The 56,526-nt window shown below is 63.4% G+C and carries 57 protein-coding genes (2 of these 57 only partly in view); 36 read left to right on the forward strand and 21 right to left on the reverse strand.

Annotation, left to right across the window (positions count from 1 at the left end; translation table 11 throughout):
- From NKJ75_RS01150 to NKJ75_RS01160, 3 genes are all read left to right on the forward strand, one after another.
- On the forward strand, positions 1–476 hold the 3' portion of the coding sequence (locus NKJ75_RS01150; protein WP_352499053.1) for a hypothetical protein. Its footprint begins 271 nt before the window's first position; only the last 476 of its 747 coding nucleotides appear in the window; the start codon falls outside the window, past its left edge; the stop codon is at positions 474–476.
- 116 nt (positions 477–592) lie between these two features.
- Positions 593–916 (forward strand): hypothetical protein, encoded by a 324-nt coding sequence (locus tag NKJ75_RS01155; RefSeq protein WP_352499054.1) that lies wholly within the window; start codon positions 593–595, stop codon positions 914–916.
- 252 nt (positions 917–1,168) lie between these two features.
- On the forward strand, positions 1,169–2,158 hold the full coding sequence (locus NKJ75_RS01160) for a BMP family lipoprotein (protein WP_023683177.1): 990 nt from the start codon (positions 1,169–1,171) through the stop codon (positions 2,156–2,158).
- Positions 2,159–2,477: 319 nt separating this feature from the next.
- Here NKJ75_RS01160 and NKJ75_RS01165 read toward each other — a convergent pair whose 3' ends face one another.
- Both NKJ75_RS01165 and NKJ75_RS01170 read right to left on the reverse strand, forming a co-directional pair.
- Complete coding sequence (locus NKJ75_RS01165; protein ID WP_352499055.1) at positions 2,478–2,891, reverse strand: hypothetical protein; 414 nt, start codon at positions 2,889–2,891, stop codon at positions 2,478–2,480.
- Between the two features lie 13 nt (positions 2,892–2,904).
- The gene (locus tag NKJ75_RS01170) at positions 2,905–3,111 is read right to left on the reverse strand and encodes a SlyX family protein (protein WP_196813821.1); all 207 of its coding nucleotides are present in this window, start codon (positions 3,109–3,111) and stop codon (positions 2,905–2,907) included.
- Positions 3,112–3,327: 216 nt separating this feature from the next.
- Between NKJ75_RS01170 and NKJ75_RS01175 the strand changes: the two genes are divergently transcribed.
- From NKJ75_RS01175 to deoA, 6 genes are all read left to right on the forward strand, one after another.
- The gene (locus NKJ75_RS01175) at positions 3,328–4,860 is read left to right on the forward strand and encodes an ABC transporter ATP-binding protein (RefSeq protein ID WP_023747100.1); all 1,533 of its coding nucleotides are present in this window, start codon (positions 3,328–3,330) and stop codon (positions 4,858–4,860) included.
- Positions 4,857–5,996: an ABC transporter permease gene (locus tag NKJ75_RS01180; RefSeq protein ID WP_023747101.1), complete on the forward strand. Its 1,140-nt coding sequence runs from the start codon at positions 4,857–4,859 to the stop codon at positions 5,994–5,996. The genes NKJ75_RS01175 and NKJ75_RS01180 overlap by 4 nt, the downstream gene beginning before the upstream one ends.
- A gap of 1 nt (position 5,997) precedes the next feature.
- On the forward strand, positions 5,998–6,969 hold the full coding sequence (locus tag NKJ75_RS01185; RefSeq protein ID WP_352499056.1) for an ABC transporter permease: 972 nt from the start codon (positions 5,998–6,000) through the stop codon (positions 6,967–6,969).
- Between the two features lie 107 nt (positions 6,970–7,076).
- Positions 7,077–7,469, forward strand: coding sequence for a cytidine deaminase (cdd, locus tag NKJ75_RS01190; protein ID WP_023683183.1), 393 nt, complete (start codon positions 7,077–7,079; stop codon positions 7,467–7,469).
- Positions 7,470–7,481: 12 nt separating this feature from the next.
- On the forward strand, positions 7,482–8,300 hold the full coding sequence (locus NKJ75_RS01195) for a purine-nucleoside phosphorylase (RefSeq protein WP_023700989.1): 819 nt from the start codon (positions 7,482–7,484) through the stop codon (positions 8,298–8,300).
- Positions 8,300–9,619 (forward strand): thymidine phosphorylase, encoded by a 1,320-nt coding sequence (gene deoA / locus NKJ75_RS01200; protein ID WP_023710907.1) that lies wholly within the window; start codon positions 8,300–8,302, stop codon positions 9,617–9,619. Before NKJ75_RS01195 ends, deoA begins: the two co-directional genes overlap by 1 nt.
- 9 nt (positions 9,620–9,628) lie before the next feature.
- Here deoA and NKJ75_RS01205 read toward each other — a convergent pair whose 3' ends face one another.
- From NKJ75_RS01205 to NKJ75_RS01215, 3 genes are all read right to left on the reverse strand, one after another.
- Complete coding sequence (locus NKJ75_RS01205; protein WP_023747102.1) at positions 9,629–10,192, reverse strand: TIGR02281 family clan AA aspartic protease; 564 nt, start codon at positions 10,190–10,192, stop codon at positions 9,629–9,631.
- Positions 10,193–10,321: 129 nt separating this feature from the next.
- Positions 10,322–10,951, reverse strand: coding sequence for a uracil phosphoribosyltransferase (gene upp / locus NKJ75_RS01210; RefSeq protein ID WP_023671129.1), 630 nt, complete (start codon positions 10,949–10,951; stop codon positions 10,322–10,324).
- 128 nt (positions 10,952–11,079) lie between these two features.
- Positions 11,080–12,051 carry an adenosine deaminase gene (locus NKJ75_RS01215; RefSeq protein WP_023695615.1) on the reverse strand — a complete coding sequence of 324 codons (972 nt, stop codon included), beginning with the start codon at positions 12,049–12,051 and terminating at the stop codon, positions 11,080–11,082.
- Positions 12,052–12,185: 134 nt separating this feature from the next.
- Between NKJ75_RS01215 and ubiE the strand changes: the two genes are divergently transcribed.
- The 3 genes from ubiE (at position 12,186) to coaBC (ending at position 16,102) form a co-directional block, all read left to right on the forward strand.
- Entirely contained in the window at positions 12,186–12,962 is a 777-nt protein-coding gene (gene ubiE / locus NKJ75_RS01220) for a bifunctional demethylmenaquinone methyltransferase/2-methoxy-6-polyprenyl-1,4-benzoquinol methylase UbiE (RefSeq protein ID WP_023695616.1), read from the forward strand.
- Between the two features lie 31 nt (positions 12,963–12,993).
- Complete coding sequence (gene ubiB, locus NKJ75_RS01225; RefSeq protein WP_023671132.1) at positions 12,994–14,568, forward strand: 2-polyprenylphenol 6-hydroxylase; 1,575 nt, start codon at positions 12,994–12,996, stop codon at positions 14,566–14,568.
- A 67-nt stretch (positions 14,569–14,635) separates the two neighbouring features.
- Positions 14,636–16,102 (forward strand): bifunctional phosphopantothenoylcysteine decarboxylase/phosphopantothenate--cysteine ligase CoaBC, encoded by a 1,467-nt coding sequence (gene coaBC, locus NKJ75_RS01230; RefSeq protein ID WP_023744160.1) that lies wholly within the window; start codon positions 14,636–14,638, stop codon positions 16,100–16,102.
- Positions 16,103–16,222: 120 nt separating this feature from the next.
- Here coaBC and NKJ75_RS01235 read toward each other — a convergent pair whose 3' ends face one another.
- The 8 genes from NKJ75_RS01235 to NKJ75_RS01270 all read right to left on the reverse strand — a co-directional run bounded on the left by NKJ75_RS01235 (position 16,223) and on the right by NKJ75_RS01270 (position 22,441).
- The gene (locus NKJ75_RS01235) at positions 16,223–17,659 is read right to left on the reverse strand and encodes an MFS transporter (RefSeq protein WP_023740927.1); all 1,437 of its coding nucleotides are present in this window, start codon (positions 17,657–17,659) and stop codon (positions 16,223–16,225) included.
- Positions 17,660–17,852: 193 nt separating this feature from the next.
- Positions 17,853–18,332, reverse strand: coding sequence for a DUF992 domain-containing protein (locus tag NKJ75_RS01240; RefSeq protein WP_352499057.1), 480 nt, complete (start codon positions 18,330–18,332; stop codon positions 17,853–17,855).
- Between the two features lie 103 nt (positions 18,333–18,435).
- Positions 18,436–18,909: a DUF992 domain-containing protein gene (locus tag NKJ75_RS01245; protein WP_352499058.1), complete on the reverse strand. Its 474-nt coding sequence runs from the start codon at positions 18,907–18,909 to the stop codon at positions 18,436–18,438.
- 259 nt (positions 18,910–19,168) lie between these two features.
- Entirely contained in the window at positions 19,169–20,023 is an 855-nt protein-coding gene (locus NKJ75_RS01250; RefSeq protein WP_023700994.1) for a tetratricopeptide repeat protein, read from the reverse strand.
- A 203-nt stretch (positions 20,024–20,226) separates the two neighbouring features.
- Positions 20,227–20,505: a 30S ribosomal protein S21 gene (gene rpsU / locus NKJ75_RS01255; protein WP_023671138.1), complete on the reverse strand. Its 279-nt coding sequence runs from the start codon at positions 20,503–20,505 to the stop codon at positions 20,227–20,229.
- Positions 20,506–20,681: 176 nt separating this feature from the next.
- Positions 20,682–21,068: an SET domain-containing protein gene (locus tag NKJ75_RS01260; protein ID WP_023671139.1), complete on the reverse strand. Its 387-nt coding sequence runs from the start codon at positions 21,066–21,068 to the stop codon at positions 20,682–20,684.
- Positions 21,069–21,174: 106 nt separating this feature from the next.
- Complete coding sequence (locus tag NKJ75_RS01265; RefSeq protein WP_023817238.1) at positions 21,175–21,939, reverse strand: SDR family oxidoreductase; 765 nt, start codon at positions 21,937–21,939, stop codon at positions 21,175–21,177.
- A 133-nt stretch (positions 21,940–22,072) separates the two neighbouring features.
- Positions 22,073–22,441, reverse strand: a complete 369-nt coding sequence (locus NKJ75_RS01270) for a YrdB family protein (RefSeq protein WP_023683195.1) — start codon at positions 22,439–22,441, stop codon at positions 22,073–22,075.
- Positions 22,442–22,643: 202 nt separating this feature from the next.
- Between NKJ75_RS01270 and NKJ75_RS01275 the strand changes: the two genes are divergently transcribed.
- Genes NKJ75_RS01275 through NKJ75_RS01300 form a run of 6 tightly spaced genes read left to right on the forward strand, consistent with a single transcriptional unit; the run spans position 22,644 to position 28,490 of the window.
- On the forward strand, positions 22,644–23,897 hold the full coding sequence (locus tag NKJ75_RS01275; RefSeq protein WP_023817239.1) for a sarcosine oxidase subunit beta: 1,254 nt from the start codon (positions 22,644–22,646) through the stop codon (positions 23,895–23,897).
- The gene (locus tag NKJ75_RS01280) at positions 23,897–24,319 is read left to right on the forward strand and encodes a hypothetical protein (protein WP_023817240.1); all 423 of its coding nucleotides are present in this window, start codon (positions 23,897–23,899) and stop codon (positions 24,317–24,319) included. The genes NKJ75_RS01275 and NKJ75_RS01280 overlap by 1 nt, the downstream gene beginning before the upstream one ends.
- 12 nt (positions 24,320–24,331) lie before the next feature.
- Positions 24,332–24,643 (forward strand): sarcosine oxidase subunit delta, encoded by a 312-nt coding sequence (locus NKJ75_RS01285; RefSeq protein WP_352499059.1) that lies wholly within the window; start codon positions 24,332–24,334, stop codon positions 24,641–24,643.
- The gene (locus NKJ75_RS01290; RefSeq protein ID WP_352499060.1) at positions 24,640–27,633 is read left to right on the forward strand and encodes a sarcosine oxidase subunit alpha; all 2,994 of its coding nucleotides are present in this window, start codon (positions 24,640–24,642) and stop codon (positions 27,631–27,633) included. Before NKJ75_RS01285 ends, NKJ75_RS01290 begins: the two co-directional genes overlap by 4 nt.
- Positions 27,626–28,210, forward strand: a complete 585-nt coding sequence (locus tag NKJ75_RS01295; RefSeq protein WP_023686457.1) for a sarcosine oxidase subunit gamma — start codon at positions 27,626–27,628, stop codon at positions 28,208–28,210. Before NKJ75_RS01290 ends, NKJ75_RS01295 begins: the two co-directional genes overlap by 8 nt.
- Before the next feature lie 52 nt (positions 28,211–28,262).
- Entirely contained in the window at positions 28,263–28,490 is a 228-nt protein-coding gene (locus NKJ75_RS01300; RefSeq protein ID WP_023671147.1) for a hypothetical protein, read from the forward strand.
- 144 nt (positions 28,491–28,634) lie between these two features.
- Here NKJ75_RS01300 and NKJ75_RS01305 read toward each other — a convergent pair whose 3' ends face one another.
- Positions 28,635–28,862 carry a DUF680 domain-containing protein gene (locus NKJ75_RS01305; RefSeq protein ID WP_352499061.1) on the reverse strand — a complete coding sequence of 76 codons (228 nt, stop codon included), beginning with the start codon at positions 28,860–28,862 and terminating at the stop codon, positions 28,635–28,637.
- Between the two features lie 186 nt (positions 28,863–29,048).
- Positions 29,049–29,693, reverse strand: a complete 645-nt coding sequence (locus NKJ75_RS01310; protein WP_023671149.1) for a TetR/AcrR family transcriptional regulator — start codon at positions 29,691–29,693, stop codon at positions 29,049–29,051.
- Between NKJ75_RS01310 and NKJ75_RS01315 the strand changes: the two genes are divergently transcribed.
- Entirely contained in the window at positions 29,687–30,643 is a 957-nt protein-coding gene (locus NKJ75_RS01315; RefSeq protein WP_352499062.1) for a hypothetical protein, read from the forward strand. The two genes, NKJ75_RS01310 and NKJ75_RS01315, sit on opposite strands and share 7 nt — an antisense overlap.
- 240 nt (positions 30,644–30,883) lie before the next feature.
- On the opposite strand, the gene NKJ75_RS01320 is transcribed toward NKJ75_RS01315, so the two are convergent.
- From NKJ75_RS01320 to NKJ75_RS01330, 3 genes are read right to left on the reverse strand one after another with little or no spacing between them, the layout of a single operon-like run.
- A complete protein-coding gene (locus tag NKJ75_RS01320) occupies positions 30,884–31,915 on the reverse strand; it encodes a phosphotransferase (RefSeq protein WP_352499063.1) in 1,032 nt (343 codons plus the stop codon).
- Positions 31,912–32,427, reverse strand: coding sequence for a MaoC family dehydratase (locus NKJ75_RS01325; RefSeq protein WP_280790513.1), 516 nt, complete (start codon positions 32,425–32,427; stop codon positions 31,912–31,914). Before NKJ75_RS01325 ends, NKJ75_RS01320 begins: the two co-directional genes overlap by 4 nt.
- Entirely contained in the window at positions 32,424–33,239 is an 816-nt protein-coding gene (locus NKJ75_RS01330; RefSeq protein ID WP_023695624.1) for an SDR family oxidoreductase, read from the reverse strand. The genes NKJ75_RS01325 and NKJ75_RS01330 overlap by 4 nt, the downstream gene beginning before the upstream one ends.
- A gap of 126 nt (positions 33,240–33,365) precedes the next feature.
- Here NKJ75_RS01330 and NKJ75_RS01335 point away from each other — a divergent pair, with 126 nt between their 5' ends.
- The 3 genes from NKJ75_RS01335 to NKJ75_RS01345 are packed head-to-tail and all read left to right on the forward strand — an operon-like array spanning position 33,366 to position 35,858.
- Entirely contained in the window at positions 33,366–34,604 is a 1,239-nt protein-coding gene (locus NKJ75_RS01335; protein WP_023686451.1) for an acyl-CoA dehydrogenase family protein, read from the forward strand.
- Entirely contained in the window at positions 34,507–34,809 is a 303-nt protein-coding gene (locus NKJ75_RS01340) for a zinc-binding dehydrogenase (protein ID WP_084558271.1), read from the forward strand. The genes NKJ75_RS01335 and NKJ75_RS01340 overlap by 98 nt, the downstream gene beginning before the upstream one ends.
- An 11-nt stretch (positions 34,810–34,820) precedes the next feature.
- Positions 34,821–35,858 carry a zinc-binding dehydrogenase gene (locus NKJ75_RS01345; protein ID WP_023744172.1) on the forward strand — a complete coding sequence of 346 codons (1,038 nt, stop codon included), beginning with the start codon at positions 34,821–34,823 and terminating at the stop codon, positions 35,856–35,858.
- 181 nt (positions 35,859–36,039) lie between these two features.
- Here NKJ75_RS01345 and NKJ75_RS01350 read toward each other — a convergent pair whose 3' ends face one another.
- The 3 genes from NKJ75_RS01350 to NKJ75_RS01360 all read right to left on the reverse strand — a co-directional run bounded on the left by NKJ75_RS01350 (position 36,040) and on the right by NKJ75_RS01360 (position 41,330).
- The gene (locus NKJ75_RS01350) at positions 36,040–39,171 is read right to left on the reverse strand and encodes an efflux RND transporter permease subunit (protein ID WP_023671158.1); all 3,132 of its coding nucleotides are present in this window, start codon (positions 39,169–39,171) and stop codon (positions 36,040–36,042) included.
- Positions 39,168–40,331: an efflux RND transporter periplasmic adaptor subunit gene (locus NKJ75_RS01355; protein ID WP_023744173.1), complete on the reverse strand. Its 1,164-nt coding sequence runs from the start codon at positions 40,329–40,331 to the stop codon at positions 39,168–39,170. Before NKJ75_RS01355 ends, NKJ75_RS01350 begins: the two co-directional genes overlap by 4 nt.
- A 171-nt stretch (positions 40,332–40,502) precedes the next feature.
- Positions 40,503–41,330, reverse strand: coding sequence for a MurR/RpiR family transcriptional regulator (locus NKJ75_RS01360; protein WP_023686446.1), 828 nt, complete (start codon positions 41,328–41,330; stop codon positions 40,503–40,505).
- 147 nt (positions 41,331–41,477) lie between these two features.
- Between NKJ75_RS01360 and NKJ75_RS01365 the strand changes: the two genes are divergently transcribed.
- The 14 genes from NKJ75_RS01365 to NKJ75_RS01430 form a co-directional block, all read left to right on the forward strand.
- Positions 41,478–42,296, forward strand: a complete 819-nt coding sequence (locus tag NKJ75_RS01365; RefSeq protein ID WP_023686445.1) for an N-formylglutamate amidohydrolase — start codon at positions 41,478–41,480, stop codon at positions 42,294–42,296.
- A 17-nt stretch (positions 42,297–42,313) separates the two neighbouring features.
- A complete protein-coding gene (locus NKJ75_RS01370; protein ID WP_023691842.1) occupies positions 42,314–43,858 on the forward strand; it encodes an amino acid permease in 1,545 nt (514 codons plus the stop codon).
- Between the two features lie 78 nt (positions 43,859–43,936).
- The gene (locus NKJ75_RS01375; protein WP_023744174.1) at positions 43,937–45,493 is read left to right on the forward strand and encodes an amino acid permease; all 1,557 of its coding nucleotides are present in this window, start codon (positions 43,937–43,939) and stop codon (positions 45,491–45,493) included.
- Positions 45,494–45,572: 79 nt separating this feature from the next.
- On the forward strand, positions 45,573–46,943 hold the full coding sequence (locus NKJ75_RS01380; RefSeq protein WP_023744175.1) for a glutamine synthetase family protein: 1,371 nt from the start codon (positions 45,573–45,575) through the stop codon (positions 46,941–46,943).
- An 88-nt stretch (positions 46,944–47,031) separates the two neighbouring features.
- Complete coding sequence (locus tag NKJ75_RS01385) at positions 47,032–47,487, forward strand: DUF7662 domain-containing protein (RefSeq protein WP_023744176.1); 456 nt, start codon at positions 47,032–47,034, stop codon at positions 47,485–47,487.
- Positions 47,484–47,903: a type II toxin-antitoxin system VapC family toxin gene (locus NKJ75_RS01390; protein ID WP_031197611.1), complete on the forward strand. Its 420-nt coding sequence runs from the start codon at positions 47,484–47,486 to the stop codon at positions 47,901–47,903. The genes NKJ75_RS01385 and NKJ75_RS01390 overlap by 4 nt, the downstream gene beginning before the upstream one ends.
- Positions 47,904–47,916: 13 nt before the next feature.
- Positions 47,917–49,302 (forward strand): aldehyde dehydrogenase family protein, encoded by a 1,386-nt coding sequence (locus tag NKJ75_RS01395; protein ID WP_352499064.1) that lies wholly within the window; start codon positions 47,917–47,919, stop codon positions 49,300–49,302.
- Between the two features lie 18 nt (positions 49,303–49,320).
- Complete coding sequence (locus tag NKJ75_RS01400) at positions 49,321–50,493, forward strand: iron-containing alcohol dehydrogenase (RefSeq protein ID WP_023744178.1); 1,173 nt, start codon at positions 49,321–49,323, stop codon at positions 50,491–50,493.
- A 239-nt stretch (positions 50,494–50,732) separates the two neighbouring features.
- Positions 50,733–51,839 (forward strand): ABC transporter substrate-binding protein, encoded by a 1,107-nt coding sequence (locus NKJ75_RS01405; protein ID WP_023671169.1) that lies wholly within the window; start codon positions 50,733–50,735, stop codon positions 51,837–51,839.
- A 63-nt stretch (positions 51,840–51,902) separates the two neighbouring features.
- Entirely contained in the window at positions 51,903–52,817 is a 915-nt protein-coding gene (locus NKJ75_RS01410; protein WP_023671170.1) for an ABC transporter permease, read from the forward strand.
- The gene (locus NKJ75_RS01415) at positions 52,814–53,605 is read left to right on the forward strand and encodes an ABC transporter permease (RefSeq protein WP_023671171.1); all 792 of its coding nucleotides are present in this window, start codon (positions 52,814–52,816) and stop codon (positions 53,603–53,605) included. The genes NKJ75_RS01410 and NKJ75_RS01415 overlap by 4 nt, the downstream gene beginning before the upstream one ends.
- Before the next feature lie 30 nt (positions 53,606–53,635).
- Entirely contained in the window at positions 53,636–54,700 is a 1,065-nt protein-coding gene (locus NKJ75_RS01420) for an ABC transporter ATP-binding protein (RefSeq protein WP_023725205.1), read from the forward strand.
- Positions 54,701–54,848: 148 nt separating this feature from the next.
- Positions 54,849–56,402, forward strand: coding sequence for a cation:proton antiporter (locus tag NKJ75_RS01425; protein WP_023704038.1), 1,554 nt, complete (start codon positions 54,849–54,851; stop codon positions 56,400–56,402).
- 88 nt (positions 56,403–56,490) lie between these two features.
- A protein-coding gene (locus tag NKJ75_RS01430) for an endonuclease/exonuclease/phosphatase family protein (RefSeq protein WP_023833586.1) crosses the window boundary here: on the forward strand, positions 56,491–56,526 show its start. The gene runs 873 nt beyond the window's last position; 36 of the gene's 909 nt are visible here — the first part of the coding sequence; it begins with the start codon at positions 56,491–56,493; its stop codon lies off the right edge, out of view.

Raw genomic sequence — 56,526 nt, forward strand, 5'->3', positions numbered from 1 at the left:
CCTTAAGCCGTTCCGCGCGCTTTCCGCGTCATTTCACCATCTGGCAGATCACCACCATCGCCTGGCGGCTGGCCGAGCAGGTCTATGCGCTGACCGTGCCCGATTTCACCGTCTCCGCCAGGGAGCTTGCGATCGCCGCCACCGAAATCGTCATCGGCCTGTTTTGCATTTACCTGCTGCGCCGCCGCGACGAGGCCAAGGCCTTTTATGCAAGGCCGGAAGCGCAGGCATCGTCAGCCTTTAGTTCGATCGTCGCCGCGCTGGCCGGCATCATCCTCGGCGCCGTCGTCGGCACTGTCGCCGGCTTCGCGCTTGGCGCGGGGATCGCCGAAGCCACCGACATCAGCTGTTTCGAAGGCGGCTGCGGCTACTTCGCGGTGTTCATCGGCCTTGCCGGGCTGGTGGTCGGGGCCATTGGCGGCGGCATCCTCGGCATCTGGCTCGTCCATCGGCGGAGCCGAAAGGTGGCCATATAGGCGGGCGATAGGCTTCAAATTCGCGTATGGCGATTGCGCGCCGGGCGTGCGCATTCTATTCCTTGCCTTTGACCGGAAGGTCCTCGGGAGGAACTTGAGGACCGGGGAAGATTTCGATGTTGCGTTTTTTGTTTCGCCTCGCGGCCATGATCGCACTCTCGGTCGCCGTCATCATGGCCGTGCTCGACGCGACGCGCTCGGTGGCGGCTTCCGCATTGGTCATGACGCCGCTGAATTCGAGCTGGCTGGCGGTTTCGCCCGACACCCGCGCGGGCTTCGAGACCTTCGTGCGCGCCAAGGTCAATCCGATGATATGGGATGGCGGCATCGCCTGGGTGCTTGCCCAGCCGGGGTTTGCCGTCTTCGCGGTGCTTGCCTTCATCCTCTATGCGATCGGCTACCGGCGCCGGCGGCGCGGCGGAGAATTCGCGCCGGGCTGATGGGTTGTCCCAGCGGACTTGCGACGACAACGCGGCAATCGTCCACAGCTGTCACCGCATTGGGCATGTTTTTCCAACGGGGGGCATGCTTTTCCAAAAGGTCAAAATTCCGCGTGAATTTTGTTTCGGGCCGTGCCAGATTGCCTTGAGCGGGAGGGGAGTACACTCCTGGCTGATGCCGCATGCCTGCCGGAGAACCGGGCAGGCGGGCGGCGCGTAACGGAAAAAAATAACCGACAGGGTGTGGATCACATGAAACGTATCGTTCTCGGCCTCCTGGCCGCAACCGCAATGGTTCTTCCGGCTTTCGCCGCGGATGTCCAGCCGGCCATCCTCTACGATCTCGGCGGCAAGTTCGACAAATCCTTCAACGAGGCTGCCTATCACGGCGCCGAAAAGTTCAAGACCGAGACCGGCACCGCCTATGTCGAGTTCGAAGTGTCGAACGCCTCGCAACGCGAGCAGGCGCTGCGCCGCTTCGCCGAGGACGGCCGCAACCCGATCGTCATGGCCGGCTTTGCCTGGGAGGATGCGCTGAAGGTGGTCGCGAAGGAATATCCCGATCTCAACTTCGCCATCATCGACGATGCCGTCGATATGCCCAATGTCCGTTCGCTTGTGTTCAAGGAAAACGAAGGCTCCTATCTCGTCGGCATCCTGGCGGCGATGGCCTCGAAGTCCAAGAAGGTCTCCTTCATCGGCGGCATGGACATTCCGCTGATCCGCAAGTTCGAATGCGGCTATGTCGGCGGCGCCAAGGCGGCCGGTGCGACCGACGTCATCCAGAACATGACCGGTGACACGCCCGCGGCGTGGAACGATCCGGCCAAGGGCGGCGAGATCGCCAAGACGCAGATCGACCAGGGCTCCGACGTGGTCTATGCCGCGGCCGGCGGCACCGGCGTCGGCGTGCTGCAAGCAGCGGCGGATGCCGGCAAGCTCGGCATCGGCGTCGATTCCAACCAGAACGGCCTGCAGCCCGGCAAGGTGCTGACCTCGATGCTGAAGCGCGTCGACGTGGCCGTCTACACCGCCTTCATGGACGGCAAGAACGGCACCTTCAAAGGCGGCCTGCAAAATCTCGGCCTCAAGGAAGGCGGCGTCGACTACGCCATGGACGACAACAACAAGGCGCTGGTCACCGACGAGATGAAGGCTGCCGTCGAAAAGGCCAAGGCCGACATCATCGCCGGCACGATCCAGGTGCACGACTACACCGCCGACAACGCCTGCCCGTATTGATTGGTAAGCGCTGAGGTTTGGAACCGCCGGGTGAAAGCCCGGCGGTTTTGTTTGAGGGCTTTAAAGGACGTTGAGGATTGGCGGAGGTCCCGGCGACGTCCGATCTCCCCCCTTGCGGGGGAGATGCCTGGCAAGGCAGAGGGGGGTGCTGTCCCTCGGCCTAACAGCCAATTACGGTTCATTCTGGAGCCATTCAAGGTTGGCGATCCTTCACACCCCCCTCTGGCCTGCCGGCCATCTCCCCCGCAAGGGGGGAGATCGGCAGTTCCGGCGTTGCGGGTCCTTCTTCGCAAGAATCCATATGCGATTGCCTTGGACGTCAGGGCAGAAGCGCACCGCCGGTCGACAACAAGCCCAAGAGATAACCCAGCGCAAACACCACCATCAGCGCAATGGCGATAGCGAAGCCGCGTCGGCCACCGAGCGAATGCACGCCGACGCCATAGGGCTTCCGCTCCAGTCTGCCGATCACCGGCTTCGCTTCGTCCTGGCCGACCACACGCATCTGCGGCAGTTCGGCGATGCGTTGCGAGATCAGCCGCCAGCGATCGCCGTCGCCCGAGGGCCGCCCCGTGCGGTCGAAGACATGCATGCGCTCGGCCAGCCGCATCACCGTGTCGCGGAAGGCGGGATCGATCTCCAGGTCGCGCTCGGCACGTTCGCGGTCGCGATCGTTCATCAGGCCAAGCACATAATCGCCCGCCCGCGCAACGCGATCGCTTTCACTGGCCAAAGGCTTCTCCTTGCTACCAGTGCGGCGGTTTGGTTATCGGCACGTCGGGTGCCGATTGTTCCTCCAGCGCCATGAAGCGCCCGGTCAGGGCATCGAGCTTGCGCTGCATGCGTTCGATCGCCGTCCACTGCTCGGCGATCTGGCCCGACAGTTCCTCGATGGTCTTTTCCTGCTCGGCGGCGCGGATTTCCAGCGTCGTCAGCCGGTCGACAGGCATGATCATTCGAAACTCCCCAGGTCCTGGTGCACGCAGTTGCAGCATGATGCGACTGTTGAGCCTTGCATATTAGTGAATGTGAAGGTCTGGGCCACGTTCGAAATTGACAAGCGCACCGGGATTTGTCGAGAGTGGCCACTGCGCCGCCAATTGGCACGGGTGGGGCATCATGCTAGGCGTTTTGACCAAGCGATAAAAAATAAGAGTGGGACAGGCTGCATGGCGCAAGCCGCAATCGAACTGATCGGCATCAACAAGAGTTTTGGCGCCGTTCGCGCCAATCGCGACATCAATCTGGAGATCGCACGCGGCACCATCCACGGCATCGTCGGCGAGAACGGCGCCGGCAAGTCGACGCTGATGTCGATCCTCTACGGCTTCTACCAGGCCGACAGCGGCGAGATCCGCGTCGGCGGCAAGCCGGCGTCGATCAAGACTTCCAACGACGCCATCGCGCTCGGCATCGGCATGGTGCACCAGCACTTCATGCTGGTCGACAATTTCACCGTGCTGGAAAACATCATCCTCGGCGCCGAAAGCGATGCGCTGTTGAAAAAGAGCATCGCCAAGGCGCGCTCCGAACTGGAGCGGCTCGAGCGCGAATACGGGCTGGAAGTCGATCCCGACGCCATCATCGAGGAATTGCCGGTCGGCCTGCAGCAGCGTGTCGAAATCCTGAAGGCGCTTTATCGCGGCGCCGAGATCCTGATTCTCGACGAGCCGACGGGCGTGTTGACGCCGGCCGAGGCCGACCATCTGTTCCGCATCCTCAGGCAATTGAAGGACCAGGGGAAAACGGTGGTGCTGATCACCCACAAGCTGCGCGAGATCATGGCCATCACCGACAATGTCTCGGTCATGCGCCAGGGCACGATGGTGGCGACGCGCGAGACCAGCAAGACGACAGTCGGCGAACTGGCCGAACTGATGGTCGGGCGGCGCGTGCTGCTGCGGGTCGAAAAGGGCGAGACGGAGGCCGGCGCGGTCAAGCTCGCAGTCAAGAACCTGACGGTGAAAGACCAGCGCGGCGTCACCATGGTCGACGACATCTCCTTCGATATCCGCGCCGGCGAGATCGTCGGCATTGCCGGTGTCGCCGGCAACGGCCAGTCCGAACTGCTCGAGGCGATTTCCGGCATCAGGCGCGCGGTTTCCGGCTCGGTGATGCTCGACGACAAGCCGATCGACCTGACCGGGGCCGCCGATCCCGGCGAGTTGCGCGACCGTGGGCTCGCCCATGTGCCGGAGGACCGCCATCATGTGGGCCTGGTGCTGGCCTTCGAGGAGAACGAGAATTCGATCCTCGGCTACCATGACGACCCGCGCTACCTCAAAGGGCCGTTCCTCAACATCGACGCCATCATGGCTGATGCCAAGGACAAGATCGAGAAATACGACATCCGTCCCGGCAATCCGCGTCTCAAGACGGCGAATTTCTCCGGCGGCAACCAGCAGAAGATCGTGCTGGCGCGAGAAATGGAGCAGGATCCCGGTGTTCTGATCGTCGGCCAGCCGACTCGCGGCGTCGATGTCGGCGCCATAGAATTCATCCACAAGCGGCTGATTGCCATGCGCGACCAGGGCAAGGCGGTGCTGGTGGTGTCGGTCGAACTCGACGAGATCCGTTCGCTGTCCGACCGCATCCTGGTGATGTTTGCCGGGCGCATCGTCGGCGAACGTGGCCCCGAGGCGACCGAAGGCGAGCTTGGCCTGCTGATGGCAGGCGTCGATCGCCAGGAGGCGGCAGAGTGAGCACGCCTTACGCCAAGCTGCCGGCCTGGGCCGATTATGGGCTGGTCCCGCTGATCAATCTGTCGGTGGCCTTCATCGTTGCCGGTTTCGTCGTCATGCTGGTCGGCGAAAACCCGTTTCGTGCCGCCGTCATCCTGGTCGAGGGCGCTTTCGGCAAGGGAACCGGCATTGCCTTCACGCTGTTCTATGCCACCACCTTCATCTTCACCGGCCTGTCAGTGGCGGTGGCCGCACATTGCGGCCTGTTCAACATCGGGACCGAGGGCCAGGCCTATATTGCCGGCCTTGGCGTGGGCGTGGTCTGCCTCGCCTTCGACACTGTGCTGCCGTGGTGGCTGACCTTTCCGCTGGCGATCGTCGCCGGAGCCGCCGTCGGTGCGCTGTGGGCGCTGATTCCGGCCTATCTGCAGGCCAAGCGCGGGTCGCACATCGTCATCACCACCATCATGTTCAACTTCATCGCGGCCTCGATCATGGTCTACCTCCTGGTTGGGCCGTTGAAGCCGGCGGCGTCGCAGGCGCCGCAGACGCGCAACTTCCTCGCCGGCGCCGAACTGCCCAAACTCAACTGGATCATCGAACTGTTCGGCGCCAAGATCCGCTCGGCGCCGTTCAACATCTGCTTCCTGCTGGCGCTGCTCATGGCATTCCTGGTCTGGCTGCTGATCTGGCGCACCAAGCTCGGCTACGAGATGCGCACCTATGGCCACAGCCCGAAAGCGGCGCGCTATGCCGGCATTTCGGAGACCCGCATCATCATCATCGCGATGATGATTTCGGGCGCGCTGGCCGGCATGATGACGCTGAACCCGGTGATGGGCGACCAGCACAATGTGGCGATCGATTTCGTCTCCGGCGCCGGCTTCGTCGGCATTGCCGTGGCGCTGATGGGCCGTCTGCATCCGGTCGGCATCGTGCTGGCGGCGATCCTGTTTGGCATGCTCTACCAGGGCGGCGCCGAACTTGCCTTCGAAATGCCGGCGATTTCCCGCGACATGATCGTCATCATCCAGGGCCTGGTCATCCTGTTTGCCGGTGCGCTGGAGCACATGTTCCGGCCCTACGTCCAGGCGCTGTTCGCCTCGTTCAGTCCAAGGTCGGTCGGCATCGAAGCGGTCAAAGGGAAGGGCGCCTGAGATGGACGTCTTCATCGCCATCGTGCAGATCCTGGACTCGACCATACGCCTGTCGGTGCCGCTGCTGCTCGCTTGCCTCGCCGGCCTCTATTCGGAACGCGCAGGCGTTTTCGACATCGGGCTGGAAGGCAAGATGCTGGTCGGCGCCTTTGCAGGTGCGGCCGCCGCTTCGGTCTTCCATTCGGCCTTCCTCGGTCTCGGCATGGCGATCGTGATGTCGGTCGCCTTTGCCCTGGTGCACGGCTTCGCCTCGATCACCCATCGCGGCAACCAGATCGTCTCCGGTGTGGCCATCAACTTCGTCGCCGCCGGCTCGACCATCATTCTGGGCCAGGCCTGGTTCCAGCAGGGCGGGCGAACGCCGGCGCTGCAGCCGGGCGAGCGTTTCGAGGCCATCACTCTGCCTGGTGCTGCCGCGATCCACGACCTGCCGATCATAGGGCCGATCTATTCCGAGCTGCTCTCTGGCCATTCGATCCTGGTCTATCTCGCTTTCGCCATGGTGCCGTTCACCTGGTGGGTGTTGTTTCGCACCCGCTTCGGCCTGCGCCTGCGCGCCGTCGGCGAGAACCCGGCCGCCGTCGACACCGCCGGCATCTCGGTCGCCTGGCTGCGCTACCGGGCCCTGATCTGCACCGGTGTGCTGACCGGCATTGCCGGCGCCTACCTCTCGATGGTGCAGAATGGCGGCTTCGTGAAGGACATGACCGCGGGCAAGGGGTACATCGCACTGGCGGCGCTGATCTTTGCCAAATGGCGACCGGTCAACGCTATGTTCGCCTGTCTTCTGTTCGGCTTCCTCGACGCGGCGGCGATCCGCCTACAGGGTTCGCCGCTGCCGTTGATCGGCAAGGTGCCGGTGCAGTTCATGCAGGCGCTGCCCTATGTGCTGACCGTGATCCTGCTTGCCGGCTTCATCGGCAAGGCGATCCCGCCGCGCGCCGGCGGCGTGCCTTATGTCAAGGAACGTTGATCCGGGCGCCCAGGAGCACTGTGTCGAACATGCGGCTGGTGCTCGAAAGGCGCCAGGAAAACGCAAATGGCCGGGTTTTGACCACGATCGTCGGAGAGAACACCTGAATGTCGCATGATCTGTTCGAAGCCGCGCAGGAGGCCATGGCCAAGGCCTACGCGCCCTATTCGAAGTTTCCGGTGGGTGCGGCGTTGCGCACCGAAGACGGCCGTGTCTTCACCGGCGCCAACATCGAGGTCGCGTCCTATCCGGAAGGCTGGTGCGCCGAGACCACGGCGCTCGGCCATTACATCATGGGCGGTGGCGGCAAGATTGTGGAAATCGCCGTCATTGCCTCACGCATGGCGAAATGCTCGCCCTGCGGCGGCTGCCGGCAAAGGCTGGCGGAATTCTGCCGGCCGGACACAAAGCTCTATCTTTGCGACAACACCGGCGTGGTCGAGACCGTGACCATGGGCGACATGCTGCCCTACGGGTTTCGTGGCGACATTTTGAAGTGAGAGTTGGCTGATATGAAGGAAGCTCTGGACCACCTCGTTGAAAGACTGGACGGGTTGGCGCCAACAACGGCGATGGTGCTGGGGTCGGGCCTTGGCGGGCTTGTCGACCAGGTCGAGAATGCCGTGCGCATCTCTTATGCCGACCTGCCGGGTTTCCCCCGCAGCGGGGTGACTGGCCATGCCGGCGAGGTGGTCGCGGGGCTTTTCGCCGGCACGCCGGTGCTGATGCTGTCCGGCCGCGCCCATTACTACGAGCACGGCGTTGCTGCTGCAATGCGGCCGGCGCTGGAGGTGCTTGCCGGCATCGGCATCACCAAGCTGATCCTTACCAATGCCGCCGGCTCGGTCGATCCCGACATGCTGCCAGGATCGGTGATGCTGATCACCGATCACATCAATTTCTCCGGCTCCAACCCGCTGATCGGCGAGCCGAGCGACCGCCGCTTCGTCGGCCTGACCGAAGCCTATGATGCCGGCTTGCGCGCGGCGATCGAACGGGCGGCGAAGGCGACAGGGACGGCGCTGCACAAGGGCGTCTATATGTGGTTTTCCGGTCCGTGTTTCGAAACCCCTGCTGAAATCCGCATGGCGCGCATCATGGGCGCCAATGCGGTAGGGATGTCGACCGTGCCGGAGGTCATTCTCGCCCGCTTCCTTGGGCTTCGCGTAGCCGCCTGTTCGGTGATCACCAATCTCGCCGCCGGGATGACCGGGGCGGAACTGTCGCACCAGGAGACCAAGGACATGGCGCCGATCGGCGGCGCACGGTTGGCGACGATCCTTGCGCATGTGTTCCAGGATGGGTTGCCGGAGCCGAAGGGCGACGCCTGATGCTTCCCCAGGAAATCATCCGCCGCAAGCGCGATGGCCAGAAACTGTCGGCGCAGGAGATTTCGGCCTTTGTCGCCGGCGTAACTTCGGGCAGCGTCTCGGACGGTCAGGTCGGCGCCTTTGCCATGGCGGTGTTCTTCAACGGCATGAACCGCGACGAGGCGGTGGCGCTGACGCTCGCCATGCGCGATTCCGGCGATGTGCTCGACTGGTCGGATCTGCCGGGTCCGGTCACCGACAAACATTCGACCGGCGGCGTCGGCGACAATGTCTCGCTGATGCTGGCGCCGATCGTCGCCGCTTGCGGCGCCTATGTGCCGATGATCTCCGGCAGGGGCCTTGGGCATACCGGCGGCACGCTGGACAAGATGGATGCCATCCCAGGCTATATCAGCCAGCCGGATATCGCGCGCTTCCGCAAGACGGTGCTCGAGACCGGCTGTGCCATCATCGGCCAGACCGCCGATCTCGCGCCCGCCGACCGTCGCCTCTATGCGATCCGCGATGTGACCGGAACGGTGGAATCGGTGCCGCTGATCACTGCCTCTATCCTGTCGAAGAAACTCGCGGCCGGCCTGCAGTCGCTGGTGCTCGACGTCAAGGTCGGCAATGGCGCCTTCATGGAGAAGTCGCGCGACGCGACAGCACTGGCCAACAGCCTGGTCGAGATCGCCAACGGCGCCGGCCTGAAGGCCTCGGCGCTGGTCACCGGCATGAACGAGCCGCTGGCGTCGGCTGCCGGCAACGCGGTCGAGGTGCGCAACGCCGTCGATTTCCTCACCGGGAGGCTCCGCGACAAGCGACTGGAGGATGTGACGCTGGCGCTGGCCGCCGAGATGCTGCAATCGGCAGGGCTGGCGTCGTCCAATCAGGACGGTCTCAGGCGCGCGGCCGAGACGCTAGCCGGCGGCCGCGCGGCGGCCGCCTTCGCACGTATGGTCGCAGCCCTTGGCGGTCCCGCCGATTTCGTCGAGAAGCCGGAAAAATATTTGCCGAAAGCGGCGGTGGAGTTTGCGGTCAAGGCGGCAGGCAACGGCTTTGCCACCGGCATTGCCACCCGCGATATCGGCCTTGCCGTGGTCGGGCTCGGTGGCGGGCGTACGCGGCCGGACGACAGGATCGACCATGCGGTCGGCATCACCAGGCTGCTGCCGCTCGGCGCCGAGGTGCGGACCGGCGAGCCGCTGGCGCTCGTCCACGCCCGCACGCAAGCGGAGGCCGAAGCGGCCGCAGCCGCCGTGCTTTCGGCCTATACGATCGGGGCGTCGAAACCAGCCGCCGACAAGACTGTCATCCGGCGCGTGCTGCCGCGCGGGTAGCGGAAGGCGCTACTGCACCAGCAACAGTGTGCCGTTTTCGACCTGGTATTTTGCCAGCCGCTGCAAAAAGCTCATGCCGATCAGGTTGGTGCGCAGCGCCTTGTCGTCGAGGACCACGGCCTGGATGTTGTCGACGCTGATCTTGCCGATCTGCAGGCGATCGATGTTGACCACGGCGGCCCTGATCGCGCCATTGGCGGTGTTGACCTGCTGGTTGAAGTCCGACGGGTTGAGCGAGATGCCGATGCGGCGCGCCGTCGAGGTGTTGATGGCGACCAAAGTGGCGCCGGTGTCGATCATGCCGTCGACCTGGCGGCCGTTGAGCTTGAAGGCGGAGGTGAAATGGCCGCGCTCGTCAGCCGCCACCAATACTTTGCGCCCAGTGGGCAGCGGTGCGGCCGGCTTGCCGGGAACCGAGGCCATGTTCAGTTCGGGCTGAGGCTGCGCGGACGGCTTGCCGGCGACGGTCGACTTCAACAGGTTGTCGAGAATCTGCGGATTCGACTGATAGACGATCGGGATCGATGCCGACGTTCCGGCGAACACGCCCAGAATGACAAGCTTGCGCAGCATGAATGGACCTTTGTGAAGGCCCATTCTTGCCCACGTATGGTGTGTGCCGCTTTAACGCCAACCCGAAACCGCGGCTTTGCGTAAACGGGCGGTAAACGACTGGATGTCAGCTGGCCTTGCCAGCCGCCGTCATTTGGTTCCGTACATGCGGTCGCCGGCATCGCCGAGGCCGGGCATGATGTAGCCCTTCTCGTTGAGCTGGCGGTCGATGGAAGCGGTAAAGACCGGGACATCCGGATGCGCCTTGGTGAAGCGCTCGATGCCTTCTGGCGCCGCCAGCAGGCAAAGGAAACGGATGTTGGTGGCTCCGCGCTCCTTCAGCTTGTCGATGGCCGCGATGGCCGAGTTCGCGGTCGCCAGCATCGGATCGACGACGATCACCAGCCGGTCGGCGAGATCGCTCGGCGCCTTGAAGAAATATTCCACCGCCTCCAGCGTTTCGTGATCGCGGTAGAGGCCGACATGCGCGACGCGGGCCGCCGGGACCAGGTCGAGCAGGCCTTCGAGCAGGCCATTGCCGGCGCGCAGCACCGAGGCGAAGACCAGCTTCTTGCCCTCCAGCGTCGGCGCTTCCATGGTTTCCATCGGCGTTTCGATGGTCGTCGTCGTCAGTTCGAGGTTGCGGGTGACCTCGTAGCCGAGCAGGAGCGAGATCTCGCGCAGCAGCCGCCGGAAACCAGCGGTCGACGTCTCCTTCTTGCGCATGATGGTGAGCTTGTGCTGGACAAGCGGGTGGTCGACGACGGTGACGCCCTGCATGGGTTGCTCCAGTGAATGGTGAATAGTGAATAGTGAATAGTGAGCAGGTTTGCGAGTCCCGATGGATCGATCATTGCCGTTGACAGGCCGAAGCGCCGGCAAACCAATCACCAATCACCAATCACCAGTCACCTCTTCGCATCGAGCCGGGCAAGCAGCGCGCTTTTCGTCTTCCTGTCGACGAAAGCCGCCTCGATCGCGGTTCGGGTGATGGCGGCCAGCGCCTTTTCGTTCATGGCGAAATGCTCGGCGGCGATGTCGTATTCGCGCTTCAGCGAAGTCCAGAAATAGGGCGGGTCGTCAGAATTCAGCGTCACCTTGCAGCCGGCTGCCTGCAGCGCAGGGAAAGGGTGATCGGCGAAACTGTCGTAGACCTTGAGCGCGATGTTGGAGCCGGGGCAGCATTCCAGCACGATGCCCTCATCGGCGATGCGCCGCACCAGATCGGGGTTTTCGATGGCGCGCACGCCATGGCCGATGCGCGACGGGCGGATATGGTCGAGTGCGGCCTGCACCGTCTCCCATCCGGTCAGCTCGCCGGCATGGATGGTGATGCCGAGGCCGGCTTCGCGGGCGATCTCGAAGGCCCTGACATAATCCTCCATCTCGCCCATGCGCTCGTCGCCGGCGACGCCGAAGCCGGTGACCAGCGGATTTCCGCAGCGCGCCGCAAAGCGCGCCGCCTGCTCGATCGACTCGACGCCGACATGGCGTACGCCGGTGACGATCATGCGGCCCTCGATGCCGGTCTTGGCTTTGGCGCGCAGCATGCCTTCGCCGAGCGCATCGGTATAGGCCTTGGGCGACAGGCCGGCCCTGACGGCATGGTCGGGCGAGGTGAAGACCTCGGAATAGATGGCGCCATCGCGGGCAAGGCTGGTCAGATAATGGTCGGCGAGGCGGGCATAATCCTCCTCGGTGCGGAACAGGTCGGCGGAAAAATCATAAGCCGCCAGGAACGAGGTGAAATCATGCCAGACGAAGGAGCCGTTCTGGATATAAAGCGAGGTGTCCTTGCCGTATTTCTGCGCCTGACGGATGACGAGTTCGGGCGCCGCTGCCCCCTCGATGTGGCAGTGCAGTTCTGCTTTCAAAGGCATGCAGTTATCCCGTCTCATCAGTCCAGGCCGTAAAGCCCACCACCTGGAAGCGCGGCCGAACACCGCGCCTTAAACAATAGCGCCCGCACCATCGATCGGCTATGGTCCCGCCGGTTTTATGACGGATCAAAATAATGTCAGTTGAGAGAACCACGGCCGCGGGCGGCATGGAAACCTCCTATGGTTTCAAGAAGGTAGGGCCAGGCGACAAGCAGCCTCTGGTCAATGAGGTTTTCCACAAGGTGGCGAACCGCTACGACCTGATGAACGACCTGATGTCGGCCGGGCTGCACCGGCTGTGGAAGGATGCCATGGTGACATGGCTCAATCCGGCGAAACGTCCGGGCTGGAAAGTGCTCGACGTGGCCGGCGGCACCGGCGACATCGCCTTCCGCATTGTAGACGCCAGCCATGGCAACACGCATGCCACGGTGCTCGACATCAACGGCTCGATGCTTAGCGTCGGCCGTGACCGTGCGGAGAAAAAGGGCCTGTCCGGCAACACCGATTTCGTCGAGGCCAATGCCGAGGAACTGCCTTTCACCGATAGCACCTTTGACGCCTACACCATCGCATTCGGCATCCGAAACGTGCCGCGCATCGATGTCGCGCTGACGGAAGCCTTTCGCGTGCTGAAGCCCGGCGGACGGTTCCTGTGCCTGGAGTTTTCCGAGGTCGAGATGCCGCTGCTGGACAAGGTCTACGAAGCCTGGTCGTTCAACGCCATTCCGCAGATCGGCAAGATGGTGACGGGCGAGGGCGAACCCTATTCCTACCTGGTCGAATCGATCCGCAAATTTCCCAATCAGCAGAACTTTGCTGCCATGATCACCCGCGCGGGCTTCGAGCGCGTGTCGTTCCGCAACTATTCCGGCGGCATTGCCGCCCTGCATTCGGGCTGGAAGCTTTGAGGCACCACAGTTTGCAGCAGCAGGGTAGGCGATGAGCAGCGTCGGCGCCGCCTTTCGGCTCGCACGGGCCGGCTGGGTGCTGGTTCGCGAAGGCGTGATCGCAGCATTGCCGGGCGACGAACTCGGCGGCCTGCCGAAATTCGGCTGGCGCATGGCCCGGCTCTTCACCCGCCGCCGCGCACTCGCTTATGAGCGCAGCGACCGGCTGGCCAAGGCGGTGGTCCGGCTCGGACCCTCCTACGTCAAGCTCGGCCAGTTCCTGGCGACGCGGCCCGATGTCGTCGGCAACGACATGGCGCTCGACCTCGCCATGCTGCAGGACAAGATGCACACTTTTTCGCAGGCGGAAGCGGTGGCGGCGATCGAGGGCTCGCTCGGGCGCAAGATCGGCGAACTCTATACGCAGTTCGGCGGGCCGGTCGCGGCGGCCTCCATCGCCCAGGTCCATCCCGCGCAGGCCATGCATGACGGTGTCGATACCAAGGTGGCGGTGAAGGTGATCCGGCCTGGCGTGCGCCGCCGCTTCTTTCAGGATCTCGAAAGCTATTTCCTCGCCGCCCGGCTGCAGGAGAAATACATCCCGTCGTCGCGCCGGCTGCGGCCCGTCGAGGTGACCGAGACGCTGGCGCAGACCACCAAGATCGAGATGGATCTGAGGCTCGAGGCGGCAGCGCTTTCGGAACTTGGTGAAAACACCAAGGATGACCCGGGCTTTCGCGTGCCGTCGGTCGACTGGGAGCGCACCGGGCGCGATGTGCTGACCATGGAATGGGTCGACGGCGTCAAGATGAACGACATCGCCGGCCTCGCTGCGGCGGGCCACGATCTGAAGGCGATCGCCACCAACCTGATCCAGTCGTTCCTGCGTCACACGCTGCGCGACGGCTTCTTCCATGCCGACATGCATCCAGGCAATCTGTTCGTCGAGGCCAATGGCAATATTGTCGCCGTCGATCTCGGCATTGCCGGACGGCTCGGCAAGAAGGAGCGCCGGTTCCTCGCCGAAATCCTCTACGGCTTCATCACGCGCGACTATCTGCGCGTCGCCGAGGTGCATTTCGAGGCCGGCTACGTGCCGCGCCAGCACAATGTCGCGGCTTTCGCGCAGGCCATTCGCGCCATCGGCGAGCCGATCCATGGCCAGCCGGCTGAAACCATCTCGATGGCGAAGCTTCTCACGCTGCTGTTCGAGGTCACCGAACTGTTCGATATGGCCACGCGGTCGGAACTGATCCTGTTGCAGAAGACCATGGTGGTGGTCGAAGGCGTCGCACGCACGCTCGACCCGGCCTTCAACATGTGGAAGACGGCCGAGCCGGTGGTCGGCCAGTGGATCGCCGGCAATCTCGGGCCGAGCGGCCTGCTGATGGACGCGCGCGACGGCGCCAAGGCGCTGCTGGCGCTGGCCCGCCAGGCGCCCGATCTTGCCGCCCGCACCGAGCGGCTGTCGCGCGAGATCGATTTTATGGCGGAGCACGGCCTCCGCTTCGACGAGGCGACATCGCGCGCCATCGGCAAGGCCGAAGCCCGTTACACCCGCTCGGGCCGGCTGGCGCTGTGGGTGATCGCGCTGACGCTGGTTTACATCGCGTGGAAGCTGCTTTGATCGCTTGCAACGCTAGCAACGGTGGTGCTAGCGTTGCAGTCGCGCTATTGATGTCGCGGAGCAAGTCATGGGCACCATTACTGTCCGCAATCTAGCTGACGACGTGAAGCAGAAATTGCGTGAGCGCGCTGCGGCGCGCGGGGTGTCGATGGAGGAAGAGGCGCGTGATGCGCTTGCCAAAAGCGTGCTGTCGGCGGAAGCCGGCATGCCCGAGAGCGAAACCCTCTATGCAACAATCCGCCGCTTGGTTGAGCCTCATGGAGGTTTTGACATCGATCTGCCCGAGCGAGGTCAATCCACAAAAACGCACAAAACCCTCGACGGCAAGCGCATCCTGCTGATCATCGGCGGCGGCATCGCCGCCTACAAGGCGCTGGACCTGATCCGCCGGCTGCGCGAGCGCGGTGCGGCGGTGCGCGTCGTGATGACATCGGCGGCGCAGGAGTTCGTCACCACGCTTTCGGTCGGCGCGCTTTCGGCCGACCATGTCTTCAGCGAATTGTTCGACCGCAATGACGAGCACGATGTCGGCCATATCCGCCTGTCGCGCGAGGCCGACCTTCTGGTAGTGGCGCCGGCCACTGCCGATCTGATGGCCAAGCTCGCCAACGGCCATGCCAACGATCTGGCCTCGACGGTGCTGCTCGCCACCGACAAGAAGGTGCTGATGGCGCCGGCGATGAACCCGAAAATGTGGTCGCATGCCGCGACGAGCCGCAACCGGGCGACGCTCGCCAAGGATGGCATCGCCTTCGTCGGCCCGGCCAAGGGCGAGATGGCGGAAAGCAACGAGGCGGGCGAGGGCCGCATGGCCGAGCCGCTGGAGATCGTGGCAGTGATCGAGGCACTGCTCGACAGCAGGCCGAAGCCGCTGGCCGGCCGCAGGATCATCGTCACCTCGGGGCCGACGCATGAGCCGATCGACCCGGTGCGCTACATCGCCAACCGCTCTTCGGGCAAGCAGGGCCATGCGATTGCGGCAGCGCTGGCAAGACTGGGCGCGGATGTACGCCTGGTCTCCGGTCCGGTTGGCATTGCCGATCCGGCCGGCGTTGTGACGACGCATGTGGAGACCGCGGCCGAGATGAAAGCGGCCGTCGAACAGTTGTTGCCGGCGGACGCCGCGGTCTTCGTAGCTGCCGTCGCCGACTGGCGCACCGCTGGCACGGCCGGCGAGAAGATCAAGAAGGTGGCGGGCCAAGGCCCACCGGCGCTGCAAATGGTCGAAAACCCCGACATTCTCGCCAGCGTCGGTCATCACGGGCAACGCCCGGGGCTGGTTGTCGGCTTCGCCGCCGAGACGCAGGACCTGATTGCCAATGCCGAGGCCAAGCTGAAGAAGAAGGGCGCCGATTTCATTGTCGCCAACGATGTCTCGCATGAAAGCGGCGTCGGCCCCACCGGCGTCATGGGCGGCGACCGCAACAAGGTGCGCATCGTCTCGAAGGACGGCGTCGAGGAATGGCCTGAGATGGGCAAGGACGAGGTGGCGGCGCGGCTCGCCGCGCTCATCGCCGAGCGTTTGCAAGCCTGAGCGGCCGCCGGTTCCGCAATCGGGCAGGCCATGGTCTTGCAGGCAGCCTTGTGGCCGAGGGCATTTGACGCCGACAGCGCCGGCGGAATGCTGTCGCCAAATTCTCGATCCGCCGTGCCCTCAGCCTGTCGCCAATTGCGGCCGGCGTGCCGCCAAAGCCATCTTCAACGCCGCCAGGCAACCGACAATGCCAAGTGGCACGAAGGCCAGGTACAGCCAGCCGGCGACGTGCGCTGCTGCCTCGCGGTTCAGCCCGTCCGAAAAGCCGCTGGCATTGGCGATGATGCCGGCCATGGCGGCGCCCACGGCGTAGCCGATGCGCTGCATGGTCGGCACGGCGGCCGAGGCGATCGTCTGCTCGCCGTCGCGGGCCGAGGCAACGATGATGCGGGTCAGGAAGGGCCATGACACGCCGAAGCCACCGCCTTGCAACAAAGCGCAGAGCAGGATCACCGGGATCGAGCCGGCGGGGATGGCATAGGCGAAACCGGCGAGGCCGGCTGCAATCATCAGCGCGCCGATGACGAGGATCTGCCGTTCGCGCTGCAGCGGCGCATTGGCGACGGCGATCGACAGGATTGACCAGGCGATCGATTCGGCGGCGATGATGTAGCCTGTGGTCAGGATCGGGATGCCGTGCAGCGTGGTAAGCAGAAGCGGCCCGTAGATGGAAAAAGAGACTGTCGCCACCGAGAAGGCGGCAACCATGCTCATGCCGCTGCCGACCGGCGAGCGCCATGAGAACAGGCCCGACGGGAACAGTCGCGATTGCGGCTTCATGGCGTCGACGAAAACGAACAGCGCCAGGCCGGCGAGGCCGAGGACCAGCAGCAGCGACGATCGAAGCAAGGCGACGTCGACGCCTGCGGTGGCGATCAGCACGACGGCGATGGCGAGGCAGCCAAGTGCTGCAAAGGGGAAGGGCGGCGAGGTGCCGGCGGCGGCTTGCGGCTTCGTCGCTTCCGGCGTGTTCAGGACGATGAAGCTTGCCGATGCCATGGCGATGCCACCCAGCACGAAGACGCCGAAGGCCCAGCGCCAGGACAGGAGCTCGACCATGATCGCGCCGAGCATCGGGCCGCTGAAGGCGGCGACGCCCCAGATCGCCGACATGATGCCGAACAGCTGTGGCCAGATGCTGCGGTTAAACAGCCGCTCGACCGAGACGAAGGCCAGCGACACCAGCGCACCGCCGCCGAGACCCTCGACCAGACGGCCGCCAAGAAACACCGGCATGGACGGCGCGGTGGCGCAGATCAGTGCGCCCACGGCATAGAGCAGGGCGGCGACCGTGACGTTGGAGCGTAGAGCGACATAGCTGACCAGCCGCCCGGCCGCTGCGCCGGCGACAATGGCGCCGAGCTCGTAGACGGCCAGCGACCAGCCGACGAACTGCACACCGGCGAGGTCCCCGACCATGGCCGGCATGACCGTCGCCACCATCGTCTCGTTGGTGGCGTGCAGCAGGATGCCGAGGCTGATGAAGCAGAAGCGCGCGAGGTCGCCGCTTGCCCACAATGCCCGCCAGTCGACCTTGTTGCTGGTGATTTCAGTCATTCTTTTACCCTGCCTTTGCATATCTCGATGCCGGCGCATGGCGCCAGAAGCCAGTCGGGCTTTCCGGCGGGGCCATGTGCGCTGTTTCAGTCAGGCGAGTTGTAAAACCTCAAGCGCAGTTGAGCTCAAGTGGCTTTTTATCGAAGTGCAAACGGTCGAGATTGGCCGGAAGCCTCTCCGCTTGATGCGCCGGTCAGTTCTCAATGCTGCGCAGCTGAAACTGGCTGACGCCGATGGCAATGTTGATACCGGTCTGCGTCTGCAGGCTGAGCGGCTGCAGGGTGAAGGCCTGCGAGGAGCCGCCGACCAGGAGATTGGCGCCGGCGCCGACCGCCGCCGTCATTTCGGCGCTGGCCCCGATATAGTCGCCGGCCAGCGCGCCGGGCGCATAGATGTTCCTCAGCGGCGTCAGCACCAGCCATTGCATGACGGTCTGCTTGGTGGTGCCGATGTCGAGCCCGTATTTGTTGACGGCGCCGAAATAGGCTTCCGGCGAAAAGCTCTTGTCGGCCGGCGTGAAGGTGCAGCTCAGATCCTTGCTGGAGCCGAAGATGAAGCCGGTGCCGCCGCCGATGGCGCAATCGAGCACACCGAGTTCGATGCCCTGGTCTTGCGCTTGGGCCTGGGCGGTACAGATGATGGTGATAGCGGCGGCGATGGCTGGTTTCAGCACGGCGGATCCCCCAAAAAGCATGCGGCGCGAAACAGTAACCTGTTCCGCGCCGCGCGTAGAGGGATCAGTCGATACTTATTTGCCGATGCTTATTCGCCAATCCTTATTTGAACGAGTGGACCAGCTCCAGGGAGGTCACGGCGACCGCTACATTGACGCCGGTCTGCGCCTGGACGCTGAGCGGCTCCAGAACAAAGGCGCCGTCCAGCCCGCCGACCAGCAGATTGGCGCCGCCGCCGGTCACCACGCTCGCCTCGGCGTTGACGCCGTAATAATGGCCGGCAAGGTCGCCCTCGTCATGGCCGCGGGTGGCGGCCAGAACCGCCCACACCAACTGGCCCTGATGCGTCTGGCCGAGATCGACGCCGAGCTTGGAGATCATCCCCGTGTATTTCTCGGACGGCCCATGGTGATAAGGGCGGAACGTGCAGTCGACGCCCTTGTTCGACGTGATGACGTAACCGACGCCGCCGTCGATGGTGCAATCGAGCGTGCCGAGCTGAAGCTTGCCGGCGCTGGCGGGAACGGCAAGCAGCGTCGTGGCAAGTGCCGCGGCACAGATGATTTTCTTGATCATGGGTCAGTCCTTTCGAAAATGCCTTCAACAACGGTTGAATGGCCCGGAGCGTTCCGCTGAAAACTTGGCGCGATCAAGGCAGGGGTTAACGCTTTGCCCCCGGTGGTTAAGATTGGGTGATAGTGGGGTTTTCTGGATACGCAATCTCAAGGGGAAGCGCTCTGCGCTTTCCCTTGGGAGAAACCGCTCACGCGGCGCACTGCATCAGGAATGGAACGTTGTTATAAAAGGCCGCCGATGGCGGCGCGCCGGCGGCATCTCAGCCGGCGGTGGCGCCCGATGTGCGCGACAGGCCGTCCTTGGCCGGCTGGTAGGTCGGGTCGAGATGGACGGCTTCGCGGTAGGCCTTCGAGGCCTTGACCTTGTCGCCGCGGCGCTCGTAGATCAGCGCCTGGTTGGACCAGGCTTCGGCGTTCTTGCCGTCGAGCTTGATGGCCATGTTGAAGTCGGAGAAGGCGTTGTCCTCGTCATTCATGGCGAGATAGGAGAGGCCGCGGCCGTTATAGGGTTCGGCGGCGTCCGGCGCCAGCGAGATGGCGGTCGAGAAATCCTCGATGGCAAACTTGTGCTGGCCCTGGCTTTGATAGATCAGGCCGCGATTGTGGTACGCGCGCGCATCCGTCGTATCAAGCTGGATCGCCTTCTGGAAATCGTTGAAGGCCTGCTGGGTCTGGCCAGCCTTGCGATAAAGGTTGCCGCGGCCGATATAGGCGGCGTCATAATTTGCATTGATCTGGATCGAGCGGTTGTAGTCGGCAAGGGCGGCCGCCTGGTTGCCGAGGAAGCGCTGGATCAGCGCCCGGTTCGAATAGGCCTGGTAGAAATTCGGGTTGAGCTGGATGGCGGTGTCGAAATCCTTCAGCGCCGCCTGATACTGGCCGCCACGGCCATAGGCCGAGCCGCGCACATTGTAGCCTTCCGGATCCTGCGGATTGCGCTGGATCACCGCCGACAGCGAGGAGATGTTCTCGCTCGAGCCTTGCGCCTTGTCGATGTTGTTGAATTCGCCGGTCGGAACGCTCTGGCAACTGGCAAGCACCAGGCCGGACATCAGGGCTGCCGCCAGGGCCAAACCGCGCATTGTGGTTCTGCGCTCTACGCCGATTGCGTTCATGTCTGCCCTGTCCTCACTTCAGCCTCGCCGTCCAGGTCCCCCTCCGGGCCGGGTCACAGATTCTCGTAACAAAATCTAGAACGCCGTTTGCGCGTTCAAGGGAACGGCCTCCAACAGAATGGCGGCGCTCCAAACAAAAAGGTGGCGGCGATTCCGCATCGCGCCACCTCTGAGTATCCTTCGAAAAGGACGAAAAATTGGCGTCAGAACCGCGGCGGACGCGGAGCACCACCAGGACCACCGGCGGCGCCGGCAGCAACCGGGCGCGGCGTCATCGGCAGCAGGCCTTCGCGCTGGGCGCGCTTGCGGGCCAGCTTGCGGGCGCGGCGAACGGCTTCGGCCTTTTCACGGGCGCGCTTCTCGGAAGGCTTCTCGTAATGGCCGCGCATCTTCATTTCGCGGAAAATGCCTTCGCGCTGCATCTTCTTTTTGAGAGCGCGAAGCGCCTGATCAACGTTATTGTCGCGGACGAGTACCTGCACGGGCAATCCTGTCTTTCGGGTTTGATATCAACAGGCAAGTGACCATAGCCACATGCCTCCGCGGCGCTTTACACCACGAATTGTGGCGGCTGATAGCAGAATCAGGCCGCGCTGTCCACACTGGAAATGAAGGACAACCGCCAATTTGCCACGGCAGCCCCGAGATAGGGCGCCAACTAGGCGCTGGCCAGATGGAGCCGTGCGAAATCCTCGAAGAATTCGCCGTAATCGCAGGTAATTTCCTCGCCGGCTGATATATCTCGAGTGGCGGTGGCGCCGCCATATTGCGAAAAATCCGTGTTCGGCCGCTCGGCGTGGTTCATGAAGCGGCCATTATCGACTTCATAGACCATGAAGCCGGGACGGTCGGGGCTCGGATAGGCATAGCGGTCGAGCAATTCCTTGAGGTGCGGCGGCGCCGCCTCGTATTTGTCCATCGGGATCAGCCGGTCGAAATCCGGATCGAGCCGCCAGATCGAGGCGCCCTTCCTGATCGGCTCGGCGGCGAACACGCCGACGCCTTCGATTGCGCTCTGGGCGACATAGGTCCTGATCAGCAGCATGTCCGTCCTCCTCACCCGAAACCGAATCGCCAAATCGCGTGGAAAAAGCAAGTCCGGTTTCGGGTTCTATGGCTGGATCGGCGCGGGCGATGACCCGCGAAATGCTTCACGTCCGGGTGATCGAGACGCCGCCATCGGCAAACAGCGCCGATCCTGTGGTGAAGCTCGACGCATCCGATGCCAGGAAGAGCGCAGCGCGGGCGATCTCTTCAGGCACAGCGACACGTTTCAAGGCATGCAGGTTTTCCACGAAAGCGCGTGATTCCGGCGTCTTGAATGTTGCCGACGGCGTGTCGGTGCCACCCGGCATCAGCGCGTTGACCCGCACGCCCCTGGGGCCGTATTCGGCGGCCAGCACCTGCGTCAGGCCGATCAGTCCGGCCTTGCTCGCGGCATAGCTGGTCATGCCCGGCATGCCGACTGTGTGACCGACGAAGGTCGAGGTGAAGATCAGCGATCCGCCGCCGCGTTCGACCATCGCCGGCACCTGGTATTTCGCGCCGAGAAAGGCGCTGGTCAGATTGGCGTCGAGCGTCTCGCGCCATCCGTCCAGCGACAGTTCCGAAATCGGACCCATCGTTCCGACGGAGCCGACATTGTTGAAGGCGATATCGAGCCCGCCGAATTTTTCGACGGCGAGATCGACGAGGGCTTTTGCATAGGCTTCGTCGCGGACATCGCCGGCAAGCGCGACTGCCGTGCCGTCGGCGTCCTCGATTTCGACGACCAGCGCATCGAGTTCGGCCTGGCGGCGGGCGGCGATGACGACCCTGGCGCCTTCTTCGGCAAAGAGTTTTGCGGTGGCGCGGCCGATGCCGGAACTGGCGCCGGTGACGATCGCTATTTTATTTTTATTGGTGAGTGCGAACATTTTTTACATCCTTTCATCGCGCCGGCTGTGCCGGCAACCGGGATGTTGATCGCAGTTCGGGACGGTGCTAGCCACCCGATACGTGCTCGACTTGCTGAATGGCTTCGCAGCGGCACAAGCGCCGCGCGCCGGACTATTGCTTCAGCAGCCAGCCGAGGCGATCGAGCGAAAATGCGTAGCTGATGGCGATGAGCAGCGTGATGACAACGCCCGTGGTTGTGTGACCGGCGGCATAGAATCCGGCTGCACCGCCAAACAGGATGGCCAGTTCAAGCACCAGCCTGACTGCGCCTGGTACAGGAACCGGCGCGCGTCCGGACCGGCTCGGGTCGCCGCGCACCGCGAAGGTTCCCCACAGCGCAGCTGCAATGAACGGCAAGGCCAAGGCGAGGACCCAGCGCCACCATCCGCCGGAGAGGCTCCAGCCGGCAAAGCCGAGGCCAAGCAAGGCGGCAAGTTCCAGCAGGAAACGCAACGTCAGATTCCACCAGGCGTTGCCCATATCCGTCCTCCAGAGTCTCGCGATCGCCAGTGTGTCCGAACGCAGCCATGCCTGCCAGCGCGGGCAGGTCTTTTCCACCGCGGCGCAAAACGGCAAGCGCCGTCGCAAACAGCGCAAGGGTGGAAGCGCCGTTTCGCTAGTGATACACCTCGCGCGCCGGGGCTGCGTAAAATACCCCACCGCCATTTGCGAGGCTGGAACGTTGAAAAAATATTCGGTATTCGCCATCGCCCGCGAGGCCATGCGCGGCCACAAGGGCTGGGAGGAACAATGGTCCTCGCCGGAACCGAAGAAGGAATATGACGTCATCATCGTCGGCGCCGGCGGTCATGGCCTGGCCACCGCCTACTATCTCGCCACCGTTCATGGCATCACCAATGTCGCGGTGCTGGAAAAGGGCTGGCTAGGCGGCGGCAACACCGGGCGCAACACCACCATCATCCGCTCCAACTACCTTTACGACGAGAGCGCCGGCATTTACGACCATGCGCTGAAGCTGTGGGATGGGCTCTCCCAGGAACTCAACTACAACGTCATGTATTCGGCGCGCGGCGTCATGATGCTGGCGCACAATGTGCACGACATCCAGGTGCTGAAGCGCCATGTCCATGCCAACCGTCTCAACGGCATCGACAATGAATGGCTGACGCCCGAGCAGGCGAAGGAATTCTGCCCGCCGCTCAACATTTCCAGGCAGGCGCGCTATCCCGTCGTCGGCGCCGCCTTGCAGCGGCGAGGCGGCACGGCGCGTCACGATGCGGTGGCCTGGGGCTATGCGCGCGGCGCTTCGGCGCGCGGCGTGCACATCATCCAGAATTGCGAGGTCACCGGCGTCAAGCGGGCGGCCAATGGCGCGGTCATGGGTGTCGACACGACGCGCGGCTTCATCGGCGCCAAGAAGGTCGGCGTGGTGGCTGCAGGCCACTCCTCGGTGATCATGAACATGGCGGGCGTGCGCATGCCGCTGGAAAGCTATCCGCTGCAGGCGCTGGTGTCGGAGCCGGTCAAGCCGGTGGTGCCTTGCGTGGTGATGTCGAACACGGTGCACGCCTACATCTCGCAGTCCGACAAGGGCGAGCTGGTGATCGGCGCCGGCACCGACCAGTATGTCTCCTATTCGCAGACCGGCGGCCTGCACATTTTGCAGCATACGCTGGACGCCATCTGCGAGATGTTCCCGATCTTCACCCGCATGAAGATGCTGCGCTCGTGGGGCGGCATCGTCGACGTGACGCCCGACCGTTCGCCGATCCTGGCCAAGACGCCGGTGCCCGGCCTCTACGTCAATTGCGGCTGGGGCACGGGCGGCTTCAAGGCAACGCCCGGCTCAGGCCATGTCTTTGCCCACACGGTTGCCAAGGACGATCCGCATCCTATCAACGCGCCCTTCACCATCGAGCGCTTCCGTACCGGCCGCCTCATCGACGAGGCAGCGGCGGCGGCGGTGGCGCACTGATGATGGTGGAGTTGGCTGTAGCGGTGCCGCTGGTGCTGGCGGGGGAGCAGGACCTGTTCCACTTTCCGTCACCGGACGAAGTGCGCACGCAGCCGATCAGCCGCGCCGACAACGAAGCCAATTGGCCGTTTTCGATCGACGCCGGCATTTTGGCATGCGTGTGGAGTGGTGGCCAGAAGGTGGTCATCTTCATGGAGAACAGGCCCTCCGATCTCGTCGAGGACGACACATTCGAGCCGCGCAGCGTCATCGTGACGACCGATCCGTTTCAGCTCACGATCGGCAACATGGCGTATCGCGAGCTGTTTCGCCCCGCCGCAAGCGTGGAGGAGCGCATTCGGCTCGTCGCGCCTTTTGCGGCGATGGGCCAGAGGCTTTGCAACCAACCGGCCGGCGCGCATGTCGGCCACGGCGAATTGTAGGAACGAACGATAATGCTTCTCATCCGCTGCCCCTATTGCGAGGAAGAGCGCCCGGAGCTCGAGTTCCGTAACGCCGGCGAGGCGCATATTGCGCGCTCGGCCAACATGGCGGGCGAGAGCGACGACGATTTTGAAAAGTTCTTCTTCATCCGCTCGAACCCCAAGGGCATCATCCATGAGCGCTGGCGCCACATCCATGGCTGCGCACGCTTCTTCAATGCGGTGCGCGACACCGTCACCGACAAGTTCGTCATGACTTACAAAGCCGGCGAGCCGAAGCCGTCCAAGCTGCCCAAAAACTCCAACGAAGTGGCATCCAAATGAGCGGCGCGTTCCGCATTCAAAGCGCCGGCCGTCTCAGCCAGGCCAAGACCGCGCGGTTCTCTTTCGACGGCCAGTCTTACACCGGCATCGAAGGCGACACGCTGGCCTCGGCGCTGCTTGCCAATGGCGTGCATCTGGTGGGACGTTCGTTCAAGTATCACCGTCCGCGCGGCTTCCTGTCGGCCGGAGCGGAAGAGCCCAACGCGCTAGTCGAGGTCAAGCGCGACGCGGCACGCAAGGCGCCCAACATCCGCGCCACGGTGCAGGAGCTCTATGACGGGCTCGTCGCCAACTCGCAAAACCGCTGGCCGTCGCTCGCCTTTGACGTCGGCGCGGTCAACGACATTGCATCGCCGCTATTTTCGGCCGGCTTCTACTACAAGACCTTCATGTGGCCGAAGGCAGCCTGGAAGAGCCTCTACGAGCCGAAGATCCGCGCCGCGGCCGGCCTCGGCGTTTCGCCTGACAAGCCAGATCCCGACCATTATTCGTCGCGCTATGCGCATTGCGACGTACTGGTGCTAGGCGGCGGTGCGGCCGGCATTGCGGCAGCGCTCGCCGCTGCCGAAACCGGCGCGCGTGTCATCCTCGCCGATGAACAGGCCAGCTTCGGCGGCAGCCTGCGCTTCGAGAGCGGGGCGAAGATCGACGGCCAGGACGGTTATGCCTGGGCGCAAGGCGCGGTGGCCAAGCTCACCGCCCTGGACAATGTCCGCGTTTTGTCGCGCACGACGGCGTTCGGCTACTACGCGCAGAACTTCGTCGGCCTGGTCGAGCGGGTCAGCGACCATCTGCAAAACCCCGGCCGCGATTTGCCGCGCGAGCGCCTATGGCAGGTACGCGCCAAGCGCGTGGTGCTGGCGACCGGCGCCATCGAACGCCATATCGTGTTTGCCGACAATGACCGGCCCGGCATCATGCTGGCCTCGGCGGCGCGGACTTATCTCAACCAGTACGGTGTCGCGGTCGGCAAAAATGTCGGCGTCTACACCGCCAATGACTCGGCCTACTCCGCCGCGATCGACCTGAAGAAGGCCGGCGTCAACGTGGCGGCGATCGTTGACCTGCGCGACCATCCGACCGGACCTGTGATCGACGAGGCGAGAGCGCTCGGCATCGAGGTCAATTTCGGCCGCGCGGTGATCCGCGCCGGCGGCAAGTTGCGCGTGACCTCGATGACGGTTCAGCCGAAGAATGGGGGCGGCGAGCGCACCATTCCGGTCGATGCCATCCTGATGTCGGCCGGCTGGACGCCATCGGTGCATCTGTTCTCGCAGTCGCGCGGAAAGGTCGCGTTCAATGACGAGACCAAGCGCTTCGTGCCGGGCATCTATGCGCAGGACTGCGTTTCGGTCGGCGCCTGCAACGGCACGGATGGGCTGTCGGCGTCGATCGACGAAGCCTATGCGGCCGGCGCCAAGGCGGCGAAGGATGCGGGCGGCAAAGTGGCCAAGGGCGTTAAGCCGAAGGTCGACGCGTCGGAAAGCTGGTCGCGCGGCATGCTGGGCGCGGCGCCCGGCGCCGGGCCGGACAAGACGGTCAAGGCCTTCGTCGATTTCCAGAACGACGTCACCGCCAAGGACATCCGCCAGGCGGTACATGAAGGCATGCGCTCGATCGAGCACGTCAAGCGCTTCACCACCAACGGCATGGCGACCGACCAGGGCAAGACCTCCAACATGCACGGCCTGGCGATTGCCGCCGAGACGCTTGGCAAGCCGATCCCCGAGGTCGGGCTGACCACGTTCCGCGCGCCCTATACGCCTGTCACTTTCGGCGCGATCGTCAGCCATTCGCGCGGTCCGCTGTTCGACCCGACACGCAAGACCGCGATCCATCCCTGGGCCGAAGCGCAAGGCGCGGTGTTCGAAGATGTCGGCCAGTGGAAGCGCGCCTGGTATTTCCCCAAACCCGGCGAGGACATGCACAAGGCGGTCGACCGCGAATGCGTCGCTGTGCGCACCAATGCCGGCCTGTTCGATGCCTCGACGCTGGGCAAGATCGAAGTGGTCGGACCGGATGCGGCCAGGTTCATGGAACTGCTCTACACCAATCCGTGGGAGAAGCTTGAGCCCGGCCGCTGCCGCTATGGCATCATGCTGCGCGAGGATGGTTTCATCTATGATGACGGCGTCGTCGGCAGGCTGGCGCCGGACCGTTTTCATGTGACGACCACGACGGGTGGCGCGCCGCGCGTCATGAACCATATGGAGGACTATCTCCAGACCGAGTTCCCGCATCTGAATGTCTGGCTGACCTCGATAACCGAGCAATGGGCGGTCATCGCCGTGCAGGGGCCGAAGTCGCGAGACATCATTGCACCGCTGGTCGAAGGCATCGACATGTCGGACGAGGCGCTGCCGCATATGTCGGTGCGCGAAGGCAAGATCTGCGGCGTTCCGACCAGGCTGTTTCGCATGTCGTTCACCGGCGAGCGCGGTTTTGAAGTCACCGTGCCGGCCGATCACGGCCAGGCTGTCTGGGAGGCGCTGTGGGCCGAAGGCCAAAAGCATGGCGCGACTGCTTACGGCACCGAGGCGATGCACGTGCTGCGCGCCGAAAAGGGCTACATCATCGTCGGCCAGGACACGGACGGCACGGTGACGCCGAACGATGCCGGGCTCGACTGGGCGGTCGGCAAGAAGAAGACCGACTTCGTCGGCATCCGCGGCCTGACGCGGCCCGACCTTGTCGCCAAGGGCCGCAAGCAACTGGTCGGCTTGAAGACCAAGGACCCGAAAGTGGTGCTTGAGGAAGGCGCGCAGATCGTCGCCGACCCGAAGCAGGCGATCCCGATGAAGATGATCGGTCACGTCACATCCAGCTACTGGTCGGAAAATTGCGGTCGCTCGATCGCGCTGGCGCTGGTTGCCGGCGGCCGCGACCGGATGGGCGACACGCTCTATGTGCCGATGCCGAACGGGGTGATCGAAGTCGAGGTTACCGGCATGGTGTTCTTCGACGAGACGGGAGGGCGCCTCAATGGCTAAGGCTGCTGCAAAGAAGACGGCCCCAGCTGCAGCGCCGTCGGTCGAGCGCCGCCCGGCCCTGGCTGGACGCGTCGTTTCCGCAACGGATGTCAAGGTCGAGGTGCTGCCGCCGGCGGAGCGCATGTCGCTGCGCGCGCCGGAGGCTTCCGTCGCGGCGCTGTCGAAGGCGCTCGGCCTGACCTTGCCGAAGCAGCCGAAGACCTCGGCGGCCAAGGGTGGCCGCACGGCGCTGTGGCTCGGACCGGACGAATGGTTTGTGATCGACGAAGCCGGCAAGGATCCGCTTGCCGACTGCGCCAAGGTGACCGCATTGCATTCGGCGGTCGGCATCTCGCACCGCAACGTCGCCTTCGCCGTCACCGGCCCGGCGGCTGCCGCCGCGATCAATGCAGGCTGCCCGCAGGATTTGTCGCTCGAGGCTTTTCCGGTGGGCGCGGCGTCGCGCACCATTCTCGGCAAGTGCGAAATCCTGCTGTTGCGCACGGCAGCCGACGCTTTCCGGGTCGAGTGCTGGCGTTCCTTCTCGGACTATGTCTTTACTTTCCTGTCGGAAGCAGCCAGCGACGCGGCGGCGTAGGAACGTTTGACGGGTCAAGCCGTTCTGCTTCCCTCATCAGGGAGAACATACGATGCCGTCGAAAGCGCCGCCGAAGTCAGCTGGCAAGACGTCCGCCGTGCGCTCACTCGAACATGAGCAGCATCACGAGGTGACTGCCGAAGAGGAACTCGAGGAAGGCCTCGAGGACACGTTTCCGGCCAGCGATCCGGTGTCGATCACCTCGACCGCCATCCCAGGCGCGCCGGCAAGACCCGGCAAGGCCAAGACGGTGCCGGGTCGCAAACCGCGCAAGAAATAACCGTTCGGCTAGGCCAGGTTTGAACTCGGAGAAGCCCAGCTTGCGCTGAGAAAATGGGGGCGCTGAGGAAAAAACGGGCGGCCGGGATTATCCTGCCGCCCTTAAATTAGTCGTTGTGCTGTTCGGTGGTCGAGCTCGATCAACTTAGAACGTGCTCGGCACGATCCATGGGTTGATCTCGATGCCGAGACGCGGGCTCTTGGCCATGACGTCGGACTTTTCGACCGAGCCGGTCACGGCGCAATCGAGCTTGGCATTGGTCGTGGTGTCGACGCAGGTGGCGGCCTGCTTGGTCGAGTGTGTGTTGTTGGCGGCGAAAGCCGAGCCGGAGAGAGCCAGCACGGTGGCGAGGGCGAGAAGGGTCTTGTTCATGTCAGTCTCCATCGGTTAAATTCTTTTCGTACATGTACGATACAACGTACACATACGTCCACCGAGATGGGTTTTCAAGTCGGAAAACGTACGCGTACGACAAATTTTTTTGAATGCCGAAAATTGCGTCGCACTGACACAGCCGAAGCTGTCAGGCCGGACGTTGAATTGGAGGGGCGGGGATGCTCAGCAGTCGACCGGGGTCTCGGTCAGCGGCGGCACATTCTGGGTGCTGAGCGTGGCGAGTGTGAAATCGCACATCCGCGTCACGAAAGCCTGTGGATCGCCGAAGGGGTAGAACGGGAACGTGATCAAAAGCGAGATGGTGCCGTGGCCGACTGCCCAAAGCATGGTGGCGATGGCGCGCGGATCGCCCTGCAGCTTGCCTGCAGCAACGCAGGCCTCGACCCTGGATATCAGCGCTTTCATCGCCGGGTTGGCCTCTTCCATGTCCTCATAGCTTCTGCCTTCCGGCAGCTTGGTCTTTTCGGTCATGAACACGGTGCGGTATTCGTTGGGGTTGCCGAGCCCGAAGGCGGCATATTCGGTCATCACCGCACGCAAGGCCTCGATCGGATCGTCGGAAGGATGCTCCTCGATGCGGCGGGCAAGTGTTTCGAAGGCATCCTCGGCCAGCGCAAACAGGATGTCCTGCTTGTCGGCGAAGTAGGAATAGACCGACATCGGAGCATAGCCGACCCGCTTGGCCAACTTGCGGATGGTCAGCCCTTCATAGCCTTCTTCCTTGACGAGCTTGTGGGCTGCGTCGAGCAATTCGGAACGCAGTTCGGCTTTTTGTTTTTCGCGGCGTTTCTGGACGCTCAGTGGCAAGACCCGGTGCCTTTGGTTGGTTGTGCATGGCTAAATATATACGCTGTACGGAAACGGGCAAGGGCGCTGCCAGGGACATCAAAAAGCGACCTCAAGCTTTCTCTCGAATAGTCCTGTCCGTTCTGGTCTATTTCGCCAGCATCTATGTCACAGCATGTGTAACATGGGCGCTCGCAGGCAACATCGGACCGTTACAAACAAAGCCTATCTGGCGGCTCTGCAAGAAATTTCGGTTTTGGGGGGCCTCTATGGCTGCGATAGAGCTTTCGTCCGGGCTGCCGGGCGCACATCCACTTTCTCATGGCGCCAGGCTGGCGCTCAGGCGAGTCGTGATAGTCGCATGGCTGGCGATCGCAATCGGCTTCGCCATGGAAGCGCTTATTCTGACTGCCGGATTTGCGGCAGGTTCGCACCCGGCGCCAACCCAGGTTCTGATCGACTTGGCGCAAGGCGTGACCTGGTCATTCTTCGTCTGCGCCGGCGTCAGCCTCGGCACGGCGATCACCAAGGTGCGAGCCTCGCTTGGCGGCCTGATCGCCATGATCTCGGGGCCGCTGGCCATGGGCATCGCCAAAGGTACGCAAAAGGTGATGGTGAGCGCGCTTGATGTATCGGCAAAGCCCGTGATCCTGTCGCTCACTACGCTCGGTATGTTGCGGGCGATCGAGTATGGTTTGCTGGGCTGGATGCTGGCTTCGCTGGCATCCAAGGAAGAACCTCGCTCGCTGCATTTCATGCTGGCGGGTGCCTTGGCCGGCGCGGTGTTCGGCGGCGGGATCACGGCGCTGACGATCGAGACTGCCGCAGCCAAGGACATTGCGCTGGCATTGCCGCAGGCTGTCGCCACCGGCCTCATTGAGATCGTGTTTCCGATCGGATGCTCGCTGGTCGTCTACATCGCCCTGCAAGTCAGCCGGCACATGAAGTTCATTTCCAGCGATGCGCGCTAGATTTCAGGTCGAATTGACCTGAAATCTGAATCCGGGTCTAATCAAATTGATAGAGCATGATGTCGTCCGAAAACCGCTTCACACTTTCGGCATCATGCTCTTTCTACAGACGGTGATCGGTTTGCGTACTGTTTCCAGGCCGGTTGCCACCACCTCCGTATGGGCTTGCTCCCCGGTCGGGGAACGGAACTGATCCGATCTGTCATCAAATCGCGCCGACCACAATATCTCATTGTCTACTCAGGTTCGGTCGATCAGCTTGGCGGCAAGGTGCGACAGCAGCTTCACCGCTTCGCCATAGGTCCTGGCCTTTTCGGGATTGGAGGCGTTGCCGTCGAGCGCCCGCTTGTAGACGCCCTGACAGATGGCCGCCAAGCGGAAGAAGGAGAAGGCGAGGAAGAAGCTCCAATTGTCGATGCCGGCCAGCCCGCGCCGACGGCAATACGCCGCGACATAGGCTTCCTCCAAGGGCAGGCCGAGGGCGGCGCGGTCGACGCCGCCAAGACCGCGAAAGCCCGAGGCGTGCGGCAAGCGCCATTGCATGCACTGGTAGGCGATGTCGGCAAAGGGGTGGCCAAGCGTCGACAGTTCCCAGTCGAGCACGGCCAGCACTTTCGGCTCATTGTGCGCGAAGATCATGTTGTCCAGCCGGTAGTCGCCATGCACGAGAGATTTTCGGCCGTCATCGGCCGGCATATGCGTCTCCAGCCAGGCGATCAGCCGGTCCATGTCGGCGACCGTGCCGGTCTCCGAGGCGCGGTACTGGCTGGTCCAGCGTGCCAGCTGGCGTTCGAAGTAATTGCCGGGTTTGCCGAAATCGCCGAGCCCGACCGCCTCGACATCGACATCGTGCAGGGCCGCCAGGGTGGCGTTCATGGCATCGTAGAGGGCGGCGCGCTCATCGTTGCCAGCGGCCTCCGGCACTGCCGGATCCCAAAAGATGCGGCCGTCGAGAAAATCCATGACGTAGAACATGCGGCCGATCGGCGTCGCCTCCGCCGACAGATGCAGCATCGCCGGCACCGGCACGGCGGTGCCGGCCAGCGCCTTCATGACCGTGAATTCGCGGTCGACCTGATGCGCCGATTTCAGTAACTGGCCCGGCGGCTTGGCGCGCAGGACATAGCGGCCGCTGGCCGCGGTCAGCAGATAGGTCGGGTTCGACTGGCCGGATTTGAATTTTTCGATTGCGGAAAGCCGTGCAAAACCAGGGATGTGCGCCTCGAGGTAAGGGGCTAGCGCTGTCTGGTCGAGCGTATTGGCGTCGCTCATGCGGTCTCCGGCTCACGCTCGATCAGCGTCAGCGTCAGCCAGCGCGCGGTCAGCGCCGGCTTCTTCGAGCCTTCGATCTCGATGGTCACGTCATGCGCCGTCTGCACCCAGCCCGACGGCCTGACCTTGACGTCGGCCAGCACGAAGCGGGTGCGGATGCGCGCGCCGGTCTTCACCGGCGCCAGGAAGCGCAGCGAATCGAAACCGTGGTTGACGCCCATCTTGCCCTTTTCCAGCGGCGGCATGGTCTCGAAGGTCATCGCCGAGAGCAGCGACAACGACAGGAAGCCATGCGCGATGGTGCCGCCGAACGGCGTCTCGTTTTTGGCCCGCTCGGGGTCGCAATGGATGAACTGGTGGTCGTCGGTGGCGTCGGCGAACTGGTCGATCATGGTCTGTGTGACCTCGCGCCATGGCGAGACGCCGACTTCCTTGCCGACGCTGGCCAGAAGCACATCGAGACTGATCGGTTCCACTGCGGTGTCCTCCCCTTGCCGCCGACCGCGGCTCATTCCTTGAACAGTGTCAGCCCATGCTGCACCGACTGCCCGCCGTCGATCGGCAGGATGGCGCCGGTGACATAGGAGCCGGCGCGGCTGCACAAATAGAGCGTTGCGCCGCCGATGTCATCCGCCACGCCGATACGTCCGATCGGCACATGGCTGCCGACATGTCTGGCCTTTTCTTCGGTGCCGGTGGCAAAGGCGGTCATCCGGCTCTGGAAGGGGCCGGGCGCGAAGGCGTTGACGGTGATGCGCCGCGCCGCGAGCTCGATCGCCAGCGTGCGCGTCAGGTGGTGAACGGCGCCTTTGGACGCGGTATAGGAATAGGCGTCGTCGGCCAGCGGCTGCGTGCCCATCACCGAGCCCAGATTGATGACGCGGGCCGGATCGGCATCGCTCGCGGCGGCTTCCAGCAGCGGCAGCAATTCGCGCGTCAGATGGAAGACGGCGGTGACGTTGACGGCGAACACCTTGGCCCAGCCGCTATAGGGAAAATCCTCCAGGGAGGCACCCCAGGATATGCCGGCATTGTTGACCAGAATGTGCAGCTTCTCGGTGCGCGCCTTGACCTCGCTGACCAGCGCGGCAATGCCGGCTTCGCTCGAGACGTCACCGGCGAAACCTTCGGCACTGCCGGAGCCGCCGAGCCCGTTCAACTCAGCGGCGACCTTGATGCAATCCTTGCCCTTGCGCGAGGCGATCATCACGGTAGCGCCGGCCTGGACCAAAGCGGTCGCAACCATGCGGCCGATGCCGGTCGCGGCTCCCGTTACCAGCGCGGTCTTACCCGCGACTGAGAACAGTTCTTCCAGATAGCTCATCGCAATTCCTCCGCGCCTTTCTGCTCACGGTCCGGGGCGAAAGGGCTCGCGTTGACAAGGCTAACCGAAGTACGGTCATCCTTGCCACGGGTAAAGTGCCTGGATGCGTGAAAGGGTTGGAGACCGATGGCGGACATCAATCTCGGCATGACCGAGCGGCTGAAGCCGATCCACGCCCGCGTCGCCGCTATGGTGCGCGACGAGATCATGCCGCTCGATCATGAGTTTTTGAGCGAGGTCGGCAAGGGCGGCGACCGCTGGGTCTATACCGCGCGGCAGACCGAAATCCTCGAAGGGTTGAAGAAAACGGCCAAGGATCGCGGCCTGTGGAATTTCTGGCTGACCGGCTCCGAGCGCGGCTATGGGCTGTCAACCGTCGAATATGCCTATCTGGCCGAGGAGATGGGCAAGGCGCATCTCGGCGCGGAGACCTTCAATTGCTCAGCGCCCGACACCGGCAATATGGAGGTGCTGGAGCGCTATGGCTCGGAGGACCACAAGCAGGCATGGCTAGCGCCGCTGCTCGAGGGGAAAATCCGCTCGGCCTATCTGATGACGGAGCCGGATGTCGCCTCCTCCGACGCCACCAACATCGCCATGCGCTGCGAAAAGCAAGGCGGCGACTATGTACTCAACGGCGAGAAATGGTGGGCGTCGGGGGCCGGGGACCCGCGCTGCGCCATCTACATTGTCATGGTTCGCACCGGCGAAGCCGAGACGCAGCACCGCCGCCATTCGATGATCCTGGTGCCGTCCGGCACCAAGGGCGTGACCAAGCTGCGGCCGATGCAGGTCTATGGCGACGACGACGCGCCGCATGGCCACATGCATCTTCGCTTCGACAATGTCAGGGTGCCGGCCGGAAACCTGATCCTCGGCGAGGGCAGGGGGTTCGAGATCGCCCAGGGGCGGCTTGGCCCCGGCCGCATCCACCATTGCATGCGCGCCATCGGCCAGGCCGAAATGGCGCTGGAGCTGCTGTGCCAGCGCTCGGTGCGCCGCGAGGCCTTCGGCCAGCCCTTGGCCAAGCTCGGCGCCAATTTCGACATCATCGCCGAATGCCGCATGGAGATCGAGATGGCGCGGCTGCTCTGCCTCAAGGCGGCGTGGATGATCGACCAAGGCGATGCGCGCGCAGCCGCGCCCTGGATCAGCCAGATCAAGGTCATCGCACCGCGCGTCGCGCTCAAGGTCACCGACGAGGCCGTGCAGATGTTCGGGGCGCAAGGCATCAGCCAGGACACGCCGCTGGCACGCTCATGGACGCATCTGCGAACCCTGCGCCTCGCCGACGGGCCGGACGCCGTGCACCGCCGGCAGGTGGCGCGTACGGAGCTCAGGAAATACACGCAGGAAAAGGTCTGAGCGGATGAAGGCCATTATCGCCCGCGATTTCGCGCCGCTCGGCCAGCTCGTCCATGCCGACAATCTGAAGGAACTGGTCGGCTGGCATCTCGCCGGCAAGGTTTGGCCGGTCATCGAAGGCACTTATCCGCTGGCCGATGCCGCCGCCGTGCTGACGCGCGTGCTTGGCCGTGGCGCATCCGGCAAGCTCATCCTCAAACGTTAAGGAGCCCCGCCATGGCGATACCTTCAGACATGAGAGCACTGCTGCTGATCGGCGACGGCTACACCAGGACGCCCTCCGGCAGCGTGCTGGAGGCGATGGAGCCGTATCTCACGCTGGGCAGCATCGGCGTGCCGACGCCCGGACCGAGCCAGGTGCTGATCAAGGTCAGCCTCGCCTCGATCAACCCGTCCGACGTCATGTTCATCAAGGGCCAGTACGGTCAGCCGCGCGCCAAGGGCCAGCCGGCCGGCTTCGAGGGTGTCGGCACGGTCGTTGCCAGCGGCGACGAGCCCTATGCGAAAAGCCTGATCGGCAAGCGCATCGCCTTCACCACCGGCGTCACCAATTGGGGCGCGTGGGCGGACTATGCAGTTGCCGAAGCTGCCGGCTGCATTCCGCTGCTCGACACGGTCCGCGACGAGGATGGCGCGGCGATGATCGTCAACCCGCTCACGGCGCTCGCCATGTTCGACATCGTCAAGCAGACGGGCGAAAAAGCCTTCATCATGACCGCCGGCGCCAGCCAGCTTTGCAAGCTGATCGCGGGTCTCGCCAAGGAGGCTGGGTTCCGGCCGATCGTCACCGTGCGCCGCGACGAGCAGATTCCGCTGTTGAAGGAGATCGGGGCTGCCCATGTGCTCAACGAGAAGGCGCCGGATTTCAAGGCAGCACTACGCGATGTGGTCAAGGCCGAGCAGCCGCGCATCTTCCTCGATGCCGTGACCGGGCCGCTGGCCTCGGCGATCTTCGACGCCATGCCGAAGCGCTCGCGCTGGATCATCTATGGACGGCTCGATCCGGACACCACTGTCATCCGTGAGCCCGGCCAGATGATCTTCCAACACAAGCACATTGAAGGCTTCTGGCTGGTCGAATGGATGCGCCAGTTCCGCGACAAGCGCGGCCCGGCGATCATGGAAGCACAGAAGCGCTTTTCGGATGGGCGCTGGTCAACCGACGTGACGGCGGTGCTACCGCTGGATGAGGCGATGGCGAAGGCCCCGGCGGAGCTGGCCAAGCCGAACGGGAAGGTGTTTATCAGGCCGTGACTTTCTACCCTCCCCCTTGTGGGGAGGGTCGACGAAGAGCAATTTTGCTCTTTCGTCGGGGTGGGGGTCTTGGCTCCTACCTCTGTTATTCGCGGGAGCGCTGGACCGACGTTAGTTGGCGCTGCACCCCCACCCCGGACCTGCGGTCCGACCCTCCCCACAAGGGGGAGGGTAAGCGGAGCTACTCCGCCGGCTCGACATTGGCGTACGCCGCTTCCTCAAGCTCCCGCTTCAGCCTCGCTTCCTCATGCGCCTTCGGCGTGACGAAGCGGCCGAGCAGGAGGTAGGCGACCGGGGTCAGGAACAGCGTCGAGACGGTGGCGAGACCCAGCCCGCCGACGATGACCCAGCCGAGCGCGATGCGCGCTTCGGCACCGGCGCCGGCGGCCAGCACCAGCGGGACCCCGCCGAGGATGGTGCAGATCATCGTCATCATCACCGGCCGCAGGCGGATGATCGAGGCCTGCTCGATCGCCTCGCGCACGCCGAGGCCGCGGTCGCGCAGCTGGTTGGCGAATTCGACGATGAGGATGCCGTTCTTGGCCATGACGCCGACCAGAAGCACGAGGCCGATCTGGCTGTAGGCATTGAGGCTGGTGCCTGACAAAAGCAGCGCAAAGATTGCGCAGGCAAGGCCAAGGGGGACCGTCGCCATGATGATGACGGCGCTGACGAAGCTTTCGAACTGGGCGGCGAGCACCAGGAGGATGATGACCAGCGCGAAGCCGAAAATGGTGATCATGGCGCTGTTGGTCTCGCCGAGCGTCGCGGCTTCGGCCAGCGGCAGGACGCGGCTGCCCGGCGGCAGCAGCGGGGCGGCGATCTGCTCGGCAACGCCGAGCGCGTCACCCAGTGCGAAATTGCCGTTCAGGTTCGAGGTGATCGCCACCGAAGGCTGCTGCTGTTCGCGGGTCAGCGACGGCGGCACGGCGCGCTCGGTCAGCGTGGCGATGGTCGACATTGGCACGAAGCGGCCGTCGGCGGTCTTCAGGAAGATGTTTTCCAGATCGGTCGGATCATTGATCGGGTTGGTGGTCGAGACCAGCTTCACGCCATAGCTGCGGTCGGCGATGTAGACATCGACGACATCGTTGCCGTCGAGCATGGCCTGCAAGGTGTTGGCGAGACCCGATATGTCGATGCCGAGATCGGAGGCGCGCTCGCGGTCGATCGCCACCGCCAGCTGCGGCTGCGTCGGGTCGATGGAAAGCCGCGGCGTCTGGAAGCGCGGATCGGCCTGCATCCGGGCGATGATCTTCACCGCCGCGTCGCCGAGCGCCTTGCGGTCGTTGCCGACCAGCGCGAATTGCAGGCCGTTGCCGGCGCCGCGAATGCCGAGGCTATTGGCCTGCACCGGGAAGATGCGCACGGATGGCACCTGCCGGGTCAGCTGGCTTATCTGCGCCATGATCTCCTGCTGGCTGCGCGTGCGCTCGTCCCACGGCGCCAGCGTCATCACCATGAAGCCGGAATTGTAGGCGCCGTTCTGGCCGGCGTTTTCGAAGGTCGAGACGATCTCGCCGGAATCGCGCAGCGGCTGGATCAGCCGCTCGATCTTCTGCATCTGCTGCGTGGTGTAATCGAGGCTGACGCCTTGCGGCGCGTTGATGCGCAACAGCACGACGGCGCGGTCCTCGCTCGGCGTCAGTTCCTGGCGGATGGTGCCGAACAGGCTGAAGGCGACGCCCGCAAACAGCACCGCAACCAGCAGCACGATCCACGGCGCGCCGAGGCAGGCATGCAAGGCGCGCTTGTAGGCCGCGTTCAGCGCGCCACCGACGCGCGCGCCAATGCCGTGACCGCCTTCATGGTGGAGCGATGCGCCGGTCAACATGCGCGAGGCCAGCATCGGGCACAGCGTCAGCGCCACCACGCAGGAGAGCAGCACCGACATGGCGAGGACGAAGCCGAATTCGCGAAACAGGCCGCCGGTCTGTCCCGGCAGGAAGGAGATCGGCACGAAAACGGCAACGAGCGTCAGCGTCGTGGCGATGACTGCGAAGAACACTTCTTGGGCGCCGAGCACGGCGGCGGCACGAGGCCCCATGCCTTCGTTGCGCCGTCGCACGATGTTTTCCAAAACGACGATGGCGTCGTCGACGACAAGGCCGGTCGCCAGCACCAGCGCCAGAAGCGTCAGAATGTTGATGGAGAAGCCTGCGAGATAGATGGCGGCGATGGTGCCGATCATGGCGACCGGCATTGACAGACCAGGGATCAGCGTCGCGCGCCAGTCGAGCAGGAAGATGTAGATGACGATCAGCACCATGGAGATCGACAGGCCGAGCGCGATCTCGACCTCGTGCACGGCGCCGTTGACGAAGACTGCGTCGTCGCTGGTGATCTTGATCGACATGCCCTTGGGCAGGTTTTCCTGCAGCTTGGCGACGGCTGCTTTCACTCCGGTGGAAATATCCAGCGTGTTCGATTCCGCCTGACGGATGATGCCAAGGCCAATGCCGGTCTTGCCGTCGGAGCGCAACGAGGTCTGGCCGATGTCGGGACCGAGCGTGACGGTGGCGACGTCGCGGATGCGCGTCGTGCCGCCGATGATGATGTTTTCGAATTCTTCCGGCGTCGTCACATCGGCCGTGGTGCGGACGATGAGATCCTGGTTGGTGGTGGTGATCGAACCGGCTGGTGAATCGAAAGCGACCGAGGCAAGCGCTGCCCTCAGATCGGCGACAGTGAAGCCGAGGCTGGCGAGCTTGTTCTGGTCGACATCGATGCGGAAGATCTTGTCGCGGTCGCCATAGACCTGAACGTCGGCGACGCCGGGCACGGCGGCCAGTTCGTCCTCGATCTGGTCCTGGACGATCACCGTCATGTCCTGCACCGACATGGTGTCGGAGGTGACGGCCAGTCGCATCACGGCATCGGAATTGGCATCGGCCTTGACGATGCGCGGCGGGTCGGCGGTCTCCGGTATCATGTTGGCGACACGGCCGACCGCGTCGCGCACGTCGGAGGCGGCGACGTTCAAATCGACGCCGTCGTTGAACTCGATGGTGACGCGGCTCTGGCCGAAGGAAGAGGTCGACGAGATCGACTTGACGCCGGAGACGCGGGCGACCGCGCCCTCGATGGTGTCGGTCAGTTCACGGTCGACGGTTTCGGCGGCGGCACCCTCGAAGGCCGTCGACACGGTGACCACGGCGCGGTCGACGTCGGGCAGTTCGCGGATTTCGACGCCATAGAAGGCGGCAAGGCCGGCCACTGCGATCAGCGTGTTCAGCACGAAGGCCATGACCGGCCTGCGGATGAAGAGAGCGGTGAAGCCGGTTTCGCTGGCGGTGCTGACAGGCGCGGTCATGAGCCTTCGGCGGCGTCCGCGGCGCGCTTGTCCTGGCCGGCGATGCGGACCGCGCCGCCTTCGCTGACGCTCTGGGTGCCTTCGGTCACCACCATGTCGCCATCCTCGATCTCGGCGTCGATCAGCACCGTCTCGGTGTTGCGCTGGATGATGCGCACGGGAACGCGCCTGGCCTTGCCGTCCTCGACCTGCCAGACATAGGCGCCGTCGGAACCCCACAGGATTGCCAGCGGGCTGACGGCCGGGTAGGTGTCGCCGGGGAAGCGCATGGTGATGCCGAACGACATGCCGGCGCGCAGCGAATCCGCTGGATTGGCGATTGCAGCCTTGACCAGCAGAGTGCGGCTCTTTTCGTCGATGTGGTTGTCGATGGCCGACACAGTGCCGGTATAGGCCTTGCTCGGATTGGCGATCGGCGTCGCCGACAGTTGCGCGCCGACCTTGACGGCGGCGGCGAAGCGCTCGGGCACCAAGAAATCGACCAGGATGGAGGAGCGGTCGTCAAGCGTGGCGATCGCCGACTGGCTGGTGACGTAATTGCCGGCCGATATCGGCAGGATGCCGACCGTGCCGGCGATAGGGGCGACGATCGAACGACGCTGCAAGGCGAGTTCGGCATCCTGCAGCGCCAGTTTGGCGCCGGCCAGCACCACTTGGGCATCGGCGACGGCGACCGGGGTCGCGGCGTTGGAGGCCCTCAATGATTTCACCCGCTCGAGCTTGTCCTGGGCATCCTGCAAGGCGAGCTTGGCACGATCCTGCGAGATCACCTCGGTCTCGGAATCGAGAACAGCGATGATCTGCCCCTTGTCGACGCGGGTACCGGACTGGACGAGGAATTCAACCAGCCGGCCGGAGCTGTACGGGTTGACCGTCACCGAGGCATTGGCGCGGCCGGTGCCGATCGCCTGCAGGCGATCGTTGATGGTGGCGGTGGCCGCAGGCAAGGCGACGACATTTGCCGGGCGGCCGGCAGCGTTGCGACCGCCTGCCTGTTTTGTCGTGTCGACCGCACCGGTTGTGGCGGGCGCCGAAGCATAGGTCCAGTCGATACCCCAGCGTGCCAGAACCTCCGGCGCGCCCGGGAAGAATCGCGCCCAGGCGAGGACAGCCGCGACCAGGATCACAAGCGCAAAAACGATCTGTTTCCAGGCGACCATCGACACTCCGGTTGGCAAAACGTCTACCGGTTTCACCAAGCAAAAAAACGCGCAGCGACGCACCCGGTATGTGCGAAGCCGCCGCAATATCATGGCTTTATGGCAATTCTGCCGCTTCCATGCACATTAAATCTGCGTAATTTTGCGCACCTGCGGCCGGGATTGAGCGTGTCAGCGCAGGCTTTCCAGGTCGCGGATGCGCTTGGCGCTGTCGGCCTCGAGCTGCCTGGTGACAGCGCCGATCAGCGTCTCGGCGACAACGAACAGAGCGGCGGAAGAGTCCCACGCCGAAGGCACGGCGGTGCGTCCTGCAATGACATGGCGGGCGAAGCGGGCGATCGGCGATAGCCACTGGTCGGTGAACAGCACGATCTGTACGCCGCGCTGATGCGCGGTCTCGGCAAAGCGTACCAGACTGTCCTGGTAGCGCCTGATGTCGAAGATCACCAGCACGTCGCGCTTGCCCATGTCAATCAGCCGGTCGCGCCAGATGCTCTCCTGACCGGCGAGGTGATAAACGTCGGGCTGGATGATGGCGAGGTGGGCGGCCATGTAGCGCGCCAACGGATCGGTGAAGCGGCCGCCGATCAGGAATGTCTTGCCGCGCCGTTCGGCGAGCCTTTCGGCGATGTCGGCAAGCTGCCTGTCGGACAGATGCCTGAAGGTCTCGCGCATATTGTCCAGCGTCGCCTCCAGCATTGGCGACACGGCACTGCTGCCCGGTGAGGCCGGATTGAGCGTGCGCGATGCCGGCGACTGCAATTGCGCCGCCAGTTCGTCCTGCAGCGCCGACTGGAATTCGGGATAGTTCTGGAACCCCAGCCTGGAGACAAAGCGCAGGATGGTCGGCGACGATACGCCGGCGGCGGTCGAGAACTCGGCGACCGTCTTCAGCCCGATCAGCGGATAGTTGGCAATCAGCGTTTGCGCGGCGCGGCGCTCGCCGGCCGGCATCGTGCCGATGCGGTCCGAAATCAGTTCGGCAATGCTGGAAATCATCGTTTTCCCCACCCCTGAGCCCGTCCAGACCGCTTCCCCGAAATCGCGTTTGACAAAGCCGGACAAACTGTATGAAATCATCCACAGGGACGCAATGACGCAAAATACGTAACATAAGATACAGCGCTCCCCAGGGGACGGCAGACTATGGAGAGAGCACGGCCCGCCAGCCTTGCATCGTCTGATACCGTAGGGGTGACGAACCCCGGCGGGTCCAGCCCTTTCGTGCTGACCTGCGACCACGCTTCCAACTTCCTGCCATCCGAATTCGGCACGCTTGGCCTGCCGGCCGAAGATCTCTCCCGCCACATCGCCTGGGACCCCGGCGCGCTGCCGGTGGCCCGCCGCATCGCGACCGCCCTCGATGCGACGCTCATCGAAACCCGCATCTCGCGCCTGATCATCGACTGCAACCGTCCGCTCGACGCACCGGACCTGGTGCCGCCGGTCAGCGAGACGACGGCCATTCCGGGCAATGCCGGCCTGTCGGACAGTGAGCGCGCCGAGCGCATCGCTTTGTCGTGGCGGCCGTTCCACGACACGATCGCATCGATCATCGACGACCGGCAGGCGCGTGGGCAGGAGACCCGGCTGGTGTCGGTGCATTCCTTCACCCCGGTCTACAAGGGCAAGAACCGGCCCTGGCATATCGGCATCATCCACGATGACGACCGCCGGCTGGCGTCGCCGCTCATAGCGGCGCTGCAGCGGCTCTCCGGCGTCAGTGTCGGCATCAACGAGCCCTATTCGCCGGCCGACCGCGTCTATTTCACTTTGGAGCGCCATGCACGCTCGCGCGGCCTTGCCTGCGCAATGATCGAAATCCGCAACGACGAGATCTCCGGCGAGACCGGGCAGCGGAAATGGGCGGATCTGCTCACAGGCATTTTTTCTGACCTGGAACCCGAGGAGGCCAAGGGTTCCCGGCGACACGCAGTGGGAAAGTCAGTTCAATCGGCCAGCTAGAAAAACAGGGGACGAAAATGGCAGGACCGGACAAATCAGACGCTGAAAGATCGGAGGATGTAAAAACCCTCCATAGCATGGGCTATGCCCAGGAGTTGGCTCGCCGCATGAGCGGCTTCTCGAACTTCGCTATTTCCTTTTCGATCATTTGCATTCTGGCGGGCGGCATCACGTCCTTCCCGCTGGCCATGGCGACCGGCAGCGGCTTCGAGGCGACTGTCGGCTGGGTCATCGGCGGCGTCTTTGCACTTGTCGTTGCCGCGTCCCTTGGCCAGATCGGCTCGGCCTATCCGACGGCCGGCGGTCTCTACCACTGGTCGTCAATTCTCGGCGGGCGCGGCTGGGGCTGGGCCACGGCCTGGATCAACTTGCTCGGCCTGGTCTTCGTCGTCGCCTCGGTCAATGTCGGCGTCTACGCGCTGTTCAAGGACCTTGTCTGGTCCGGCGTGTTCGGTAACGACGTCTCCGCGTGGGGCTATCAGGAGCAGGTGATCGGCGTTGTGATCATCACGGTCGCGCAGGCGCTGATCAACCATTTCGGTATCAGGCTCACCACCATGCTGACGGATTTCTCGGGCTACCTCATTCTGGTCGTCGCCGTCGTGTTGACCGCGATGTTCCTGATCTGGGGCGCAAGCTGGGATTTCTCGCGGCTCACCACCTTCGTCAACAACACCGGTGATCCAGGCGCAGGCTACGTTCCGACCGCACGGACGGCACTCGTCGCCTTCCTGATCGGCCTGCTCTACCCACTCTACACCATCACCGGCTTCGACGCTTCGGCCCACACGTCCGAAGAGACCCACAATGCCCGCGTGGCGGTGCCGCGCGGCATGATCCATTCGGTTCTGTGGTCGCTGGTGTTCGGCTTCGTCATGGCCGTTTCGTTCGTACTGGCCAGCCCCGATCTGGCAGCGACGGCCAAGGATGGCGCCAATGCCTGGTTCAATCTCTTCAACAATCTGCCGGCGCCATTCCTGCTGAAGAGCATCATTGCCATCGCGATCGTGCTGGCGAACTTCATCTGCGCGCTCGCCGGACTGACGTCGACCTCGCGCATGATCTTTGCCTTCGCGCGTGACGGCGGCCTGCCCGGTTCGTCGGTGTGGAAAACCGTCAGCCCGACATGGCGCACGCCCGTGGCGGCGATCTGGCTCGGAGCGGTGCTCGCAGTCGCAGCGACATTGTACTCGCCGGCTTTTGCCGCACTGGCGGCCGGCTGTGCATTGTTCCTCTACGTGTCCTACGCCATGCCCGTGGCCGCCGGCCTGCTTGCCGAGGGCAAGAGCTGGACCGAATTCGGCCCGTTCCGCCTCGGCATCTGGTCCAAGCCGTTCGCCGTCATCACGGTGCTTGGCGTTCTGGTGCTGATGTATGCCGGCATCCAGCCGCCCTTCGACATCCTGATCAACTATGCCATCGGCCTGATCGTTCTGCTGGTGGTTCTGTGGTTCGGCATCGAATCTCGCCGCTTCAAAGGCCCGCCGATCGGCGCCGACATTGCTCGCCGCGCTTCCGAGATCGCGGCCGCGGAAGCAGCCGTCGGCCAGACGGCAGGCTAACAGCAAAGACTAGATGCTCCGGCCGGCGCAAGCCGACCGGGGCAGGGCCGGCCAGCTAAGAATGCAAAGGGGACTACAATGGCAGCACCGGGTTATTCAGACACAGACAAGGCGGAAGACGTAAAGCACCTCCATTCCATGGGCTACGCCCAGGAACTTGAGCGGCGGCTAAGCCGCTTCTCCAACTTCGCCGTTTCCTTCTCCATCATCTGCATCCTGTCGGGCGGCATCAATTCGCTGGCGCAGGCAACGTCGGGCGCCGGCGGTATCGGCATCGGCATCGGCTGGCTGGTCGGCTGCTTCGTCTCGCTTACCTTCGCGGTCGCCATGTCGCAGATCAGCTCGGCCTATCCGACGGCCGGCGGCCTCTATCACTGGGGTTCGATCCTCGGCAATCGCGGCACCGGCTGGGTGACGGCCTGGCTCAACCTGCTCGGCCTGATCACCGTGCTCGGCGCCATCAATGTCGGCACCTGGACGTTCTTCATCGGCGCCTTCGGGCCGACGCTCGGCATCGAGGGTACGCTGACCAATCAGATGATCTTCCTGGTCATCATCACCGGCGCCCAAGCGCTGATCAACCATCTCGGCATCAAGCTGACTGCGAAGTTGACCGACTTTTCGGGTTACCTGATCTTCTTCGGCTCGATCCTGATTGCTGTCGTCTGCCTGTTCTCCGCCGAGACCTGGGATTTCAGCCGGCTCTTCACCTTCCACAACTACTCGGGTGAGGCCGGCGCCAGCGTCTGGCCGTCCGTCTCGAACGCCTGGGTGTTCGCTCTCGGCCTTCTGCTGCCGATCTACACCATCACCGGCTACGATGCTTCGGCACACACTTCCGAGGAAACCATCAAGGCGGCCTCATCGGTGCCGCGTGCGATGGTGATGTCGGTTATCTGGTCGGCGGTCTTCGGCTATTTGTTCCTGGCCGCCTTCGTACTGATGATCCCCAACATGGACGACGCCGCCAAGCAGGGTTGGAACGTGTTCTTCTGGGCCTTCGACCAGCGCGTCAGTCCCGGCCTCAAGGAGTTCGTCTACCTCGTCGTGTTCATCGCCCAGCTGTTGTGCGGCCTCGCAACCGTCACCTCGGCTTCGCGCATGATCTTTGCCTTCTCGCGTGACGGCGGCCTGCCGGGCTCGTCGGCACTGGCCAAGGTCAGCCCGACCTATCGCACGCCGGTGGCGGCGATCTGGACGGCGTCGGTCCTGTCGGTGCTGTTCGTCTGGGGTTCGACGCTGGTTTCGGTCGCCGGTACTTCGGCCTACACCATCGTCGTGTCCTGCACCGTCATCTTCCTGTTCCTGTCCTTCACCGTGCCGATCGTGCTCGGCATGCTGGCCTGGGGCACGCCGAAGTGGGACAAGATGGGACCGTGGAACCTGGGCCGTGGCATCTTCATGCTGTTCGGCGTTCTCTCGATCGTGTCGATGATCCTGATCTTCATCATCGGCATCCAGCCGCCGAACGACTGGGCGCTGTACATCACCGTCGGCTTCTTCATCCTGACGGCGATTATCTGGTTCGCCTTCGAGCGCAATCGCTTCCAGGGCCCGCCGCTGGGCGACATCATCGCGGCGCGTCAGGCAGCGATCAAGGCCGCCGAACAGGCGGTCGGCGAAACCGGCCACTGACGTCACCATCATGGCCATGGCCGGCGTGCAGCCGGCTATGGTTTCGTCCTCAACGACCAAGCACTGGAGTGCCAAAGGAATGGCCGGAAATTTCTCGTTCGATCAGTTGAAGAAAGCGGTCTCCAATGGCGAGATCGACACGGTGCTGGCCTGCATCGTCGACATGCAGGGGCGGCTGGCTGGAAAGCGTTTCCTGGCGCAGTACTTTGTGGATTCTGCTCATGACGAGACGCATGGCTGCAACTATCTGCTCGCCGCCGACATCGATATGGAGCCGGTGCCGGGCTACAAGGCGGCAAGCTGGTCGAAAGGCTATGGCGACTTCGTCATGAAGCCGGACCTGGCGACGCTGCGGCGCATTCCGTGGCTGGAAAAGACGGCGCTGGTGATCTGCGACGTGCTCGACCACCACACCCATGACGACCTGCCGCATTCGCCGCGCGCGATGCTGAAAAAGCAGGTCAAGCGGCTCACCGAACGCGGCTATATCGGCTACTTCGCCTCGGAGCTCGAATTCTATCTGTTCAACGAGACCTATGATTCCGCCCGCAAGAAGCACTGGCAGGGCCTCGATACCGCTTCGCCCTATATTGGCGACTACCAGATCGGCATCACCACCAAGGAAGAAGGCGTCATGCGCCGGCTTCGCAACGAGATGGAAGCGGCCGGCATTCCGATCGAGAATTCCAAGGGCGAATGGGGCCCGGGCCAGGAAGAGATCAATGTGCGCTATGCCGAAGCGCTCGACATGGCCGACCGCCACGTCATCCTGAAGAACGGCGCCAAGGAGATTGCCGAGTCCGAAGGCAAGTCGATTTCCTTCATGTCGAAATACAATTACGGGCTCGCCGGTAATTCCAGCCACATCCACAATTCGCTGTGGAGCGCCGACGGCAAGACGCCATTGTTCTTCGACAAGAAGGCGGACTGGACTTTGTCCACGCTTGGCCAGCAATGGGCGGCTGGGCAGCTCAAATACGCCAAGGAGTTTACCTGGTTCCTAGCGCCCTACATCAACTCCTACAAGCGCTTCCAGGCCGGCACCTTCGCACCGACCAAGATCATGTGGAGCGAGGACAACCGCACCGCCGGCTTCCGCCTGTGCGGCGAGGGCACCAAGGGCATCCGCATGGAATGCCGCATCGGCGGCGCCGACCTGAACCCCTATCTCGCTTTCGCAGCGCTGATCGCGGCCGGCCTTGCCGGCATCGATGAGAAGCTCGAACTGCAGAAGCCGTTCGTCGGCGATGCCTACCAGGCCTCGCGCCTGCCGGAGATCCCGAAAACGCTGCGTGACGCCACCGAGACGCTGGCCAAGTCGAAGATGCTGAAGCAGGCGCTCGGCGACGATGTGCTCGAACATTATGTCCACACCGCAAAGTGGGAGCAGTTCGAATACGACCGCCGCATTACGGATTGGGAACTGCACAGAGGGTTCGAGCGGTACTAAAACTTTATACAGCTTTAATGTTGACAATGTGGTGAAGTTAGTACCATATGGTACCTGTAAACTGCAGTGCTACATTGAGGAGTTTGCGATGTCCAAATATGCGCCGCTCAAGGATTTTCTCATTGCCCAAAATGTCGATCGCGTCCCGATGTCATTCGCCGAAATCGAGAGAGTGCTCAATCTGCCGCTGCCCGCATCGAAGCAATACCCTGCATGGTGGAGCAACAATCCGAGCAACAATCCCATGACAAGGGAGTGGCTTGAGGCTGGGTTCGAGACCGAATCCGTCAATATAGGGAGTGGGAAACTGGTATTTCGCCGCGTTCGCAAAGTGCCGATTTCGGCGCCGCCCAGTGGTAGCGTGCCTGCCGCGCCAAAGGAGGCGCGCGCGGATCGCCACCCCGGTTTTGGTTTCATGAAGGGCCTGATAACAATCGAAGCCGGATTTGATATCACCAAACCTTTCGATGACGAGCCATGGGACCGGGGCTATCTGGGCGGTGAGGCTGACGCGCGTGACGGCAAACTTGCGGTGAGTAAATGAGCGAAGGGCCAAACCTGCTTCTGGATACATGTGCGATGATCTTTGTCGCCAACGATAGTCTGATCGATCCGCACGCAAGCCGGGAGATTTCGGAAGCGGCCTATGACGGCCGTCTGTATCTTTCGCCGATGTCGGCATGGGAGATCGGAATCGGCGTAGCCAAGGGCCGGCTCAATCTGCCATTGACGCCACTCGACTTCGTGGAGCGTTTCATCGACCGAATGTCGGCAAAGCTCAGCGCTATCTCACCAGCCATTCTGATTGCGTCATCCAACCTGCCCGGTCCGCCTCATGGTGATCCCATGGATCGGATACTGATGGCAAGTGCGAGAGCGTTGGACATGGTTCTGGTGACGCGTGACGAGCCCATCCTTCGCTATGGCCGCAACGGCCATCTGCGTACGCTAGCCTGCTAAACTGGAGCATCCTTTGGAAACCGTAAAACTCAAATCGCCCATCGATGGTTCGATCTATGCCGAGCGACCGATCGCGACCGACCAGGCGATCAATGCCGCGGTCGAGCGCGCCAAAGCGGCGCAGGAGAAGTGGGCGCTGAAGCCGATCGTCGAGCGCGGCAAATTTATGCTGGCGATGCTCGAAGCGCTGGTCGCGATGACCGACGAGATCGTGCCGGAGATCGCCTGGCAGATGGGGCGACCGGTGCGCTATGGCGGCGAGTTCGACGGCGTCAGGGAACGCACCAATTACATGGTCGAGATCGCTGAAGCCGCGCTGAAATCCGTGCCGGCATCCAACCCGAAGGACGGCTTCCGACGCTATGTGAAGAAGGATCCGCTCGGCGTCGTCATGGTGATCGCGCCGTGGAACTATCCCTATCTGACCGCCGTCAACACCATCGTGCCGGCACTGATGGCCGGCAATACTGTTATCCTCAAACATGCGGCGCAGACGCTGCTGGTCGGCGAACGGTTCCAGCAGGCGTTCGACAAGGTTGGGCTGCCCAAGGGCGTGTTCCAGAATGTCGTGCTGAACCATGCCCAGACTGAGAAGCTGCTCGGCTCGGGCAAGATCGACCATGTCAATTTCACCGGTTCGGTCGGCGGCGGCCGCGCCATCGAGAAGGCGGCGGCCGGCACCTTCATGACGCTCGGGCTCGAACTCGGCGGCAAGGATCCGGCCTATGTGCTGCCCGACGCCAAGCTCGACCATGCGGTGGCCAATCTGGTCGACGGCGCCTTCTACAATTCCGGCCAGTGCTGCTGCGGCATCGAGCGCGTCTATGTGCATGAGAAGGTCTACGACCAGTTCGTCGAAGGTTTCATCGCCGAGACGAAGAATTATGTGGTCGGCAATCCGCTGGAACAGGCGACGACAATGGGGCCGATGGCGCAGGCGCGCTTTGCCGACCTGATCCGCGAGCAGAAGGCCGAGGCGCTGCGCAAGGGTGCAATCGCACACATCAATATGAAGGTGGCTAACGACAAGGCCGGCTCGCCCTATCTGGCGCCGGAAGTGCTGACCGGCGTCGACCACCAGATGAGCGTCATGCGCGAGGAAAGTTTTGGCCCGATCGTCGGCATCATGAAAGTGCGCAACGACGAGGAGGCGATCGCGCTGATGAACGACAGCCCCTACGGGCTGACCGCTTCGATCTGGACCGGCGATATCGAGCATGCGGTGGCGATCGGCGACCGCGTCGAGACCGGCACCGTGTTCATGAACCGCTGCGACTACCTCGATCCGGCGCTGGTCTGGACCGGCGTCAAGGACACCGGCAAAGGCGTCGCCCTTTCGGCGCTCGGCTACGACAATCTGACCCGGCCGAAATCTTTCCATCTGCGCGAAGCCATCTGATTTTTTGAAAGACAAGACATGTCCAAGCTGATCTCCAAATGGAACTACCCGACCACCGTCCGCTTCGGCGCCGGGCGCATCAAGGAACTGCCTGAGGTGCTCGCTGCCACCGGCATTAAGCGGCCGCTATTCGTCACCGATCCGGGGTTGGCGAAACTGCCGGTCGTCGCTTCGACGTTGAAAATCCTCGACGACGCCAAGGTATCCTATGGCGTGTTCTCCGAGGTGAAGCCGAACCCGGTCGATTCCAACCTCACCGCCGGCATCGCCGTGTTCAAGAAGGGCAAGCATGACGGCGTCATCGCCTTCGGCGGCGGTTCAGCGCTCGATCTCGGCAAGCTGATCGCGTTCCAGGCTGGCCAGACGCGGCCGATCTGGGACTTTGAGGATGTCGGCGACTGGTGGACGCGCGCCAATTCGGATGCCATCGCGCCGATCATCGCCGTGCCGACCACTGCCGGCACAGGCTCGGAAGTCGGGCGTGCCGGCGTCATCACCAATGAGGCGACGCACACCAAGAAGGTCATCTTCCATCCGAAGCTTTTGCCGGCAATCGTTATTGCCGATCCGGAACTGTCGGTCGGCATGCCCGGCTTCATCACCGCCGGCACCGGCATGGATGCGCTGGCACATTGCCTCGAAGCCTATTGCGCGCCGGGCTATCACCCGATGGCCGACGGCATTGCCGTCGAAGGTGTGCGCCTGGTGTTCGAGAACCTGCCCAAGGCCTACGCCAACGGCAAGGACCTTGTCGCGCGCGCCCACATGATGAGTGCGGCCGCCATGGGTGCTGCCGCCTTCCAGAAGGGTCTTGGCGCCATCCACTCGCTGTCGCATCCGATCGGCGCGCTCTACGACACCCATCACGGCATGACGAATGCGGTGTTCATGCCCTATGTCTTGGCCTTCAATCGCGACTCCATCGAGGAGCGGATTGCCCGGCTCGCTGCCTATTGCGGCATCAAGGGTGGCTTCGACGGCTTTGCCAAAGCGATCATCAAGCTGCGCAAGGAATTGAAGGTGCCGCATGCGCTGCCCGATCTGATCAAGGGGCTCGACATGGACAAGAAGCGCAAGGGGCTGATCGCCGACATGGCGGTGGTCGATCCGACAGCCGGCGGCAACCCGGTCAAGCTGACCAAGAAAGCAGCGCTGACGCTGCTCGAGAACACTATCGCCGGCACTGTCTGAGGCGGTTTCTGCGCCGGACGTGATCTAAAAACGAAGGGAAAGGAAGGGCAAGGGGGCAAAAAGCAAGGCAATAAACCATTAGCCGGGAAATTAAGTCGAGGCTAATTGCTACAGCCGGTTAAAAAGAGTTAACTTTTCGTACCGCCGGGGGCCAGTTTCAAAAAGCTTTCATCTGGCTGTCATATGAAACCGATACCGCATCGCAGGCGTCCAGGACGCCAGTTCAACGGAGAGAACACATGTTCAAGTTCACAGGGAAAGTGCTTTCCCTTTCGGCCGTCGCCCTCATGGCGACCTCTGCTATCTCGTCGGCCCAGTCCATGGATGAACTGGTTGCCGCTGCGAAGAAGGAAGGCCAGCTCACGACAATCGCGCTGCCGCATGACTGGTGCGGCTACGGCGCCGTCATCGACGGCTTCAAGGCAAAGTATCCTGAGATCACCATCAACGAACTCAACCCCGATGCCGGCTCCGGCGACGAGGTCGAGGCGATCAAGGCCAACAAGGACAACAAGGGCCCGCAGGCGCCCGACGTCATCGACGTTGGCCTGTCCTTCGGCCCGACCGCCAAGGCTGACGGCCTGATCCAGCCCTACAAAGTGTCGACCTGGGACTCGATCCCCGACAGCGCCAAGGATGCCGATGGTTACTGGACCGGCGACTACTATGGCGTGCTATCCTTCCTGGTGAACAAGGACCTCGTCAAGGAAGCGCCTGCTGACTGGGCTGACCTGCTGAAGCCGGAATTCGCCAACACCGTGGCGCTTGCCGGCGACCCGCGCGCCTCGAACCAGGCCATCCAGGCCGTCTACGCGGCCGGCATTTCCGGTGGTGCGGCTGCCGGCGAAGCTGCTGGCACTGCTGGTCTCGACTTCTTCAAGAAGCTTAACGCCGCCGGCAATTTCGTGCCGGTCATCGGCAAACCGGCGACCCTGGCACAAGGCCAGACGCCGATCCTGGTGACCTGGGATTACAATGCACTTGCCGGTCGCGACACGCTGAAGGGCAATCCGCCCGTCGACGTCGTCGTGCCCAAGACCGGTGTGGTTGCCGGCGTCTATGTGCAGGCGATCAGTGCTTTCGCACCGCATCCGAACGCTGCCAAGCTCTGGCTGGAGTATCTCTACTCCGACGAAGGCCAGATCGGCTGGCTGAAGGGCTATTGCCACCCGATCCGCTTCAACGATCTTGCCAAGAACGGCAAGCTCCCGGCGGACGTGATGGCCAAGCTGCCGCCGGCCGAGGCTTACGCTGCCGCGGTGTTCCCGACGCTGGACGAGCAGGGCAAGGCAAAGGAAGCCGTCACCAAGAACTGGGATGCCGTCGTCGGCGCCAACGTCAAGTAAGGCTTGAAACCAACCGGGCGGCCTCGCGGCCGCCCGGTGTTCCTCGGAGACGGTAGCCGGCGCATGACAGATATCTCGCTTTCCGATCACGCAGTTGCCGGGAAGACCGCGCCCCCCAGTGAGGCGCGTGCAATGCGACTGCCGACGCAATGGCTCGGCGTTGCGCCATTCTTCATCTTCGCCATCATGTTCCTGATCCTACCCACGCTCTATCTGATGCTGGGTGCATTCCAGAACGATGCCGGCGAATTCACGTTCGAAAACATAGCAGCACTGGCGCAGCCATCGATTGTCGCCGCCTACTGGATCTCGCTCAAGGTCAGCCTTTCCTCGTCGCTGATCGGCGCCTTCGCAGGTCTCGGCATCGCCATCGCCATCGTGCGCGGCGGCCTGCCGGAGTGGATACGTTCGGCGACGCTGACATTCTCCGGCGTGGCTTCCAATTTCGCCGGCGTACCGCTGGCCTTCGCCTTCATCGCCACGCTCGGACGCCTCGGTCTCGCCACGGTGCTGCTCAACACCGTGTTCGGCCTCAACATTTATGCGCACGGCTTCAACATCCTATCGTTCTGGGGCCTGACGCTGACCTATGTCTATTTCCAGATTCCCCTAATGGTGGTCATCATCACGCCGGCGATTGACGGCTTGAAGAAGGAGTGGGGCGAGGCTGCGGCGACGCTTGGCGCCACCCAGACGCAATACTGGCGCATGGTGGTCATCCCGGTGATCTGGCCGAGTTTCCTCGGCACGGTCATCCTGCTCTTCGCCAATGCCTTCGGCGCCATCGCCACCGCCTATGCGCTGACCGGCTCTTCACTCAACATCGTACCGATCCTGCTCTATGCGCAGATACGCGGTGACGTGCTGCACAATGCCCATCTCGGCTATGCGATCGCCTTCGGCATGATCGTCATCACCGGGCTGGCCAATGTCTTCTACATTTGGTTCCGGACGCGCTCGGAGAGGTGGCTGAAATGAAGTCCGGAAAATTCTGGGCCTGGGTCGTCTTCGGGCTGGGCGCGGCCTATTTCTTCATTCCGCTGATCGCGACGGTGGAATTTTCCTTGCGCATGCGGCGCGGCGCTTATTCCTTCGACGCCTATCAGATCGTGCTTGGCGACCCTCGTTTTCAGGCGACCTTTGGCTACTCAGTGCTTGCCGCCATCTTCACCATCATTCTGGGCGTGTTGATCGTGGTGCCCGCCGCCTACTGGATTCGACTGCGCCTGCCGCAACTGCGGCCGATCGTAGAGTTCATCACGCTGCTGCCGCTGGTCATTCCCGCCATCGTCATCGTCTTCGGCTATATCAGGATGTACGGTTCGAATTCGCCGCTGCCGTTCCTGGCGACCGACATGGGCACAAATGCCTTGCTGGTCATCGGCTATGCAATGCTGGCGCTGCCCTACATGTATCGCGCGGTCGATACCGGACTGCGCACCATCGACGTCAGGACGCTGACCGAAGCGGCGCAGATCCTTGGCGCCGGTTGGGGCACGATCATTGGTCGTGTGATCCTGCCCAATGTGCTGATCGCCGTGCTGTCGGGCGCCTTCCTTACCTTCGCCATCGTCATTGGCGAATTCACCATGGCCAGCTTGCTCAACCGGCCCGCCTTCGGCCCCTATCTGCAAAACGTTGGCGCCAACCGCGCCTATGAGCCGGCGGCGCTTGCCATCATCGCCTTCGCCATCACCTGGGGCTGTATGTCGCTGATCCAGATCCTGTCCCGTTTCGCGCCGAGATCGGCGAACCGCCCGAACTGATCGACAAAGTACTGATCGAAAGAAAAAGCCATGGCCGAACCATTCCTCTCCATCCAGCATGTGCGAAAATCCTTCGGCGCCACCACCGTGGTCGAAGATTTCAATCTTGATGTCGAGCCGGGCGAGTTCGTTTCCTTCCTTGGGCCATCGGGTTGCGGCAAGACCACCGTGCTGCGCATGGTCGCCGGTTTCGAAGAGCCGTCGGCGGGCAAGATCGTCGTCGCAGGCAAGGACATCACGAGGCTGAAGCCCAACCAGCGCAATGTCGGTATGGTGTTCCAGGCTTACGCGCTGTTCCCGAACCTGACCGTGGCGCAAAATATCGGCTTCGGCCTGAAGGTCGCCGGCATGGCAAGGGCAGAGATCGATTCCCGGGTCGCCGAGATGCTCGACATCATCAAGTTGCCGCAGATGGCGGACCGCTATCCCTATCAGCTCTCGGGCGGCCAGCAGCAGCGTATCGCGCTGGCGCGTGCCATCGCGCCGAAGCCGAAGCTGCTTCTGCTCGACGAGCCGCTGTCGGCGCTCGACGCCAAGGTACGTGTGTCGTTGCGCGAGGAAATCCGCTCGATCCAGAAGAAGCTCGGCATCACCACCATCTTCGTCACACATGACCAGGAAGAGGCGCTGTCGATCTCCGACCGCATCGCGGTGATGTATGGCGGCAAGGCCGAGCAGGTCGGCACGCCGTTCGAGATCTACAACCGGCCGGCGACCAAGTTCGTCGCCAATTTCGTCGGCACGCTGAACGTGCTCGAAGGCACTGTCACCGATGCCGCGTCCGGCAAGGTGCGCGTCAACACGCAGGAAGTCTCGCTAATGGGCAAGCTCAACGGCTCGAAGTCCGGTGACACGCTGTCGCTGGCGCTGCGACCGGAGGCGATTTCGCTCGGACGCCAACCCGGGCGCGATTCAAGCCTGTCGGGCGAAATCTCCGAAGTGCACTTCCTCGGCTCGGTCATTCGCGTTCGCGTCGGCATCGGCGGCAACACGGTGTCGCTCGACACCTTCAACAGCCCGGCAACGCCACCGCCCGCGGTCGGCGAGAAGGCCGACATATCGTTCTCATCAAGCGATATGCTGGTGCTGCACTAGCAAGCAGCATTTTGGCGCGACCGAGGCGGTCGATTCGAGCTGGCGCGATGAACGGCCGTATCATTGCCGGACCCCGAGTGCTGGATAATCAACAGCATCTTGCCATCCAGCCACTGCCCATGATGCCGCTTCGCCGCTACGATGGGCCATGGCGCTATTCGAACTTACCCTCATCCTGCTTCTGGCTGCCGTCGCGCTGACGGCGCTGTCGCGGCGGCTGGAAATTCCCTATCCGTCCCTGCTGGCTCTGGCCGGCGTCGCGATTGCCTTCGTACCCGGTGCGCCGACGATCGAGATCGATCCGGAGCTGGCGCTTGCCCTGTTCATCGCGCCGGTGCTTCTCGACGCCGCCTATGACACGTCGCTGCGCGACCTCAAGCGCTACCGGCTGTCGCTCGCGTTGCTCGCGCTGGGCGCCGTGGTCTTCACCACCGTGGTGGTTGCCTTGGTCGGCTGGAAGATGGCCGGCCTGCCGATCGCGGCGGCAATCGCGCTTGGCGCCATCGTCGCGCCACCGGATGCGGTGGCCGCATCCGCCGTGCTCAGCCAGTTCAAGGTACCGCACCGCATCACCGCCATCCTGCAGGGCGAGAGCCTGCTCAACGATGCCACGGCGCTGCTGATCTACCGGCTGGCGGTTTCGGCCGCGCTTGGCACGATCATGCTCAGCAACGCCGTTCCGGTGATCCTGCTGGCAACGATCGGCAGTGTGATCGCGGGCTATCTGTTTGGCCGCGTCTCGCTGCTGGCGCTCGGCCGCATCGAGGATGCGGCGAGCAGCACGGTGGTGCAGTTTGCCGGAACCTTCGCCGTGTGGATCATCGCCGACAGGCTCGGCCTTTCCGCCATCATCACCATCGTCGTCTATGCCATGACCATTGCGCGCAGGGCGCCGCGCCAGTCGTCGGCGAGACGCCGCGTCAGCACCTATTCGGTCTGGGAGTCGGCCGTGTTCGTGCTCAACGTGCTGGCTTTCGTGCTGATGGGCCTGCAGGCACGCACGATCGTTGGCAGGCTGGCCGGCGACGGGCAAGGCGAAGCATTCCTTTTCGCCGCAACGGTGCTGGTCGTCGTTATCGTCGCGCGCCTTGTCTGGGTGGCGAGTTACGTCGCGATCATCCGGTGGCTTGCCCGCTTCGGCAGCCAAGAGGCAAGGCGGGAATTGCCGACATTCGGCGGCGCCGTCATTGTGGGCTGGTGCGGCATGCGTGGGTTGGTGACGCTGGTGGTGGCCATTGCGCTGCCGGCCGATTTTCCCGGCCGCGACCCGATCGTGCTTGCCGCCTTCGCGGTGGTGCTGGGCACGCTGGTGCTGCAAGGCATGACGCTGAAGCCGCTGCTGCGCTGGATCAACTTCGACCCCGATAGAACCGTCGACAATGAGGTGGCGCAGGCGCGCGTCGCCATCATGCAGGCAGCACTGGACGTGCTGAGCCGCAAGACATCTGCGGCCGCCGCCGTCGTGCGCGAACAGTATGAAGCGCAGCGCCTGATTGCGGAAAACCCGGAGGACGCTCAGGCGGCGACCGAATACGACCGGCTGCGCCTCTATGCCATCAACCGCCAGCGCGACACGCTCGAGGAGTTGCGCAGCAACGGCACGATCGGCGACGAAGCCTACCACCGGCTGGAGGAAGAGATCGACTGGGCCGAACTGGCGGCATCGCCGGCGGGCCGGTTCCAGCCGCTGACCACATCATAGACGCTGGCCCAGTTCCGCCGTCGTGCCGGTACATTGCAACCAATCTGCCGAACCGCTACTGCCAAAGCGAAATTGAGCCGGATAAGCAATGAAGCTGGTCAGCTACAACATCCAGTACGGGTTC

This window comes from Mesorhizobium sp. M0058, assembly GCF_040323095.1.
GTDB lineage: Bacteria > Pseudomonadota > Alphaproteobacteria > Rhizobiales > Rhizobiaceae > Mesorhizobium.

Coding starts and splice junctions, on each gene's coding strand:
- NKJ75_RS01155 (WP_352499054.1), top strand. CDS start 593: ATGTTGCGTTTTTTGTTTCGCCTCGCGGCCATGATCGCACTCTCGGTC.
- NKJ75_RS01160 (WP_023683177.1), top strand. CDS start 1,169: ATGAAACGTATCGTTCTCGGCCTCCTGGCCGCAACCGCAATGGTTCTT.
- NKJ75_RS01175 (WP_023747100.1), top strand. CDS start 3,328: ATGGCGCAAGCCGCAATCGAACTGATCGGCATCAACAAGAGTTTTGGC.
- NKJ75_RS01185 (WP_352499056.1), top strand. CDS start 5,998: ATGGACGTCTTCATCGCCATCGTGCAGATCCTGGACTCGACCATACGC.
- cdd (WP_023683183.1), top strand. CDS start 7,077: ATGTCGCATGATCTGTTCGAAGCCGCGCAGGAGGCCATGGCCAAGGCC.
- NKJ75_RS01195 (WP_023700989.1), top strand. CDS start 7,482: ATGAAGGAAGCTCTGGACCACCTCGTTGAAAGACTGGACGGGTTGGCG.
- deoA (WP_023710907.1), top strand. CDS start 8,300: ATGCTTCCCCAGGAAATCATCCGCCGCAAGCGCGATGGCCAGAAACTG.
- NKJ75_RS01205 (WP_023747102.1), bottom strand. CDS start 10,192: ATGCTGCGCAAGCTTGTCATTCTGGGCGTGTTCGCCGGAACGTCGGCA.
- upp (WP_023671129.1), bottom strand. CDS start 10,951: ATGCAGGGCGTCACCGTCGTCGACCACCCGCTTGTCCAGCACAAGCTC.
- NKJ75_RS01215 (WP_023695615.1), bottom strand. CDS start 12,051: ATGCCTTTGAAAGCAGAACTGCACTGCCACATCGAGGGGGCAGCGGCG.
- ubiE (WP_023695616.1), top strand. CDS start 12,186: ATGTCAGTTGAGAGAACCACGGCCGCGGGCGGCATGGAAACCTCCTAT.
- ubiB (WP_023671132.1), top strand. CDS start 12,994: ATGAGCAGCGTCGGCGCCGCCTTTCGGCTCGCACGGGCCGGCTGGGTG.
- coaBC (WP_023744160.1), top strand. CDS start 14,636: ATGGGCACCATTACTGTCCGCAATCTAGCTGACGACGTGAAGCAGAAA.
- NKJ75_RS01235 (WP_023740927.1), bottom strand. CDS start 17,659: ATGACTGAAATCACCAGCAACAAGGTCGACTGGCGGGCATTGTGGGCA.
- NKJ75_RS01245 (WP_352499058.1), bottom strand. CDS start 18,909: ATGATCAAGAAAATCATCTGTGCCGCGGCACTTGCCACGACGCTGCTT.
- NKJ75_RS01250 (WP_023700994.1), bottom strand. CDS start 20,023: ATGAACGCAATCGGCGTAGAGCGCAGAACCACAATGCGCGGTTTGGCC.
- NKJ75_RS01260 (WP_023671139.1), bottom strand. CDS start 21,068: ATGCTGCTGATCAGGACCTATGTCGCCCAGAGCGCAATCGAAGGCGTC.
- NKJ75_RS01265 (WP_023817238.1), bottom strand. CDS start 21,939: ATGTTCGCACTCACCAATAAAAATAAAATAGCGATCGTCACCGGCGCC.
- NKJ75_RS01270 (WP_023683195.1), bottom strand. CDS start 22,441: ATGGGCAACGCCTGGTGGAATCTGACGTTGCGTTTCCTGCTGGAACTT.
- NKJ75_RS01280 (WP_023817240.1), top strand. CDS start 23,897: ATGATGGTGGAGTTGGCTGTAGCGGTGCCGCTGGTGCTGGCGGGGGAG.
- NKJ75_RS01285 (WP_352499059.1), top strand. CDS start 24,332: ATGCTTCTCATCCGCTGCCCCTATTGCGAGGAAGAGCGCCCGGAGCTC.
- NKJ75_RS01290 (WP_352499060.1), top strand. CDS start 24,640: ATGAGCGGCGCGTTCCGCATTCAAAGCGCCGGCCGTCTCAGCCAGGCC.
- NKJ75_RS01295 (WP_023686457.1), top strand. CDS start 27,626: ATGGCTAAGGCTGCTGCAAAGAAGACGGCCCCAGCTGCAGCGCCGTCG.
- NKJ75_RS01300 (WP_023671147.1), top strand. CDS start 28,263: ATGCCGTCGAAAGCGCCGCCGAAGTCAGCTGGCAAGACGTCCGCCGTG.
- NKJ75_RS01305 (WP_352499061.1), bottom strand. CDS start 28,862: ATGAACAAGACCCTTCTCGCCCTCGCCACCGTGCTGGCTCTCTCCGGC.
- NKJ75_RS01320 (WP_352499063.1), bottom strand. CDS start 31,915: ATGAGCGACGCCAATACGCTCGACCAGACAGCGCTAGCCCCTTACCTC.
- NKJ75_RS01325 (WP_280790513.1), bottom strand. CDS start 32,427: ATGAGCCGCGGTCGGCGGCAAGGGGAGGACACCGCAGTGGAACCGATC.
- NKJ75_RS01330 (WP_023695624.1), bottom strand. CDS start 33,239: ATGAGCTATCTGGAAGAACTGTTCTCAGTCGCGGGTAAGACCGCGCTG.
- NKJ75_RS01335 (WP_023686451.1), top strand. CDS start 33,366: ATGGCGGACATCAATCTCGGCATGACCGAGCGGCTGAAGCCGATCCAC.
- NKJ75_RS01345 (WP_023744172.1), top strand. CDS start 34,821: ATGGCGATACCTTCAGACATGAGAGCACTGCTGCTGATCGGCGACGGC.
- NKJ75_RS01350 (WP_023671158.1), bottom strand. CDS start 39,171: ATGACCGCGCCTGTCAGCACCGCCAGCGAAACCGGCTTCACCGCTCTC.
- NKJ75_RS01355 (WP_023744173.1), bottom strand. CDS start 40,331: ATGGTCGCCTGGAAACAGATCGTTTTTGCGCTTGTGATCCTGGTCGCG.
- NKJ75_RS01360 (WP_023686446.1), bottom strand. CDS start 41,330: ATGATTTCCAGCATTGCCGAACTGATTTCGGACCGCATCGGCACGATG.
- NKJ75_RS01365 (WP_023686445.1), top strand. CDS start 41,478: ATGGAGAGAGCACGGCCCGCCAGCCTTGCATCGTCTGATACCGTAGGG.
- NKJ75_RS01370 (WP_023691842.1), top strand. CDS start 42,314: ATGGCAGGACCGGACAAATCAGACGCTGAAAGATCGGAGGATGTAAAA.
- NKJ75_RS01375 (WP_023744174.1), top strand. CDS start 43,937: ATGGCAGCACCGGGTTATTCAGACACAGACAAGGCGGAAGACGTAAAG.
- NKJ75_RS01380 (WP_023744175.1), top strand. CDS start 45,573: ATGGCCGGAAATTTCTCGTTCGATCAGTTGAAGAAAGCGGTCTCCAAT.
- NKJ75_RS01385 (WP_023744176.1), top strand. CDS start 47,032: ATGTCCAAATATGCGCCGCTCAAGGATTTTCTCATTGCCCAAAATGTC.
- NKJ75_RS01390 (WP_031197611.1), top strand. CDS start 47,484: ATGAGCGAAGGGCCAAACCTGCTTCTGGATACATGTGCGATGATCTTT.
- NKJ75_RS01400 (WP_023744178.1), top strand. CDS start 49,321: ATGTCCAAGCTGATCTCCAAATGGAACTACCCGACCACCGTCCGCTTC.
- NKJ75_RS01405 (WP_023671169.1), top strand. CDS start 50,733: ATGTTCAAGTTCACAGGGAAAGTGCTTTCCCTTTCGGCCGTCGCCCTC.
- NKJ75_RS01410 (WP_023671170.1), top strand. CDS start 51,903: ATGACAGATATCTCGCTTTCCGATCACGCAGTTGCCGGGAAGACCGCG.
- NKJ75_RS01415 (WP_023671171.1), top strand. CDS start 52,814: ATGAAGTCCGGAAAATTCTGGGCCTGGGTCGTCTTCGGGCTGGGCGCG.
- NKJ75_RS01420 (WP_023725205.1), top strand. CDS start 53,636: ATGGCCGAACCATTCCTCTCCATCCAGCATGTGCGAAAATCCTTCGGC.
- NKJ75_RS01425 (WP_023704038.1), top strand. CDS start 54,849: ATGGCGCTATTCGAACTTACCCTCATCCTGCTTCTGGCTGCCGTCGCG.